The organism is Jannaschia sp. M317, assembly GCF_025141175.1.
Classification (GTDB): domain Bacteria; phylum Pseudomonadota; class Alphaproteobacteria; order Rhodobacterales; family Rhodobacteraceae; genus Jannaschia.
Window position 1 is genome coordinate 1 of the sequence record NZ_CP081157.1, and the last position, 54,650, is coordinate 54,650.

The window sequence follows — 54,650 nt, forward strand, 5'->3', positions numbered from 1 at the left end:
GGGGCCGTTTCGTCGGGCCCCCGTCGCGGGTCGTTTGCATGGCGGATGGAACATCGCACGGATCATCCCGTCGGATTAGGCGGCGGGCGGAACCCGGGTCAAGGGCGCGTCCGTCCGCGCCTGCCCCGGTGCCATCGACGCGGCAGGACGTCGCATCCTGGAGCGCCCCTTGACCTTCCAGCGGGGGAAACCCCCACCTGCCCTGAAACCAAGGAGAACCCCCATGAAGTTCCACGTCCCCGACATGTCCTGCGGCCATTGTCGCGCCTCCATCGAGAAGGCCGTCGCCGCCGTCGACCCGGCCGCGCGCGTGACGTTCGACCAAGCAGACCGCCGGGTCGAGATCGACACCGCGCGCGACGCGGACGCCATGCGCGCCGCGCTCAAGGATGCCGGCTACGACGCCGCTCCCGCCTGACCCCGAGGATCTCCCCATGACCATGTTGACCCGCCGTGCCCTGATCGCCGCAACCGGTGCCGCCGCTTTCGTCGCGGGGGCCGCCCCGCTGCTGGCCGCCCCGCCGGCCACCCTGTCCGTCGTCAAGAGCCCGACTTGCGGCTGCTGCACCGGCTGGGCCGACCTGGCGCGCGAGGCGGGCTACGTGGTCGACACCACGGATGTGGACGACGTCACGCGGGCCAAGGTCTGACGCGGGCGTGCCCGACGATCTCTGGTCCTGCCACACGGCCCATGCTGACCGCCCGGACGGGCGCACCTACGTCATCGAGGGGCATGTGTCCTTCGATGCGATGGACCGCCTGATGGCGGAAGCGCCCGACGTCGTCGGCGTTTCGGCGCCCCGGCATGCCTGATGGGCTCGCCCGGCATGGGCACGATCCGACGGCGGAGTACGACATGTTCGCCCTTCGGCGGCGCGGCGGGGACGGCATGCGGTTCGACACGGCGGCCGCGCGATGAAGCCGGACAGCCTGACCCTGACTGTAGGTGCCGTGGTCTTGGCCGGGGTCGGAGCGGTTGCGTGGACCGCCTTGAATCCGCCTGCGGGCGGCCATTCCATGGTCCCGCCCCGACACTTCCGCCATCGCGCAGGGCGCACCAATCGTTCAGGTCTCTCTACCGGAGACGCTGGGTGATTTGGAGGCGATCGGCCAGCTCGCCTACGAAGTGGGTTTGTGCCGCTTGCCACGGCGTGAACGCAGCCGGGCACGCAATGGCATCGACGCCCGCCCTTGGTGCACATCACCTACGAACCCGGCCATCACGGCGGACGAATCCTTCTGGCGGGCGACGCAAATGGGCGTGCAGGCCCATCACTGGCAGTTCGGGAACATGCCCGCCATCGAAGGGCTGACCCGAGCCGACGTCAAGGCGATCAACCGCTTATATCCGGGCGCTGCAGCGCACCAACGGGATCGGTTGATGCGGCGCGACGCCGTCGGCCGGAACGATCATGACAGGACCCATACCATGACCCTCACGCGACGCCGCTTCGGCGCCCTGCTCGCCGCCTCCGCGGCCCTGCCCGCCCTGCCCCGGCTCGCCCGTGCGGCCACCGACCCGATCATGATCGAGGCCCGTCCAGGCCCGCGCAGCTCCTGCCGCCTCCCTACCCAGCCACGCCGGTCTGGGGCTATGACGGTACGGCGCCCGGTGCAGGCATCCGCATGATGCAGGGCACGCGGCTGGAACGGCGGCTTCTGAACGCCCTACCGGAGCCGACCTCGATCCACTGGCATGGGGTCCGGCTGCCCAATGGGATGGACGGTGTCGCGGGTGTGACGCAGGCCCCACGTCGCGCCCGGCGACAGCTTCGACTACGCCTTCGACCTGCCCGACGCCGGGACCTACTGGTACCATGCACACCGGTCCTCGGCCGCGCAGGCTGGGCCGCGGCCTGCACGCGCCGCTGATCGTGGAGGAGCGCGAGGGCCTGCGCCCGACGTGGACGACGAGATTGTCGCGATGCTGGGCGACTGGCGCCTGAACCGTGACGGTACGCAGGTGCTGGACTTCGATGCGCCCCATGACGCCAGTCATGGCGGACGTCATGGCAACGTCGTTACCACCAATGGCCAGGTCGAGCATCCCACCCGGTGCGCCGCGGCGACCGACTGCGCCTGCGGCTGATCAATGCCAGCAACGCGCGCATCTTCGAGCTGGCGCTGCAGGGCATGAACGGCTGGGTCGTGGCGCTGGACGGCATGCCTCTGCCCACGCCGCGCCCGCTGGAGACGTTGGTGCTGGCCCCCGCGCAACGCGCCGACGTGATCGCCGACGTGACCGCCGAGGCCGGCGAAAGAAGCGCTGTTGATCCGCCATGAGCGAGAGCCCGTAGTTCAGATGGCCTTCCCCGTCCGCGCGGCACAGCCGCCGTCCGCCTCGCACCCGCGCCGCTGCCGCCCAACCCGGTGCCGCGCTCGGTGCGCTGGCGGACGCCCGCCCGCTGCGGTTGGTGATGGAGGGCGGCGCGATGGGCCGGATGGACGGCGCGCGCGTGGGCGGCCAGCGCGCGGGCTTCCGCGAGATGGCGGATGCGGGCTTCTACTGGGCGTTCAACGGCCGGGCCGACTGGACCGCGGCGGACGCGATGGCGCCGCTGGCCGAGCTCGCGGCGGGCGAGACGGTGCGGCTGGCGATCGAGAATCGCTCGAACTGGCCGCACTCCATGCACCTGCACGGGATGCATTTCCACGAGATCGGCGCGAGCGGCACGCTGGGCGATCTGCGCGACACCACGCTGGTGGCGGGCGGCGCCACGGTCGAGATCGCGTTCGCCGCCGCTGCAGCGGGCGACTGGATGCTGCACTGCCACATGCTGAGCCATGCCGCTTCGGGGGATGATGGCCTTCCTGCGGGTCGCGGCGTGAGAGGGAAGGCTGCGGCGCTCCTCGTCGCCGCGCTCGCGGCGGGCGGCGCGTGGTGGGGGCTTGGCGGGGCGCAACTGGGGCGGCCCCCGGAGCCATGCCCGCCATCGCCGCGCCCATCGATCTGGCCAGGGGGGCGGCGCTCTACGGCGAGTATTGCGCCGCCTGCCACGGCGCCGCGCTCGAAGGCCAGCCCGACTGGCGCAGCCCCGGCCCGGACGGCCCGCCTGCCTGCCCCGCCCCATGACGAGACCGGCCATACCTGGCACCACGACGACGCGACGCTGTTCGCCTATACCAAGCTTGGCGGTACCGCGGCCCTCGCCGCGCAGGGCGTGGACGGCTTCGACAGCGGCATGCCCGGCTTCGAGGCCGTCCTGTCGGACGCCGAGGTCCGCGACGTCCTCGAATACATCAAGTCCACCTGGCCCGCGCGCGAACGCGCCGCCCAGGCGGCCGGACCGAGGCTGCCGGCGGCTGACCGGTAGGCATCATCGGATCGCGCGGACCTCGTCGACGGCAGGTGTGGGCTCCAGCCCCAAGGCTTCCGCGGACGGGCGGTAGACTTCGGATGCGCCGAGCCGCAGCAGGAAGCGGCTTAGGATCAGGCCGTAGATCAGCTTTGACGTCACGTCCGCGACGGTGAACAGCCCCTGCCGCCAGATCACGCCGGTCCAGCGGAACGCCTGCATCAGGGCGTCGTGCTCGCGCATCAGGTTCAACCCGGCGCAGCCCATCATGACTCCGCTCATTCAGGCCACGACCCGGTAGCGGGGCGCGAGGTCGAAAGGAGGCGAGTGCGAAGTGGCCCCCGAAGGCGAAATGCGCGCCGTAGGAGATTATCAAGATGAGGGCGAAGAGGCTCCATTCCGTGGGGCCGAGCGAGTACAGGTTCTCGAAGTTCATGTGGCCTCCAACGGGTATTGCCCCGACGGCAACGAGGATGGTTTCTCGTGAGGTCAAGACGGCGGGCGGCGTAGCTTCGGACCGTACAGCGCTGGAATGTCGTGACATTTCCAATGCTCAGCGGGGCGAATTCGACATCGACCGAGTGGAACGACGCCCTGCCGGGCCGGGAGCTGTGGAATCGATATCCCATGCGAGGCGATCCGGCCTATTTGGAGGTGCAGGGATGAACGACATGGTGCGCAGCGGCCGCCCCGTCGAGATACGGCTTGACCTTCCCGCGCCGGATGCTCCGATCCGGACCCGGAGATTGGGGTCGTTCCTCGCAGAGCGGCGGTACGAACCCCTTGATGAAACCCGGTCGTGAGGAATGCGGACATTTCGGTCACGCTTTTGAGACGCATGGTGCGCCTGCCGATCGTCGTTACGGGCGTCCTCCTGCTGTCGGCATGTTCGGGCACCACGCTCTGTCCGCGCGACGTGGAACGTCGGCCCCTGATCCCGCCGGGCTGCGAGGTGCAGGACGACGACGGTCCCGTTCGTTCGCTATCCTGCGAGAACGGGCGCTCGGGGTTCGCGTTCGATCCATGATGCGACTGAACCCATGAAGGAACATACCGAAATGAACAGGTCTGGAATGCGCACGTCGCGCTCGATGCTCCTACTCACGCTTGGAGGCTGCGCCGCCCTCGGACCGCCGGATGGTATGGGCGCCGCCACCGGAACCGATCCGATTCCGGAGGCCGTCCTGGCGATGGCCGCGCCGTACCAGAACCTCGGCGCGATCGAGTTCCGGCCCGAGGACGGATGCTACTGGTACTGGCACGACGGGCCCGTCGAGACGACCCTGCTGCCGCTGCGCACGCCGCAGGGGAACCCGATATGCCGGGCGTCGACCTGACGACCCGGCGACGCATCAGGTCGCAGCGAGCGCGTCCTCCGGCGGGTAGAGGAAGGCCGTCGATCCCGTCTCGACTTGATCGTAAAGATCGATGATGTGGGCCATGACCATGCGCACGCAGCCCGAACTCGCCCGCCCGCCGATCGACCGGGCCTCCGGCGAGCCGTGGATCCGCAGGTAGGTGTCCCGCCCGCCCTCGTAGAGATACAGCGCGCGGGATCCGAGCGGGTTCAGCGGGCCACCGTCCACGCCGCCCGCGAACTGTCCATAAATCTCCGGGTCGCGCGCGATCATGTTCCGCGTCGGACGCCAGACGGGCCATCGCGCCTTGCGCCGGATGGCATAGATGCCCGGTTCGTAGAGATCGCCGCGTGCGATGGCCACGCCATAGCGGATGGCCGTCCCGCCGGGGCGGATGTGATAGAGGTACCGGGCCACGGCGTCGACATGGACGTCCCCCGGCAGGAGGCCGGGCTTCGCCTCGACGACCCGGGGCAGGAAGCGCTGATCGATGCCCCAGGGATTGGACGTGGCAGGATCGTAGTCGGCCGGCGTCACCTGCGCGTCCCACGCCTTCCACATGTCCCGATCCGAGATCGGCGCGCGCCCCTCGACGCCGACGGGAAGGGTCTGCGCGAGGCTCGGCCCCGCGATTGGTGCGGAGAACAGCGCAGCCGCCGCCCCGATGAAGTGTCGCCGTGTCAGCATTCCGGTTCCTCCGTTCTGGCAGCCGTCTGCTACTCGACACGGTTGCTTGGCATCCAGCGCCGGAAGGCAAGGACATACGCGGTGCGGCGACGTGACGGGACGCGTCCGGCGGATCATGCCTCTCTGGAACGCCCCGCCAAGTAGAAGGCCGCGATCCACGCCGCGGCGAGGAGAACGCTGAGAATGGCGTTCCAGCTTGCCATCGAGAGCGACATGAACTCCCAGACGACTTCGTCGCAAAGGACGAGCGTCTCGGCCGTTTCGAAGGAAAGAAGATCGGCGCCGGTCATCGCGGAGAGGTCCGACGCGCCGCCGGTGCAGGTGGAAGGACCTTCCCACCAGCCGCGCTCCACCCCGGTATGGAACATGCCGAGGCCCGCTGTCGTCATCGCCGCCAACGCCCCGAGCGCCAGGATCGCCCGCCCCCGTCCCAGGAACAGGAGCACCACGCCGAGCGCGATCGCCACGCCGTGCGGGTAGCGTTGCCAGATGCACATGGTGCACGGCAGGTAGCCTGCGAGCTGATAGAGATACGCGCCCCCCAACAGGGCCGCCGATCCGATCGCTGCGGTGTATCCAAGATGCAAAGACGTGCGGTTCATGCGGTGCTCCTCCTCGCTGGCCGGGCCCATGGCAGATGGGCCGCTGGCCCCCATCCAGCCCCCGCGCCAAAACTTCGCGGCGGATCACAGGCGAGGCAAATTGAAATTGCGTTTAGGACAGAGAACTGCCTGACGCGACCTGTATTTAAAAGACATGCAGGCACCCGATCCATTCGCAATTTTGTGACTGGACCTTGCGGCGCTGGAAGGTCGCATCACACATTTTTGGGTGACGAGAAGAGAAGAGCCTTGGCGGAATCACGACGTAACCTGCTGATCGGCGCGCTGGCGATCGCGGGTGGATATGCGGCGCTGAGGTTCGGACCGCCGGCGGTGGCCGAGATCTTCGCCGGGGATCTGGAGTTCGAACCGGTCGCGCGACCGGCCGGCTTCCGCCGGATCGCCGGCGGCGACAGTTCGACGGGGTTCGACCTGTTCCTCGGCCTTGACGACGATCCCGGCCTGGACACCGGCGCGGCCTTGGAGCGGGTGAGCGCACAGCCGTGCGAAGCGCTTTACGGCGACGACCGCGATCCGGACGTCGTTCCGATGGCGTCCTTCTCGGACTACAACTGCCCCTACTGCCGGGCGCTCACCATCCGGCTGTCGGAGATCGAGGCGGCCTCCGTCGGCCGCGTGCGCATCTCGTGGCACGAACTTCCCCTTCTGGGCGAGGCCTCGATGTTGGCCGCGCAGGCCGCGCTCGCCGCCAAGCGGCAGGGGGCCTATGTCGCGTTCCACAAGCGCCTGATGCGGTCGCCGTTCCGGACCACCCCGGAATACCTGAAGGTGCTGGCCGACGATCTGGGCGTCGACAAGACCCGACTGCTCGCGGACATGGACGGCGAAGACGTCCGGCGCGAGCTGCGAGAAAGCAGCGCCTTGGCCGAACTCTTTGCCTTCGTCGGCACGCCGGCCCTCGTGGTCGGCCGGACGGTCGTGCAGGGCGAGATCAGCGATGCGCGGCTGGAGCGGCTGATCGCGCGGGAACGGGCGGATGGCCCCATCGAGGCTTGCGCATGATCCGGCTGGCCGGACTCGTCCTGTCGCTGGCCTTGCTCGGCGGCGGGGGCGCCATCGCCGCCACCTCGCAGTCGTATGAGTCCCCCGCACTGACCGCGCGGCTCATCACCGTCGAGGATGGGATCGGGCCCGATGCGGGGACGATCTCGGCGGGCCTCGTCCTCGATCTGGAGGAGGGCTGGAAGACCTATTGGCGTTCGCCTGGCGAGGTCGGCCTTCCGCCCGAGGTGGACTGGGCCGGCTCGCGGAACGTCGCGTCGGCGGAGGTCCTCTGGCCCGCGCCCGAGCGCTTCCGCGCCTTCGGCATCGAGAACTTCGGCTATCGCGACGAGGTGGTCCATCCGATCCGCATCGGCCTCGACACGCCGGGGCGACCCGTCGCGTTGCGCGCGGTGATCTCGATGCTCGCCTGCTCGGATATCTGCGTGCCGCTCAGTTTCGACCTGGCCCTCGACATCCCGGCCGGGGCAGGCATTGATCGGAGCGCGGCCGAGGTGATCGCCGAATGGGTGGAGAAAGTGCCGCTGTCGCCGGAGGCGGCGGGGATGGAGCTTCGCGCCGCCGCCCTTTCCCCGGACGGCGCTGCCCTGACCGTCGAGCTTGAGCGGGCCGCGGGATGGCGGTCCCCCGACCTCTTCCCGGAACTGGGCGACGGCACCGCCTTCGGTGCGCCGGATATCCGCGTTTCCGCAAACGGTCGCAGGCTCTGGGCCTCCCTTCCCATCTTGGCACTGGCCGATCCGGCCGCACCGTTGACCCTGACGGTCACCGATGGCGCGAACGCCGCGACCTTCGAGGACATCGCGACCGGCGTCGCGGTGCCGGATCCGCCCTATGCGGAGGCGCAGCCGAGACGATCCTGGTCGGCATTGAGCTGGATCCTCGCCCTCGCCTTCTCCGGGGGGCTTGTGCTCAATGCGATGCCCTGCGTCCTTCCGGTTCTGTCGATCAAGCTGTCTTCCGCCCTCAGATCGGCGCAGGAGACGCCTGGCCGGGTCCGGACGGGGTTCCTGGTCACGGCGGCTGGCACGCTGGCCTTCATGCTGGCCCTGGCCGGCGGCGTCATCGGCCTCAAGGGCCTCGGTTACGCGGTCGGATGGGGCACGCAGTTCCAGAACCCCTACTTCCTCATCGTCGTCACCGTGATCCTGACCCTCTTCGCGGCGTCCTTCTTCGGCCTGTTCGATATCGACCTGCCGCCCGGTCTTGCCACGCGGCTGGCGACGGTGGGAGGCCGAGGCCATGCCGGGGAATTCGCGACCGGCGCTTTCGCGGCGTTGCTCGCCACCCCCTGCTCCGCACCCCTGCTGGGGACGGCGGTGGCCTTCGCGCTCACGGGCTCCGCATTCGAGGTCGTGGCGGTCTTCGCCACCATGGGGCTGGGCCTCGCCCTGCCCTATCTGATCGTCGCCGCGCGCCCGGGCGTCGTCTCGGCCCTGCCGCGACCCGGCCGCTGGATGCTCGCCGTCAAGGCGGTTCTGGGACTTCTTCTGGCGGCCACGGCGATCTGGCTTCTCTGGGTGCTTGCCGGAGTCCGGTCGGAGGCGCTTGCCTGGTCAGTGGCGGCACTGCTGGTCGGGATGATCGGGCTCATCACCCTGATGCGTGTCCTGCCGTCCGCGCGCGGCTGGGCGATGGCGACGGCGGCGGGCCTCGCGGTCGCCATGATCGCGCTGCCGGCGCTCATGCAACCGGAGGCTCGCGCCGCAGGTCGCGACGACGTCATTGCATGGGTGCCCTTCGCGCGCGCCGACATCGCCCGCCATGTGAGCGAAGGCCACGCTGTCCTCGTCGACGTGACCGCCGACTGGTGCCTGACCTGCAAGGCCAACAAGACGCTGGTGCTGGAGCGGGCGCCGGTAGTGGACGCGCTGGCGGCGCCGTCGGTCGTCGCCATACAGGCCGACTGGACCCGCCCCGATCCTCGGATCGCCGCCTTCCTCGAGGCGCAGGGCCGTTTCGGCATCCCGTTCAACATCGTCTACGGTCCAGCTGCTCCCGAAGGGATCGCGCTCTCGGAGGTCCTGACGCCCGGAGCCGTCATGGACGCGCTCGGGGCCGCCCTCGGAACGGAAGTCGCACTTAGATCGGATTGATACGCCGCAATCCGAAAGCCGCTTATTTCCCATCCAGCGCACGCAGCGCGGGCACCCGTCGCGGATCGTCGGACGGCAAGGCACCGACCGCCGCCCGCGCCCGGGTGCGAGCCTCCGCCGCATCCTCCGTCCGCCCCAGCACATCGTAGGCACGCATCAGGCGGATCCATCCGTCGAGATCGCCCGGTTCGTCTTCCAGCCGCGCGGCCAACCCTTCGACCATCGACTCGACGAAGGCCATCCGGTCCTCCGGGGCCATGTCTTGCGCCGCGGCGACGTCTGCCGCGCTCGGCTCCCGCCCGCCGCCGAGCATCGGCGCGTAGCGCGTCAGGTCGAGCGGCGCGTCGCCCGTCTGCTCGCCCAGCCGGTTGGCCGAGGCGATGAACAGCTCCATCCAAGGCTGGAACCCGTCCGCCGAGTCCAGCCGCTCCACCAGCAGCGCGCGGGCCGTGACGAGCGCGCCTTCCTGCTCGCGGGCCTGCGACAGGTAGAACACGGCCGCCGGGTTGGCGGAGTCGAGGGCGATGGCCCTGTCGATGACGCGGCGCGCCTTGGGCGTGACGACCCCGCTCTCGGCGGCGATCAGCGCCTCGGCATAGCGCGACTGCACCGAGGAATCCGCCCCCTCGCGTTCGGCCATGCTGGCGAAGGCGCCGGCCGCGTCCTCATAGCGGCCCATGTTCATGTAGGTCTGGCCCAGCAGCACCCAGCCCTCGGTCGGGCCGCCCTCCGGGTCGCTTTCGAGCCGCGCCTTCAGCTCGGCGGTCAGGGCGGCGACCTGCGCCGCCTCGGCCCGCTGCGCGGCGATCTCCTCGGACGGTCGACCCGCGACCTCGGGGGCACCGATCTGGAGGTAGAGAAGCACCGCCGCCGCGGGTACGGCGACGGCCAGCAGCGCGCCGATCGCGCGGCCCGAGCCCCGGCGCTCCGGCGCCGCCTCCGTCCGGCGCGCCACCGAAAGGAGGCGGCGCTTGATTTCGATCTCGGCGCCCTCCGCCTCCGCCCCGGAGATCAGGCCCCGGTCGCGGTCCGCTGCCACCTCGGCAAGTTGGTCGGTGAGGATTGCGACGCTTCCATCGCGCCGGGTCAGGGTCGCGCGACGGCCGCCGAAGCCGAAGAACAGGAACGCGCCGCTTGTCAGGGCGAGTGACGCCAGCAAAATCCATAACGTCATGTCCGCTCGGTCTCTCCGTTGTTCGCAATCTGCATGAGCTCATGCTCTTCCTCGGGGCTCAACGCGGTCGTCTCGCCCCACTCGGCACGGGGTCGACGCCGACGCAGCGTCATGGTGACCGCCGTGGCGCCGGCCCCGAAGATCGCGAACGGCGCGAGCCACAGCACGTAGGTGGATCCCTTCAAAGGTGGGCGGAACAGGACGAAATCGCCGTAGCGGTCCACGAAGAAATCAAGCACCTCAGCGTCGCTGTCCCCATCGACGAGTCGTTCGCGCAGCAGCAGACGCATCGTGCGCGCCACGCCGGCGTTGGAGCTGTCGATGTCCTGGTTGAGGCAGACGACGCAGCGCAGCTGCTTGGACAGGACGCGGGCGCGTTTTTCCAGATAGGGATCGGCCAGCATCTCATCGGGCTCGACCGCCCAGGCGACGCCAACGGCGAGCAACAGGGCGAATACGGAGGCGAGGACGCGATGTATCATGACCGAACCGCCGCCGCTGCCAAGGCCTCCCGGATCTCCTCCTGCGCACCAGGCGCGATGATCGGGCCCACGTAGCGGAAGGTCACGACGCCGTCGGCGTCCACCACAAACGTCTCGGGCACCCCAGAGATCGCCCAGTCGATCCCGACACGACCGTCGATATCCGAGCCGATGCGCGCGTAGGGGTTGCCGAGGTCGTCCAGCCATCGGGCCGCATCCGCGGGTTCGTCCTGGTAGTTCAGCCCCATCAGGCGTACGCCCTCGTTGCGGACCAGACGCGTCAGGACAGCATGCTCGGCGCGGCAGGGCACGCACCAGGACGCGAAGACGTTCACGAGGACAGGCGCGTCGCCCCCGCGCAGGTCGGCGGCCGACAGGCCGGGCCTGCCTGTCCCCTCGACGGCCGGCAGGACGAAATCCGGCACCGGCTGCGCGATCCGTGCCGATGGCACGGCGTTCGGGTCCCGGTCCGGGTCCAGCCCCCACAGCAGGAAGCCGCCAACGGTAATCGCCAGCAGCGCCGGCAGGGCGAGGGGGATGCGCGACATCGGACTACTCCGCCGGGTGCGGGATCGCCGCTCGGCGCGCAGCGCGGCGCGGCGCGCCGATGCGAAGCCTGCGATCGGAGATTGACAGGAAGCCGCCAAGGATCAGCATGACCGAACCAATCCAGATCCAGTTGACCAACGGCTCGTAGAGGATGCGAAGCGTCCATTGCCCGCTCTCGGGGCCAATGGCGGGCTCGCCGATCGTCACATAGAGGTCGCCCGCGAACGTGGATCGGATGGCCGACTCGGTCGTGGTGCTGCCCGCGACCGGATAGGAGCGGCGTTCGGGACGCAGCCGTGCGATCTCCTGCCCTTCGCGAAGGACGCGCAGTTGCCCTTGCTGGGCCACGTAGTTCGGACCCTGCACCGGTTCGACCCCGTCGAACACGACGTCGAAGCCTGCGATCCCGACTGTCGTGCCGGGGCCGGCGAAGAGGATCTGCTCTTCTTTCCACGCGGAGGAGCCGACGAAGCCCAAAATCAGGACGGCGACGCCGAGATGCGCCAGCGTCATGCCGTGGGCCGCGCGCGGAAGTTGCCGCGCCCGGCGGGCCGCCTCGTGCCAAGGGACGTTTCCAAGGCGGATTCGAAGTGCCCATTCTCGCAGGCTTGCCACGAAAAGCCATGCCGCGATCGCGATGGAGAGGACCGCAAGGATCGGGCCGCCGGTCTGGAGATACCACACGATCCCGGCGACGATGGCCGCCGCCAGCAAGGCCAGCCGTAGCCGTTGGGCGACGCCCGCCAGGTCTGCCCGCTTCCACGACAGGAGCGGCCCCACGCCCATCATTACCACGAGCGGCAGCATGACGGGGATGAAAACGGCGTTGAAGAAGGGCGGCCCGACCGTCAGCTTCTCGCCGGTGATCGCCTCGATGAAGAGCGGGTAGAGCGTCCCCACGAGGACCGTCGCAGTCGCCGTTGCGAGCAGCAGGTTGTTGATCAGCAGTCCGGCCTCGCGGCTGACGGGGCGGAACAGCCCGCCCGGCTCCAACTGCGGCGCGCGCCAGGCGTAGAGGGTCAGCGAGCCGACGACGGTCACGCCCAGCAGCCCCAGGACGTAGAGTCCGCGCTCGGGATCGACGGCGAAAGCGTGGACGGAGGTCAGCAGGCCCGAGCGCACGATGAACGTGCCCAGCAGCGACAGTGAGAAGGTCAAGATGGCGAGCAGGATCGTCCAGCTCTTGAAGGCGTCGCGCTTCTCGGTGACGATCGCCGAATGCAGCAGCGCCGTGCCCAGAAGCCAAGGCATGAAGCTGACGTTCTCGACCGGGTCCCAGAACCACCATCCGCCCCAGCCTAGCTCGTAGTAGGCCCACCAAGACCCGAGCGCTATCCCGGCGGTCAGGCTGATCCAGGCGGCGAGGGTCCAAGGTCGCACCCAGCGGGCCCAAGCCGGATCGACCCGCCCCTCCAGAAGCGCGGCAACGGCGAAGGAGAACACGATCGAGAAGCCGACATAGCCGAAGTAGAGCAGCGGCGGATGCATCGCGAGGCCGACGTCCTGCAGCAATGGATTGAGATCCTGCCCGTCCATCGGCGCCGGGAAGACGCGGTCGAACGGGTTGGACGTGAAAAGCATGAAGGTCAGGAAGCCCACGGAGATCCAGGCTTGGACTGACAGCGTGCGCGCCTTCAGCCCCGCAGGGATATTGCCCCCCAGCAGCGCGACCCCCGCCCCGAAAATGGCGAGGATCAGTGTCCATAGCAGTAGCGATCCCTCGTGACTGCCCCAGCTGCCTGCAACCTTGAAGAGCATCGGCTTGAGCGAGTGCGAGTTCTCGACGACATTGAGGACGGTAAAATCGCTGACCACGAAGGACCGTACCAAGGCGATAAAAGCGAGCCCGATAAGCACAACCTGCAAAGTCGCGGTCGTCCGTACGCTTTCCATCCATTGAACCCGTCCCGTGCCCGCCCCCGCGATCGGCAACACGCTCTGCACGACGGCGACCGCCAGGGCAAGAATTAGGGCGAAATGGCCGACTTCCGGTATCATGTGCATGTTCCCCGCTGCCTTAGACCAGGACGTCGGGGTTTCCATCGCAGGAGGGTCAAGGCCTGACCTGCGGGATCGTCTTCACGCCTCCGTGATGGAAATCGGCTTGCCCTTCCCCGGTGGAAGGTCGGCACGGACAGAGGTGCCAATGCGGGCCTTTCCCGCCGAAGCCAGTCCACGGCGTCGCCCGTCTCGCGCCTTACCGAACCCCTGACCCCGGAACGTTCCATGACACCGCTTGCGATTTCCTTCCCCGGCATCGGGCCGGACATCTTCTCGATCGACCTCGGGGTCTTCACCTTCACGCTGCGCTGGTACGCGATGGCCTACATCGTCGGCATCCTGCTGGGGTGGTGGCTCTGTCGCAGGGCGGTGCTGACGCCGCGTCTTTGGGGTTCCGCGGGTGCGCCGGTGACTGCAGCGCAGCTGGAGGACCTCGCCACCTGGATCGTGCTCGGGGTGATCCTGGGGGGTCGGCTCGGCTTCGTCCTGTTCTATCAGCCGACCTACTACCTCGCCAATCCCGCCGAGATCCTGATGGTCTGGCAGGGCGGCATGTCCTTTCACGGCGGAATGCTCGGGGTCGCGTCCGCGCTCGTGCTTTTCCATTGGCGTCGCGACGTCCCGCTCATGCCACTTGCCGACCTTCTGGCGCTCGCCACGCCGATCGGCCTGTTTCTCGGCCGGCTCGCCAATTTCGTGAACGGCGAGTTGTGGGGCCGGTCGACCGACCTCCCCTGGGCCGTGATCTTCCCCGGTGCCGCGGCGCAGGATTGCCCCGGCGTCGCCGGCCTGTGTGCCCGACACCCGTCACAACTCTATGAGGCGGCGCTGGAGGGAGCGGTGCTGGGCGCGGTGCTGCTGTGGCTGGCTTGGCGGCGCGGGGCCTTCGCACGGCCGGGATTGCTGACGGGCGTGTTCCTAGCGGGCTACGGCACGGCCCGCGCGGTGGTCGAACTCGTGCGCCAGCCGGACGCGCAGTTCGTCGCTCCCGGCAACCCGCTGGGCTACGCCGTGCAACTGGGCGAGGTCGGGCTGACCATGGGACAGGTTCTTTCGGTGCCGATGGTCGCGGCGGGCCTCTGGCTCGTCATGCGCGCCGTTCGGCACCTGGCTCCGGGAATGGGCGAGACCAACCCTCAGTCACCTCGCACTTGACCAGAACAGGTCAGATGGCACCCTTACCGCACTAGCAGGGCGATCGGATATAGTACCGCGAGGAGGATCGGCTGGTGCAGCAAGTAGATCGCAAGGCTCCGGCGTCCCAGCAACGACAGCCCGCGCGCGACCCGGCTGCCGCCGTCGGGCAATAGGTCCAGCCACCCGCGGTCCAGTCCGATACGGGCGACGGCGAGCCCGACCAGCGTAAAGCCCGCCCAGGGAAAGACGGGCACGAAGTCGACGGATGGCACGGGTGCGACCGCAAAACCGATCCAGGCGACCGCCCGTGGGTCAAAGGCGGCATGCTGCCATGCAAGGCCGAGGGCGATCGCGGCGCATCCGACTAGCAGCTGGATCGCGACGGGCGCGCGCATGAATGCGACGCCGATCACGCTGGCCACCACGATGGCATGAAGAATGCCGAAGTAGACGAAGGCGTCACCGAGAAGCAGGCGCGTCGTTGCGGTGATCGCGATCGCGGCGGCGGCGATCTTCGCGAGGCGCAGGAGGAACGCCCGAGGCTCCACGCCGCCGCGTCCGGCAAGCGCGAGGCTGACGCCGACCAGAAGCATGAAGGTCGCCGCGACCGTCCGACCGAACGCGATCCATGCCGGATGCACGGACCAGTGCGGCGGTATCATTCCGAGGAATGTCAGATCCCAAACGAGGTGGAACAGCACCACCCCGAGGATCGCGACGCCGCGCAGGACATCCACCGCCGGATAGCGGGCGTGCCGCCTCTGGGGGCAGCCCTGTGCGAGCGAGATGTCCATCTGAGACGCCGATCCCCGAACGATGCCGTTTCGCAGCCCCTACGCGGGATACCGCGCTGGAAGGGAAGAGGTCGCACGATGGGATCGGCCGATGCCGGGGGCGGCAGGCCAAGGCAATAATGGCCCCTATCTTGACCCGACAATGCCGCTTGACCCTACCGCGGTGGAACCCGGTCGGATCGCGCCGAGGCGGCGACCGAGATGCCTGCCGGATGCATATGGAGGACCATCATGAACCCGGATGCCGGAGAAGCGCCCGAGGGCACGAGGCGCGATTTCCTTTACTACGCGACGGCCGGCGTCGGCACCGTCGTCACTGGAATGGCCGTATGGCCCCTCGTCGATCAGATGAATCCGTCAGCTGACGTGGTGGCGCTCCTGTCGATCCAGGTCGACATCTCCGGGGTGGAGCCTGGAACGCAACTCACCGTCATGTGGCAGGGCAAGCCGGTCTTCGTGCGCAACAGGACGGCGGCCGAGATCGAGGCCGCCACGGCAGAGGAGGTCACCGACCTTCCCGATCCATTGGCGCGGAACGCCAATCTTCCCGACGACGCGCTGGCCGTGGACGCCAATCGGGCGGTGCCGGGCCTGGAGACCCTTCTGGTGCAGATCGGCGTCTGCACCCATCTGGGATGCGTGCCCCTGGGCGACGGAGCCGGGGATTTCGGCGGCTGGTTCTGCCCCTGCCACGGCTCGCATTACGACGCGGCGGGCCGCATCCGCCGGGGCCCGGCGCCGGAGAACCTCCACATTCCGCCTTACGCACTGTCGGAGGACGGGCTGCTCACGATCGGCTGATCGTGGCATCTCCCGGCTTCACAAGAGGAAGCGCCAACCCATCCACACCGCCATGCCGACCATCATCAGGTTCTCGGTCAGCGACACGAAGCCCAGCGGCACCTTGCTGTCGCCACCGACGCAGGCGCATTTCAGCTCGCGCTTGTCGACGTAGACGGCCTTGAAGACGCTGACCGCGCCCACCGTGCCGATGAACAGCGCCGAGGGCACAGACAGCCAGTGCCAGACCATCGCCGTCATCAACAGGCCCGCACCCGTCTCGACCCACGGATAGACATAGCCGTAGCGCACCCACCGCTTGGCCAGCAGGTCGTAGTTGAGGAACATCGTCGAGAAGCTCTCGATGTCCTTGAGCTTCTGCAACCCCAGCAGCACCATCGAGATCGAGATGAACCAGCCCAGCGTCTGCCAGGTCAGCAACGTGTCGAAGGCGAACCAGGTGAAGGCGACGGCCAGCGCCGCGCCGACCGCGAACAGCGCGATCACCGGCTGGTAGGAGGTGTCGGAGCGTTCGGCCTCGGGCTTGCGCTTGCCGAAATGGACCATCAGCGCGTCGTAGCCGCCCACCCGCTCCTCGCCGATCCATGTCTGCGGCGTGGTTTTCACCCCGTGCCGTTCCTTGAAGGCGTCGGTCTCCTCGCGCGAGGTCAGCAGGTGGTCGTCGACCTCGAAACCCTCGCGCTCCAGCAGGTCGACAGACTTCAAGCCGTAGGGGCAGGTGTGCCCCGGCATGTCCATCCGGTAGATCGTGGCGCGCTTGGCGCCTTCGGTCGTGGTGTCCTTCGGCATGGTCGGCCTCCTCAGGTGCAGGTGTAGACGCCGCCGTATCCGGCGCGCAGGGCGGGCTCGGTCAGCAGGTCGAAGATCAGGTCGCTGCCCGCGCCGCCCTCCTGCGGCGTGACGGTCAGCCGGACGCCTTCGGCGGCGAGCACGGGCGCGCGCGTAACCTCCCCCTCGATCAGCGACACGGGCACCAGCTGGCCGGTGATCTTGATGACGCCCTCGCCGGACGCGTTCACCGCGACCACGGTCTGCTGACCTTCCGAGAAACGGAACGCGCAGGCGGGATCCGGCACGACCTGCGCGACCTCCGCGTCGGTCATGCCGCCCAGGTCCACCCCGGCCAGCGCCGGACGCGACAGCGCCTGCGCCACCGAGGCCGCGACGGGGGTCGGTCCCTCGGCCGCGCCGATGGGATAGTCGCCGCCCACCTCGCCGTTCTCGCGGATCTGGCGGATCAGCCATTCCATCTCGGCGATTTCCTTCTCCTGCGCGGCGATGATCTCGTCGGCCAGCTTGCGCGCGCGCGGGTCGGTGATCGCGGCCCGTTCGGAGACCATGATGGCGATGGAATGGTGCGGGATCATGGACTTCATCCAGCTTTCGTCCTGCACCGTGATCTGCGAGCGCACGAGCCACAGGCCGAGGGCGAAGATGGCCAGAGACGCCGCGTAGAGCGTCAGGTTTAACCAGCGGGTCTTGTACATGTGCAGCATGAAGCTGAGCATGATGGCCAGCATCGTGCCGAACATTAGCATCGACATGTAGGCCCGCGTCTCCGACAGCCAGAAGTCGCTGAGGCGGTAGATGTTCCAGTACATAAAGAAATACATGACCACGGTGGACGTAACGACCATCGCTAGCAGGTTGCCGTACATCTTCCAGTTCGGGCCGCCGTCCCCGGACTTGTCATGCGACCCCGCAGCGCCCTTGCGCGTCGTATCGTGCACCATCTCGTCCTCCATTCGTTCACGTTCAGGGCGCGTCGAAATAAAGCCCTATTGCGGGAAGAACGACTCTCCAACGCTGGAAGGTTCCAAATAGGTCGGTTCTCGTTTTGCCGAGATCACGGATGCTGTCTCGCGCGGACTGTGCCCAGTCGGAAGGCAGGTGTCTTGGGGTGTTTCGCGCAGCCCCCTTCGCGGAGCGGGCTGCGCGGATCTTGTCGGGCGTCAGAGACGGGCGTCTTTGCATCCGCTGAGCGTCTCGATGATCGGACAGTCGGGACGGTCGTCGCCTGCGCAGGTCCCGACCAGATGCGTCAGCGTGGTCCGCATCTCCTGCAGCGCGGCGATCTTGGCCTTGATCGCGTCCAAGTGGTCACGCGCGAGGCCTTTGACCTCGGCGCTCGTCCGGCTCTCGTCGCTCCACAGGGCGAGCAGCCTGCGGCAATCCTCGATCGGAAAGCCGAGCGCGCGGGCCCGCCCAAGGAAATCCAGCTTATGGACGTCGCGCATCGAGAAGGCCCGATACCCGTTATGCGATCTGGCCGGGGTGACGAGGCCGATCTCCTCGTAATATCGGATGGTCTTGGCGGGTACGCCGGTCCGGTCGGCGACTTCTCCTATGTTCATGATGGCCTCCATGCGAAGGCGGGATGGCGGGCGGAATAGGGGGACATGACGAATTCCTCGTTTCAATTGACGCAACGGATATCGATAGGGGCACCACTGGGGCGCGCCGTCAGATCACGCGCGGCGGGTCGAGGAATTCGTGGGGATCGCGGCCGGCCGGAAGACCCGGCGGGCCGACGAGAAAGGTCGAGTGGAATTCGCGCAGGACAATCGGTACCGAATGTTCCACCACGACTGCGGAGATACTTATGCAACTAGGCGAACGGTCGGTAACGTCTTGGCAGCACTCCACCGCTTCTTGCGCAAATTCCGCATAGGATTGAGATTCAACATGAACGTTCTCATGGGCATGCAGCATCCCACTCGCGCCGAGCAGGCCGGTCCACAGCAGGGCTGCGGCAAGCAACAGGGTGATGGGACGCTTCCATGCCATGACTGGAAGCTAAAGCCTTCAACCGACTATCTCAAGGGCGGGTCGGAATACTTGACCTTCCAGTAGGGGGAACCCCCATCTGTGATGTGGAACGCCGATCCAAACAGGAAACACCCCATGACCGCTCCCGCTCCCACCCGACAGGCCTTTCTCGTCGACGGCCTCAGCTGCGCCTCCTGCGTGGGCCGGGTGGAACGCGCGCTCCTGGCCGTGCCCGGCGTGGCCGAGGCGCGCGCCAACTTCGCCACCGGCCGCGCCGAGGTGACGACGGACGCCCCGGTGGACCGCGCAGCACTGGTTCGGGCGGTCGAGGGGGCGGGCTATTCCGTGCACGCCGCCACGGTCGAGCTGGAGGTGGACGCCATGACTTGCGCCTCCTGTACCGGCCGGGTGGAGCGTGCGTTGACCGCCGTGCCGGGCGTGACCGCGGCCCGCGTCAACCTCGCCACCGGCCGCGCCACGGTCGAGGGCACAGCCGCCGCCGCCGATCTGGTCGCCGCCGCCGCCGCCGCGGGCTACGCCGCGCGCGAGGCCGCGCGCGACCGGGTCCCGCAGGCGGATGACGCACGGGACGCCGAGGCGCGCGCCATCGGGCGCCGCGTCCTGATCGCGGGCGCGCTGACCCTGCCGGTGGCCCTGCTGGAGATGGGCGGCCACTTGGTCCCCGCCTTCCACGACCTGATCGCCGACACCGTCGGCATGCGCGCCAGCTGGCTGATCCAGTTCGTGCTGACCACCGCCGTCCTGCTGGGGCCGGGGCGGGGCTTCTACACGCGCGGCGTGCCCGCCCTACTGCGCGCTGCGCCGGATATGAACTCCCTCGTGGCGCTCGGCACCCTTGCCGCCTGGGGCTATTCCACCGTGGCGCTATTCGCGCCGGGCGTCCTGCCCCCGGGCACCGTCGGCGTCTATTACGAGGCCGCCGCCGTGATCGCCACGCTGATCCTGCTGGGCCGCTGGCTGGAGGCGCGGGCGCGGGGCCGCACCTCCCAGGCGATCCAGCGGCTGATCGGCCTGCAACCGCGCACCGCCCGCGTCCGGCGCGACGGCGCGGTGGTCGAGGTCACCGCCGCGCAGGTCGCCCCCGGCGACGTGGTCGAGCTGCGCCCCGGCGAACGCGCGCCCGTCGACGGCGAGGTGGTCGAGGGTGCCAGCTACGTCGACGAAAGCATGATAACCGGCGAGCCGGTCCCCGTGACCAAGGCCCCTGGCGACCCGGTCACGGGCGGCACCATCAACCAGACCGGCGCGCTGGCGATCCGCGCCACGGCCGTGGGCGCGGACACGATGCTGGCGCAGATCGTGCGCATGGTCGAGGTGGCGCAGGGCGGCAAGCTGCCGATCCAGGCGCTGGTGGACCGCGTGACCATGTGGTTCGTCCCTGCCGTCATGGCGCTGGCCGCGACGACCTTCGGCGTGTGGCTCGTGTTCGGCCCCGATCCCGCGCTGACCTTCGCGCTGGTCAACGCCGTCGCCGTCCTCATTATCGCCTGCCCCTGTGCCATGGGGCTGGCCACGCCGGTCTCGATCATGGTGGGCACCGGGCGCGGCGCCGAGGCGGGCATCCTGTTCCGGCGCGGCGAGGCGTTGCAGCTGCTGCGCGACGCGCGGGTGGTGGCGCTCGACAAGACCGGCACCCTGACCGAGGGCGCGCCCCGCCTGACCGACCTGCACCTGGCCGAAGGGTTCGACCGCGCCCAAGTGCTGGCCCGCGTCGCCGCCGTCGAGGCGCGGTCAGAGCATCCGATCGCGCGCGCCATCGTCGCCGCTGCCCGGGCCGAGGGGCTAGACCTGCCCGAGGCGGCGGGCTTCGATGGCGTCACCGGCATGGGCGTCATAGCCACCGTAGACGGCGTGGCCGTGCAGGTGGGGGCCGACCGCTACATGGCGTCGCTGGGCCATGACGTGGCCCCCTTCGCCGCCGCCGCCGAACGGCTGGGGGACGAGGGCAAGACCCCGCTCTATGCCGCCGTGGGCGGTCGCCTCGCCGCGATCCTGGCCGTGGCGGATCCCATCAAGGACACGACGCCGGCCGCCATCGCCGCCCTGCACGACCTAGGCCTGACGGTCGCCATGATCACCGGCGACAACCGCCGCACGGCCGAGGCCGTCGCCCGCCGCCTGGGCATCGACGCTGTCGTGGCCGAGGTCCTGCCCGGCGGCAAGGTGGAGGCGGTGCGCGCCCTGAAGGCCGCGCATGGGCGCCTCGCCTTCGTGGGCGACGGCATCAACGACGCGCCCGCCCTGGCCGAGGCCGATGTGGGCCTTGCCGTGGGCGGCGGCACCGACGTGGCGATCGAGGCGGCGGACGTGGTGCTCATGTCCGGCTCCCTGCGCGGGGTGCCCGACGCCATCGCCCTGTCGCGGGCCACCATCCGCAACATCCGCCAAAACCTGTTCTGGGCCTTCGCCTACAACGCCGCCCTGCTGCCGGTGGCCGCCGGCGTGCTCTATCCCGCGTTCGGTCTGCTTCTGTCGCCGATCCTCGCCGCCGGGGCCATGGCGCTGTCGTCGGTCTTCGTGCTGGGCAACGCCCTGCGCCTACGCCGCTGGTCCCCGCCGTCGCGCGCGGGCGACGGCCCGCCGCGCCCGGCCCCTTCACAAGCCGTTCCGGCGGAATAAGGCCCAGGCATCGGGCTATCCGCCTTGACCTTCCATCGCGGGAACGCCCGACGTCCGGGTCTCGAATGCCGTGCCGCATGGTCGCGGATTTCGACACCGAACCGACGAACCTCCACCGATACGCCCCCGCATCCAAGGTGACGCCATGCTCCGATCGATCGCCCGCCCCACCCTCCTACTTGCAGCCGTGTTGGCCGGATCGCCGCTCCTCGCCGACGAGATCACCCCAGAAGAGGTCAAGCGCCTGGCGCTCGAGGCGATCCTCGAGAACCCTGAGATCGTGATGGAGGCGGTGGCCCTCCTGCAAAGGCAGGAAGAGATCGCCCAGGCCGAAAGCGCCCGTTCGGCCATCGCCTCTGAAGCGGACGCGCTCCTCGCTGACGCGCCCGTGCTGGGCGATCCGGCGGGCGACGTCGCGGTGATCGAGTTCTTCGACTACAACTGCCCCTATTGCCGCCGCGCCAAGCCCATCCTGTCCGAGTTGATGTCCGACGATCCGGGGGTGCGCGTCGTCGGTCGCGAATGGCCGATCCTGGGCGAAGGCAGCGTCTTCGCCGCCCGCGCCGCGCTCGCGGCCCGGGCCCAAGATCTCTACGAGCCGTTCCACTGGGCCCTCATGGGCATGGCGGGGCGGGCCGAGCGCGGCTCCGTCCTGCGCATCGCCGAAGAGGTGGGTCTCGACGTGGAACGCCTGCTGACGGACATGGAGGCGCCCGAAATCGACGCCCACATCGCCGAGTCCATGCGGCTCGCCGACCTGCTGGGTTTCTCGGGAACGCCGTCCTTCGTCGTCGGCGAGACTCTGCTGCCCGGTCTCGTCGATGCCGAGACGTTGGCGGCGGCGGTCGCACGGGTTCGGGAGGCGCGCTGAGCGCCGGGCATGTCCACCCTTGCAAGCCTGCCGCCAAATCTCCGCCGCCGGCGCAGGTGCGCTCGCCTTCCCTCAATCCGGCTTGGTGATGCGGATCTGATGCACGACGCCGTCCGTCTCGACCCGGGCGGTGGTCTCCAGTGTCATCGGATCCAGCCGCCAGAGTTCCGCCGAGGCCGAAGAGCTGACCAGGAGACCTGGAGCCCCGAGAGCGACGTGATAGGGTTCGGTGCCCGGGGACCGCTCCAGCCGCTCGCCCGTCTCCCGGTCGACACGCACCACCATGTCGCGTTCCGTAGCCGCCACGGTCACCGCTTGCGCGTCGATCTGCACGCCATGGAGCGTGCCACCGACGTCGATAGAGGCCTCAATCCCATCTCCGGAGACCAACGCCACCGCGTCCTCGTCGGCGAGGGCCGCCGCGACGGTGCCGTCGGGCGCGAGGTCCATGTGCTTGGGTCCGCCGTCCAGCGGAACGTTCGACAGTACGATGCCGCGCGCCGCATCCAGCCTGCTGATCGTGCCGTTGCCCGCGTTCGAGACCAGGAAGACGCCCGCCTTGGCGTCGTAGACGGCGTATTCCGGCTCGGGACCGGTGCGGATCGGCCCACGGACCGACAGGTCGTCCAGATCGATGATCGACACGCCTTCGAGGCCCGGATGCGTCACCACCGCATAGCGTTCGGTCGCGTCGACCTCGACATGATGCACCATGCCGGGCACCTCGACGCGCGCCATCGGCTCGTGGTCGGCGATGCGGGCCAGGGTGACGATGCTGACCGACCCTGTGCCACCGGAGGCCCCGCCGTGATGCGCATCGTGCGCGTCGGCGTCCATGTCGGCAGGCTTGTCCATCTCCGCGGCCTCCTCGCGGGCCGTCTGGGCGAGGCTGCCGATGACCAGAAGCCCGCGCCCCGGCGCCACGGCGAGCCCGTGCGGATTCTCGACGCCGTCGACGCGACCGACGACCTCCAGAGCGTCGTTCAGGTGCAGGACGCTTCCGACGTCGCCCTGCGGCAGGAAAACGTCCGCGTGGGCGGTCCCTGCAAGGAGGCCTGCGATGAGAGTGGGAACGATGCGCATGATCTTTACTCCTGATGCGTGTTTTACGGGATGTGGGGGCTTGCCGCGCTGGAGGGTCAAGAAGCGCTTGGCGATACCGGCGGCATCTGCGTTGAGACCCCGTTTCGCCCCTAGACGCCCCGACTTCCACCCGTCCGGATTCGACGCGCTACCGAGGATAGCGGGCCCTCGGCTCATCCGGATTGTAAGGACGCGTATGACCTCAAATGAGAGCCACCCCGAATGCGGACGGACGGGCGGACCATGATGGAGCGGCACTTCGCTCTGGACCTGCCCGCCGGACGCTTCGCGTGGAACGTCCTGATGCTCAGCCTCGCGGCCCTCGGGCTTCCGCTGGCAGCATATCTGTCGCTCCGGCCCGGCGTGGCCGAGATGCTGGCGCAGGGCGGTACGACAGCCGCCCAGCTTCTGCTGCGGCAGGTCGCCTTGAACGGCGTGCCGGTGGTCTTCGCCGTGACGTGGGCGGGGTTCGTCCTGCACGGCCTGCGCTCCCGGCCCGGCGCCGCTCCACGAACCCCGTGGATAGTGATGCTGGCCGACGCGCCCCTTCGGCTGACGATCTTCGGACTCCTCCACCTCGTCGTCTACGTGCTGGCCGCGGACTGGTTCGGCTCCTTCGGGGGCGATCGCGCGACCGCCCTGCGCGTCGTAGCGCCCACGCTGGCACGCGCGGCGGCCTTCGAGAACCTATCCGGCGCCTATCTCTACGCGGTGCTTCTGGCTTCCCTGCCTGCGCAGGCCTCCGCATCTCGGCCGCCGGGCGGCAGGTGTCGGGCGGTCGCCCTTCTCGGCCTCCTCGCGTGGACGGCCCTCTGCGTCTCGGCCTTCACCGCGATCCTCGTGGCAATCGCGCGCTGACCGCGCGACGGCCGGGATCAGGCGGTGAGGAACTGGCCCATCATCCCGGCATCCTCGTGCTCCAAGATGTGGCAGTGGAACATGAAGGGCACGCCCCGTTCGGTCGTCGCCTCGATTTGAACCAGCAGATCCCGCGTGCCGTCGATCACGGCCACGTCCTTCCAACCCGTCTCCTCGGGCCGACGCGGATCGGCGATCCGGAACTTCAGCCCGTGCGCATGGAACGGATGGGCCATCGAGTCGGTCGTCACCCGCCAGCGCTCCACCGCGCCGCGGGGGGCGGTGAAGTCGACGCGCCCCGCGTCGAAGGGTTCGCCGTTGATCGCCATGACGGGCCCGCGCCCGACCATGCCCCGCGCCATCTGCAGGGGCCCCATGTTCTCCTGCAGGGCGAAACGGCGCGTGACGTCGGGGGCGGACAGGTCCGGCTCCTCCGACGTCAGGCGGGCCGGAACGGCGCCGCGCGCGGGCCGCGCGGGATCGGCGCGCAGCGTCATCAGGGCATGTGACGCGCTGCCGCCCGCCATGCCCCCGCCCATCATGCCCCCGGCCATGGCACGGGCCGTCACGCGCGGGGTCGCGGCGCCGCACGCCCCCATGTCGATCACCACCTCCGCCCGCTCGCCGGGCGCCAGCGTCACCGAGCCGACCTCGACGGGCGCGGGCAGCAGACCCTGGTCGACGCCGATCAGCACCGCGGCCCGATCGAAGGCGATGGCATGCTGCGCCGAGGTCGACGCGTTGATCAGGCGCAGCCGCACCGGACCAGCCGGGACGGCGGCCTCGGGCGCGAACTGCCCGTTCGCGAGGACGACGTCGCCGACATATCCATGCATGATCTCCATCAGGCCGGGATCGTAGATCGCGGCCCCGTCGGAGCCGAACCGCTTGTCCTGCAGGATCAGTACGAAATCGTCGACGCCCGGCGTGGACGGCAGGCCCAGTGCGTCCGTGGCGTCGTCGTCGACGATCAGCGCGCCCGCGAGGCCGGCCCAAAGGTCGGGCGCGGTGCGGCCATGCACATGCGTGTGGTACCAGAGCGTCGCCGCCGGCTGGGCCACCGGCAGCGTCGCGTCCCAGGCCGCGCCGGGCGCGATCACGGATTGCGGTGCGCCCCCGTCGGACGGCGAGGGCACGTTCAGCCCGTGCCAGTGGACCGAGACCGGCACGGGCGTCGCGTTGGCCACGCGCGCGGCGACGGTCGTGCCGCGGCGCATCCGCAGGGTCGGGCCAAGATAGGACATCGCGGCGTCCGGGGCCGAATACCCCATCGTGGCCGTAGGTGCCCCCGCGCCGAAGCGGGTCGTGCCTGCCCCGGCGCTCAGGTTCAGCGTGCCGCCCCTCGCGTCCAGTTCGGGCAACGGCCGGAACGGCGCGCCGGGCTCCGGGGTGCCGACGGTGCTGCGGCCGGTCATTCCGCCATGCCCCATCCCGTCCATCATGCCCCCGCCCATGCCTTGCCCCCGCAGGAGCGTGGGCGTGGCGAGGCCGAGGATCGCGGCTCCGCCCGTGACGATCTTGCGTCGGTTCGTTCTCAACATTCCGTCTCCTTCCGGCCCCGTGTTGTGGCCCTCGTCACCTCAGCGCTCGACCGGCAGGCCGGCCTTTTCCCAATTTTCCAGCCCGCCCTCGATGACGCGGGTGTCGTAACCCATCCGGTCCAGCGTGGCCGCCGCCAGCGCCGCCCGCGCGCCCGAGGCGCAGAGCAGATCGACGGCCGTGCCGCCCCGCATCGCCGTCAGGCGTTCGCTCGCCATCGGGCTCTCGGGGTCGGCATGGGCTTCCAGCAGCCCGCGCGGGATATGCAGCGCGTCCGGCACGCGGCCCTTCTGTTCCAACTCATGCGGCTCGCGCACGTCGAGGATCAGACCGTCGCCCGCTTCGCCGGGAGCCACCGCCGCGATCCGCTCGCGCGCCTCCGACACCAGGTCCTTCATGCTCATGCTCATGCTCATGCTCATCTTGTCGTCCTTTCCGTTGCGCCCCGGTTCAGAACCGGTTGGCGGGAATCCTGAAATAGCTATGCCCATCCGCCTCGGGCGCGGGCAGCGCGCCGCCGCGCAGGTTGACCTGCAACGCGTGCAGCATCCGGTCGGGCAGGGACAGCGTGGCGTCGCGCGCCTCGCGCGTCTTCACGAAACCGGCCTTGTCGGTCCCGCGCGCAACATGCTTGTTCTCGGCCAGATGCGTGGCCACGGTGGCCTCCCACATCGGTGCCTCGCGGTCCTCGGTGCCGTAGTCGTGGCCCACGAAGAGGCGGGTCTCGTCCGGCAGTGCCAGGATCGCCTGGATCGAGTCCCACAGTTCGGAGGCCGAGCCGCCGGGAAAGTCGGCCCGGCTCGACCCCATGTCGGGATACATCAGCGTGTCGTGCACGAAGCCCGCGTCGCCCGCGACGTAAGTGACCGAGCCCAGCGTGTGGCCGGGCGACAGCATCGTGCGGAACGCGAGGTCGCCGACCTCAAACCCCGCGCCGTCGGCCAGCAGCGCGTCGAAGGCCGCATCCACGTCGAAGGCGTCGGGCGCGTTGTAGAGGTCGCGCCACAACTCCGCGATCTCGCGTACCTTTTTGCCGATAGCATTCGGCACGCCGGTCCGCTCGCGCAGCCAGTGCGACGCCATCAGGTGGTCGGCATGGGGATGGGTGTCAAGGATGCGTTCCAGCGTCAGGCCCCGATCCGCGATCAGGGCCAGCACGCGCTCGGCGCTCTCGGTCGAGGTCCGGGCGCTGGCGGGGTCGAAGTTCAGCACGACGTCGATCGCCACAGCTCGCCTCGTGCGCGGACAGGCAGCGACGTATTGCACCGAGCCGGTATCGGCCTCGTAGAGGCCCCAGACATCGGGGCTGCCCGGGCCGGTGGACGGGGAATGGCGGGTCAGGTGCTGATGGTCGGTCATGGTCCCTCCGGCGTTCGTGCGGCGCGGGCTCGTCTTCGGACGGGCAACGCGCTAGCTTCCCCACATGAACAAATTAGAAGCCTCTAATGTTCCATCAGACCCCCCGGACGACACGATGGCCGCGCTGGAGGCGCGGGCCGCACATGTCGCCGCGCGGCTGGCCGAGGCGGCGAACCCCAAGCGGCTGCTGATCCTGTGCCACCTCGCGGGCGAGGGGCTGGACCCGGCCGGGCCGCCCGGCGAGGCCTCCGTAGGCGAGCTGCAGGCCGTCACAGGCCTCGGCCAGTCAGCCCTGTCGCAGCATCTGGCGCGGCTGCGCGCGGCGGGCATGGTGGCCACCCGCCGCGACGGCCAGACGATCCTGTACCGGCTGGGCGACAACGAGACATTCGCCTTGATGCGCGCCCTTCATGACACGTTCTGCGATCCTTGACCGGCGGGCCCTGACCGGCGCACCGCGCGGGTCAGGCCGGGGCGTCTCGGTCCCGCGCCGCCACCTCAACGGTCACATGCGCCATCCCGGTTGTCTTGCGCACCCGGTCCTTGACCGCGCGACGCACCCCGTCGGCATCGGCGCCGGGGGCGGTCTCAACCTCCAGCGTGGCCATCGGCCGCTCCTGCGTGATCGACCAAGCGTGGACGTGGTGGGCACGGGCGACGCCGGGCACCTCTGCCTCCAGGTCGGCGGCGACCGCGCGCGCGTCGAACCCCTCGGGCGCGCCCTCCAGCAGGATGTGCCCGCTCTCGCGCACTACGGCCCAAGCCGAGCGCAGGATCAGCAGCACGACCAGCACCGACAGGATCGGATCGATCGGCATCCAGCCCGTCCAGAGGATGACCAGCGAGGCGATGATCGCAGCGACCGAGCCCAGCAGGTCGCCCAGCACGTGCAGCGCGGCGGCCCGGACGTTGAGGTTGTCGCCTTCCGCCCGGGACAGCACCCAGAACGCCAGGACGTTCACGAGAAGGCCGCCCACCGCCACCCAGAACATCAGCCCGCCCAGCACCTCGGGGGGGTCGCGCAGCCGCTGGACGGCCTCGAACAGGATCCAGGCCGCGATGGCGAACAGGCTGATCCCGTTGACGAAGGCCGCCAGCACCGAGAAGCGGTCGAACCCGTAGGTCCGCTTCCAGTCCGCAGGCCGCCGCGCCAGCCGGAAGGCCAGCCAGGCCAGCACCAGCGACGTGAAGTCGGTCAGCATGTGCCCCGCATCCGCCAGCAGCGCGAGCGACCCCGAGACGAGGCCGCCCACGACCTCCGCCCCCATGAAACCGCCGGTCAGGACGGCGGCGATGGCGATGGCGCGCTCCTTCGAGCGCCGCGCCCCGGGCGGGTCGTCGGATGACAGCGTCGGCCGGTGAGAATGGCCCGCGTGGCCGTGATCGTGCGATTGTTCCTGGCCCATGACGACCTCCTCCCGAAGCGAACGCGCGGGCGGCGCGAAAGTGCCACGCCGCCCCCCCAGATGCCCTGCCCCCCATCGGGGATGCAACGCGTCGACGACGAAGGGATGGGCATGGGCGCGGCCGCCGGCCAGATGCGGATGGTCCATGGGCAGATCGGGATGGGCGTGCGGCAGGACGTCGGGCGCGCCGCCGGGCCAGAGCCGGACGGCCAGCGCCAATCCCGCCGCCGCCAGCGCCGCCATCGCAACGAACGCCGCGTCCAGCCCCGCCCCGGCGCCCAGCCGTCCGGCGAGCGGGTAGGTTAGCAGCCAACAGGCATAACGTGGCGGGACGTTCCGCTACATCGATTCGCATCAAGAACTCAGTCTTCCTCCGCCTGCTCCTCGCGTCTTTGGAGAGAGGTGATCACATGGGCAAGACGGCGTAGCAGGTCGTCGTATGTCAGCACATCGACCATGTTCGCGTACTGCCGCTTGATTACATCTAGATCGAGTCGGTGATCGCGAGGCCGCCCCTTCACCATGCGATCTTCGGGATCACGACCCATAATAATGAGGCCCTTGGGGTTCGCTATGCGGATCGAGAGATCTTCGGGAAGCACGTCGCGGTAGCGGTTCGTCAGCGTCCGCTCGCCTTCCACCCCCCATTTTGAGAGGTGGAACAGATACTTCTCGGTCTGCATGACGGTGCCGGTCAACTCCCGCGTGGGGATAAAGTTGTCGCGATAAAGCGTGTGACCGAGGACCGCGGCCGCATCGGGCTTCTTGATCTCGATCACGTCGAGCGCGCCACCCGCGTCGACCAAGCACAGGTCGATCTCGCGCTTGGTTGGGCGCGCCGGGTTGGAATAGACGTCCCGCACGGGAACGCTTTCGAGAACTGCAACGTATTTGGGGAACAGCAACAGGATCACCTTGGTGATCATTCGCTGCCAATCCGCCTCGCTGCGACCGGTCTCCTCCCCCAGCCACCGCGTGATGAGATCGCGGAGGTAGACGTATTTTTCGATCTCGAGCCGTATGAGATCGGCCTGCGCCAGCGGGGCACTGCTGACGACTGACGCCCGGCGGTCTAGGTACCGCTGATAGGCCTCCTGCGCGCTGCGCATCGGTTGAAGCACCTCCCCCACGACGGTCTCTACGCGCGCCTGCGCGTATCGGTTGAGTTCGCCGGTGGTGGGGAACCTCGCTTGGAGGTCGCTGAATAGTTCGGGTGAAATCGCGCCGGCGTGGATCTCGGGGTCGCCGATCACGATGGGGCCGTCACCGTCGACAGACTTGGCCACCCGCCGGAAAATGCTGACGTTTCGTTCGGCCGCGAATGTCTTGCGTTCGAGCGGTACGGTATCGGCTTGGAGCCAGACGTCGTTGGGGATGTCGAGGATGCGACCAAGGATGCGGTGGTACCCACCTGTCGTTCTTGCAAAAATGAATTTGAGCGGTCCCGACGTCTCATCGTCGTCCTCATGTCCCGACGCGCGGTCGAGGAGAGCGTTCGCACTGATAAGGTCCGTACGTCTGAACTTGAACACCCGGCTGACGCGCACCTCACCGGATGTTTGCAGCTCGCGCAGCACCCATGCGACGGTACCAAAATCGGGCGTATATTCTAGGATGATGCATCGTGTTTTGGTGACGAAGCAAAGCAGAACTGTTTTCCTCTTGGATCCCGGGCGAACGATAGAACGTCTGTAAGTCCGCTGAAATAGCCGGAATTGGGTTTAGCGCCGTTATATTTGAGTGCGCCCTCACGAGAAGTCGGGGTGAAACGCCCTGCTCTGCGGACCGCGTTTCATTGGAGTTGTTTCCTTGCTCGTGCGACGCGCCCATAGTGGGGTCTGGACCCATATGGGACATCTGCGGCGACGTTCATGCACAGCTACGAGACGTTCACTCCGCGGCCCCTGCCCCCACCGTTTTTGTTCGGGCCAGCACCCGGTAGACGGTCGGTCGGGAGACGTCGAAGACCTCGGCGAGGTCGGAGATCGAATACGCCCCCGTGTCGTACATCCGACGCAACTCGGTCTGACGGCGGTCCGATAGCTTCGGCTTCTTGCCCTTCAGCTTTCCCTTGGCGCGGGCCACGGCCATGCCCTCCTCCGTCCGCATGCGGATCAGATCCGCCTCGAACTCGGCGAAGGTGGCGAGGATGTTGAAGAACATCCGCCCCATCGGATCGGTGGGTTCATGGACGGAAGCGCCCAAGGCGAGTTTCACGCCGCGTTTCTCGAGCTCGTCGGCGATGGCGCGGGCATCGGGCACGGAGCGGGCGAGCCGGTCGAGCTTGGGGACCACGAGGGTGTCACCCTCCCGCACGGCGGCGAGGGCTTGGCCGAGACCAGGGCGGGCGCGGTTCGCGCAGGGCAGCCCGTAATCAGTGTAGATGCGGTCCTCGGCCACGCCGAGGGCGATCAGCGCGAGGTCTTGGCCGCGCGCAGTCGTCCAGACCGCCCGTCGAGGTGTCCGATGATGGATCGCCTTACGGACACGGCCCAAAGCTGCCTTTCGGCCTCGATCAATGCTGCGTGGCCGCAAGCCTGGAAGCCAACGTTCGGCTGACATCGCAGCAAAGTCTAGGCAACGATGGTAGCGAGCCGACCCCGGACGCGACCTTCTCATGCTGCGATTGCAGCTTCCACCGCCGCCATTCGTGGTAAGTGCACATCCAAGGCTGCATGCAAAAAAGGTGACTTCTGGTCGGGCATAGCTGTTGAAAATCCGCCTCAAAATGGACATCTTGCGTTTGAGAGAATTTGAATAAAAGGTTCAATATGAACGCTGGTGCGGACACAGGATACGGGTATAACGTCGCGATTGAAAAACTCGCTGAAGAATTGGCTGTACCGCAGGATCGCTTCGATCAAGCCGAAAGACGCTACAAAGACCTTGGCGAGTTTTTGCATCGAGATGATTCCAAGGTTCGTGATTATGATCCCGATGTCTATATCCAAGGCTCTTTCGCGCTCGGAACACCGATTAAGCCGACATCCAAGGACGAAGACTACGATCTCGATATCGTTGTCTCGTTCCGGTCTCTGACGAAAGCGCAAATTTCCCAAGCAGATCTTCGCGCGCTTTTGCGGACTGAACTCAAGGCGTATCGCGATGCTCGAGGGATCAAGAATGAGGTAAGTGATGAGCCTAGACGATGCTGCACCTTGATCTACGCAGATGGTGCGCAATTCCACATGGACGTATTGCCGGCTGTGCCGAATGAGGCGAACATGCGTGCCGTTCTTTCTTCCTACCTCGCGGATCAGGCGCTTGCGGAAGGTGCGATTGCCATCACCGATAAAGACAAGACTAGCACATACCGTGTCATTACGGATGATTGGCCCCGAAGCAATCCCAGGGGCTTTGCTGCATGGTTCAAGTCAAGGCAGATCGAACAGCTGAACGAACGTCGCAGGGCATTCCTCGATGCCCAAGGCAAAGTGACAGCGAGTGTGGAGGACGTCCCGGTATTTCGGGTGCGAACACCTCTCCAGTCAGCCATCATGATCTTGAAGCGTCACAGGGATGAGTGGTTCGCGGAGCGGGATCCGGAGCTGAAGGTTATCAGTGTGATCCTCACGACGCTCTCGACTCATGCCTATGCAGGCGAAGCAAGGGTATCAGATGCAATTGCCAAGATTCTGAGGGACATGCATCTAGCAATCGAAGAATTGAATGGGTTGTCGTGGATCGCCAACCCTACGGACCCTTCAGAGAACTTTGCGGATCGGTGGGAAAAATTTCCCGAGCGCCGGGACTCCTTCTTTGCGTGGCTTGAGGCTGCTCGAACGGATTTTGGTGCCGTTCAAAGGTTCAGTGATACGAATATCGTTCTGAATGAGCTCTCACGGAACCTTGGCAACACCCTTGTTGAAGGTGCCCGCTCGAGGGTAGCGGCATCTGCGGGTTCACGTGCGGCATCGGTGGCTCCTGCCGCTGCGGCCGGGGTTTCTGCGCCGGGTCTCGTTTTTGGTGGTGAAGATCGGAGGCCGACGGAGCCAAAAGGTTTTGGTTGATGGAGTTCACAGCTGGCGAGGCGCGGCTAATCCGTGAGTGCGAAGAGCTCGCTAGCCTAGCCACGGCATCAGCTTGGCTGGAAGAATTGCAATTCGGCAAGAACGCCGATGGCCTGCTTACCTGGTCGTTTATTCTGCTCGTCGGTGATCGTCGCATTCCATTGCGGCTGGTTTTCCCAGCACTCTTTCCAGATCTGCCACCATTTGTACTTCCAGCCGACAGCTCAGTCCGGCTATCGCAGCACCAATACGGCGAGGGTGGCGAGCTATGCCTCCAGTATAGACCGGATAACTGGCATCCCGACTGCAAGAGCGCGGATGTAGTAAGGAGTGCCAAAGCACTTCTTGAAGCGACCCCAAAGGACGATGGTTTCTCGGACGTGGAAAGCGCTCATCCTGCCGACTTACCCTCGCTGCTCTCTGGGTGTTCCCGGCGCTTCATGCTACCGCCTGACACCGTCCGCCTCTTAAGGTTGCGCCTTGCCGGACACGCAACCGATATTCGTATGACTTTGGAGCGCCGGGTTGGGGCTTCCGAAGTCCTTGTTGCCCGCATTGCGAGCATCGGGCTGGATTCTGGCTTGCGCGTGCCGATTGATGGTGCGGGATTTGGGGGAAGGGTAGTCCCTGGGGTCCTATATCGATTACCCGACATTCAGCATATTCCAGATCTGCAGCCCGAAGAACAGAAAGAGCTTCTGTACCAGCACCTGCCTTCTTGGCTGCGAGAATGGATAGAAGGCGCCGGCGACATGTTGGTGGTCATGTCAAATGGCAAACGGGAGGTATTACTGCGTGTCCGGCACAACGGATCGAAACGAATGATTGACCTGTTTCATACCTTTGAACCCCCAAAGGCTAGAGAGCGCCGAGTCCACGGCAAGATGTTTCGAGAATCTAGCATCTGCATCATCGGCGCAGGTTCGCTGGGATCAAAAGTGGCGGCCAGTCTTGCGCGCGAAGGCGTCGGTCATTTCATGTTGCTCGACAATGACATTCTGTGGTCCGATAACTTGGTTCGAAACGAACTTGATGAAATGGACGTGGGGCATCACAAGGCAGTTTCTCTTAAGCACCGATTGCTGCGAACAAATCAGGCAGTGAAAGTCGGTGCCTTGGGTATGAGTCTGACGTCTCAATCCGCTGTCCAGCATATTGCTCAGCTGAGCGAGATCATCAGCACTTGTGATCTCGTCATCGATACTACGGCTGATAGCGGAGTGTTTCGAATGGCAGCGGCCATTTGCACGCAGAAACTTAAACCTCTCGTCTGGGGACGAGTCTACGCGGGTGGACTCGGAGGTCTGATTGCACGAAGTATCCCATCTGAAGATCCGCCACCGCTGATCGCTGCATCTCAATTGCGTGCATGGTGTGACGAAAAAGGCATGGCACCGCCAGAGGGCCGCGAACATAGTTACGGAGTACAAGGCGATGACGACGATGAGCCCTTATTCGCCTCTGACGTCGATGTAGGGGTCATTGCCAACAGGCTGGTTCGTCATGCCCTGGACGCCATTTCAACAACGGAGATTAGAGTTCATCCGGAACCTGCATACTTTATCGGCCTTCGCAAAGGCTGGATCTTTGATCATCCCTTTGACACCTATCCGGTCATTTTCGGTCCTACCGACGGATGGGTAATAGACAGCACAAGTTGTGCAGAAGAGGGCGTTGAACGCGTCATGACTCACCTTGGATTACAAGATGACGCTTAGCCTCACAGTCCCACGCTCGCAGCTTGCCAAACTGCAGATCCACCTTAAGCAAGGCGGCAACCGCGAGATCGGCGGGTGGTTGGTTGCAGAACAGACAGCTCCGGGAAAATTTGAACTCGTCGGTTTCACTGTCGATCTTGAGGCAGGGACACGAGATCGTTTCGATAGTTTGCCTGAGCCGCACTCACAACAGATGGATTGGATCTTGCTGGAGAATAGTGGTCGCGCTGGTCGGGTTGACTATCTTGGCGAATGGCACTCGCACCCGACATTCCCACCAATACCTAGCGAGATCGACTTGGCCTCGATGACGGATATGATCGAAAACAGCGGACCTTCGTTTGCGGCGTTGGTCATCGTGCGTCTAATGGGCAACGCCTCGATTACGGCGACCATCACCACGTTTCAACGTGGCCAATTGCCCGAGCCCGGCCAGCTGATAATTGCAGATGTAGTTCCAGAAGCAGGATTTGTCGAAGGCTGGCGAGCGCGGGAACTTTAGCATCATTCGATAGTCGGGAATCCGTTGGCTACTCGTTTGACCATTCAATCATAACCCGCTGTGGCGGCACCATTCAAAATGGAGCGGAAAATTGTCTAGTTCAAATATCCCACCCAAGATACAGACCCAGTTGTGGGCTTTGGCGGCGGGTCGATGTGAATTTTCAGGATGCAACAAGCTCCTTGTCGGGGATCTAATCGCTGGCAAGGAAGATGGAAAGTTCGGTTTCATCGCGCATATTGTGGCAGATAGCGATAATGGTCCAAGGGGTGATAAAGTCCGTTCGCCGCTCCTCGCCCGCGACATCAGCAACCTGATGCTGACGTGCCCCATCCATCACAAGGAAATCGACGTAGACCACGTGGACGACTATCCGGAAGAAACGCTTGTGGCAATGAAGCGCGTGCACGAAGAGCGGATCGAGACCGTAACAGATATGGACGCTGATCGCGCAGCTCATGTGCTCCGTTTCGCGGCAACTATCGGCCAGATGGACTCATTGGTTTCCACCAAAGCCATCTTTGCCGCCATGCCACCCGACAGACATCCGGCAGAGCGACGAACCATCGACATCGAGCTGAATTCCGAAATCAAGGATGATGAGCCGGAGTTCTGGGGCATGCAAAGCGCGCATCTGCATCGTCAGTTTCAACGCAAGGTGAAGGAGCGGATAGAGCAGAAGGAAATCCTTCAGTTGAGTGTGTTTGCGCTTGCTCCGCAGCCTCTTCTCATCGAGCTCGGTACATTGCTAGGTGACATCATGCCTGTATCTGTTCACCAAAAGTACCGCGAGCCATCTACTTGGAAATGGCAACTCCACCAGCCGTCGATAAATTTCAAAGTTGGCGAGTATTCTGGGCCGAAAGACGTACCAGTCGCCCTCAAGCTGGCGCTCAGTGCGACCGTCGATGATCAGAGAATTCGCTCGGTTCTGGGCGATAACGCTGCAATCTGGTCGATCACGGCAGAGGATCCTCATAACGACATCATGCGAAGACAGGACGATCTTGCAATCTATAAGACTCACCTTCGCAGGATCTTTGATCGGATCAAGGCCCACCACGGCGAGGATGCGACTATCAACGTATTTCCTGTTCTTCCGGCTTCCGCAGCTGTCGAAACGGGTCGCTCACGAATGCCCAAAGCCGATCTGCCTTTGGTGATCTACGATCAAAAACCGGGGAAGGGATTCGAGCCAACGATCAAGATTAGCGCTTAGGCCATTGTAAATCACCGAGCGCAAATTTGTCATACCATCGCGGAATTCGTCGCCTCTCTTCTACTCAGCTCTGCGTTCGCCAAATCAGTAGACGACGGGCACTAGCGCCGTATCGAGGTTTCATATAATGGAATTCCCTTTGGCGAATACCAGGCATGTTGATCAATTATTGGAAGACCTGGTTGAGGAGCTTCAGGTCCCGTCCGGTCGGTATGAACAGGCTGAGCGCAGTTACAAGTCGCTCGGCGAGTGGTTGCACCGGCCAGACTCGACTGTTCGGGATGACAGTCCCGACGTGTATGTCCAGGGTTCATTTCGGCTGGGGACTGCAATACGGCCCGCGTCAGACGAAGAAGACTATGACATCGATATGGTCTGCCGCCTCGATTACGAGAAGTCGGCACTGACCCAGGCGGAGCTGAAACGTCGCGTCGGCGTCGAGGTCAAAGCCTATGCCCGGCGTTATGGCATGAGCAAACCCGAAGACGGGCGCCGCTGCTGGACCCTGGTCTACGCAGACGGTGCACAGTTTCACATGGATATCCTGCCTGCGGTACCCGACTTCGAGAAGCGGCGCTATCTGAGTGAGGCGGGTCCCACGCTTGCCCGACTGGGGTCAACCGCGCTCGCGATCACAGACAACGAACACGACGGCTTCCGACAGGCTGGCGGCCGCTGGCCACGAAGCAATCCCAAAGGCTATGCGCTCTGGTTTCGCGATCGGATGGGCCAGGCGTTCAGAAGTCGAGCTCTCAACGAGGCACGCAGGATGCAGGCCAGCGTTGAGGATGTTCCGGCATGGCGGGTGCGTACCCCTCTGCAGGGCGCTATCCAGATCCTAAAACGTCATCGCGATCTAATGTTCAGCGACCGGCCGGATGACAAGCCGATCTCTATCCTGATCACCACCCTTGCCGCACATGCCTATAACCAGGAAGAACGTCTCTCCGATGCGCTGTTCTCGATCCTTCACGGAATGGACCGGTATATTACCCGTCGCAACGGCGTGGACTGGGTCGAAAACCCAGCCGACCCCGAAGAGAACTTTGCTGACAAGTGGGAAGAGCACTCTGAGCGCCGGGATGCATTCCATGAGTGGCTTCAGCAGGCCCGCAGCGATTTCGCATCGGCACATCAGGCGCTCACTGCAGACGGTGTCGGTGCGGTCCTCAGCGAACGCATGGGGCAGGGTCTGGTCGAACGCGCACTGGGGCGTCGCAATCCGGCCAAAAGGCCGGGTGTTGCCGGGCGCCTGGTCCGTGCGGTGAATCTCGTCCTTGCGCCAGCCTACATGCGAAAGCCGCGATGGCCGCAGGCTGCGGAAGGCCGCGTCAATATTCGTGCGGCGAGCTTTACGCAGCAGGGATTCAGGCCGCAGAACTTCGTGAGCAAAGGCGCGCCGCTTCCCAGAAATTGCAGCCTGCGTTTTGAGGCGGACACGACGGTGACCGGGCGTTTCAAGGTCTACTGGCAGGTCGTGAACACCGGGCGAGAAGCTGAGGATGCGGATTGCCTGCGTGGGGGCTTCAGCCCGGACGCGGCAGTCCGGGGTGGTCTGTCCCATTCCGAGAGCACCCTCTATCGGGGCCAGCACAGTATCGAGTGTTTTATTGTGAAGAATGGCAAACTGGCCGCGCGCAGCGGTCAGTTCATCGTGAATATTGGCTGATCCGGAGGCCGCATACATGTCTTTCTGGCGCAAACATGGTGACCGGTTTTTCGACGGATTTATAACCTATATCTTTCGGATCCCGTCCTGGCCTTCGAGGTTGTTGCGTGCCGGAGTCGCTTTGATCGTCGCTGGGTTGAGTGTCGGCGGGCTGGCCGGTGATCTTTCCTGGATCGATGCGGACCGGGTCCTGCGGCTGGCCGTGCAGGCGGATGGTGGCGGGTTATCGGTCTACTGGTCCCAAATTACCGTCTTCCTCGGCATTCTGCTCCTCGCTGCGGGGGGTATCCTTGGTGTGATCGATCACATCGCTGACCGACGGCAGCTCAGAAAGCAGAGCGTGGTTGTGCTGGAGCACCGCGGGTTGCACCAGACCGTTGATACCCCCCTTGCCCCTGCCGTGCCGAAACGCCTGAAAGGCCGTATCGATGTCCTTCCAATCGATCACCGGCAGTCTACCTCAACGAGTCAGATCATCAGTCCCGACGACGCACTCTCGCAGATTGCCGGGTTGCGGCAACAGCTCCGGCAGAAGCGCGACGCGGCGGGTTCCGGCAACGTCAGACTTGTCTACGGCGGTATGGCGCCTGTGCCGCTGACATTCCTGACCGGTATGATGGTTGGCAATGAAGCTAGTCTTACAGTGATGGACTGGGATCGTTTTGCAGAAAAATGGCGCGAACCTGACGGCGCAGATGACGGAGACCGGTTCGTCATTTCCGGGATCGACGGCCTGAAGAACAATATTCTGGAGGTAGCTTTGGCCGTCGCTGTTTCCTACCCTTCGGACGCAGACGGTATTAAGGCGACTCTCGGTGATATGCCTCTGATCCGTCTCGCTTTGCCAACTCTGAGCACGACGGCGCACTGGTCTGCTGACAAGCAATCAGCCATGGCGAAACATTTCACTGATCTTCTGGGCGATCTCATGGCGAAAGGGGTCAAACGCGTCCACCTTTTCATCGCAGGCCCCAACAGCGTTGTATTCTGTCTGGGTCGGCACCTTGATGACAGGCTGCATCCCGAGGTGCGCGTCTACCAGTACGAGCGCTCGGCATCGCCACCATTTCCCTGGGCGATTAAGATGCCGACCCATGGGCAGAGTGCCGCGCTGATCGTCAGAAGTGACGCGATACCAATTCCTCCCGCAGCCACCTGACCATTTACCGGTGTCTTGCGGCGAGCAAAGCACATCGTGAGCGATGAGCGAGCAGGCTCTGGTGCGGAGCGCTACGGACTAGAAACTCCTCTCAGGAGCCGCCCCTGAAGGTCTGAACTGATGCGGTGGATGCCCCCGCCCCTGGAGCCGGACGGCGTCACGTATGCCATGACGTGTGTGGATGCCCCCTGTTTGGCAAGCTTGATCTTCGCGGGTCGGCGGGGTCTTCGATCGGACGTGTGTCAGGCCTCAGAATGTGGCCTTCGATGACGCCACGGGCCGGTATGCTGTTCGGATGGCGGGGTTCACATCGGTTCAGAGAGCTGCAAGCGCTCGAGCCCCGGGTCTGAATGTCCCTGCCATGAACTTCGAAGTCCGTATCACCTACTCCTCGTCGATCGCTTGCCCCGGCCTTTCGGCCATGTCGTGCCGTCGCCCGGTCGGGCTTCGGTCACGCCATTCTGTAATCCTCCTGCTTCGTCGTGACGGCCCAGATCATCCGGGCCATTTTGTTAGCCAGCGCGACGGCCGCGACCATCTTCGGCTTTCGTGCCACGAGGGCGGCGAGCCAGCGGTTCGGGCTGCCGCCCTTCCGGACTACCCAGCGGATTACGCTCATGGCGCCGACGATCAGCAGGCGTCGGATATCAGTCTGGCCCATCTTGCTGACCGACCCGAGCTTCGTCTTCCCGCCTGTCGATCTCTGCCGCGGCACGAGGCCCAGCCAAGCCGCGAAGTTGCGCCCGGTGTCGAAGGTGTCGAGATCTGGCGCAAAGGCCGCGACGGCGCCCGCGGTCACCGGCCCGATCCCAGGAATGGTGCACAGCCGGCGCAACTCCCCATCGGTCTTCGTCGCCGCCTCCAGTTCGGCCGCGAGCCGCTCGATCACCTCCGTGAGGTTCGCGATCTGCTCAAGGTAGACCGTCCCCATCTCCCGGACCGGGCCAGGCAGGTCCGTGGTCTCATCCGCGAGGGCGTTCTCCAGCAGCTTCAGGCTGGCCGGCCCCTTCGGCGCAACCAGTCCGAACTCCGCGAGATGGCCCCGCAGGGCGTTGATGAGCTGCGTGCGCTGCCGGACGAGGCACTGGTGCGTGCGGAACGCGACTGCGCGAGCTTGCGTGTCCACGCTCTTCACAGCCACGAACCGCATCGTCGGGCGCATGGCCGCCTCCGCGATGGCCTCCGCGTCAGCGCGATCGTTCTTCTGTCGCTTCACGAATGGCTTCACGTAAGCCGCCGGCACGATCCGAACCTCATGGCCGTGTGCCTGCGCGACCCGGCCCCAATGGTGCGACGTCGCGCAAGCTTCCATCGCCACCACGCAGGCCGGCCGCTCGGCGAGCAATGCCGCCAGCCGCGTCCGCGACATCGCCCGGTTCGATAGGACCGCTCCGTCCGCCCCAACAGCGCAGACTTGGAAGCTCCCCTTCGCCAGGTCGATCGCCAACATGCTAATCTTCGTCTTCATCATCGGTGTGCCCTCCACATGGTTCTATAGAACCGTCATGGCATACGTGACGCCGTCCGGCTCCAGGGGCGGGGGCATCCACCGCATCAGTTCACTCATCCGCCAGCCCCCTCCCATGGGTTCACGACTTCGATCCCGCATCCTCCAAAATCGCGGGTGTTCCGCGTCGCCACCATCGCCCCATGGGCCCGCGCCGTAGCCGCGATCTGGCAGTCGGGGAAACTGATCGGCCGTCCCGCAGCCCGCCTCTCGGCGAAGACGGTCGCGAAGGCCACGGCCGCTGCGCCGTCAAAGGGCAGCACCCGGCCGGCGAAGTCCTCCGCCACCATGGCGTCGATCGCCCCGCGCAACGCGTCGCGCCGCCGTCCTTCGGGCAGGATCGCGACGCCGCGGCGCAGTTCGGCCTCGCTGATCGCGCTGAGGTAAAGGGAAGACGGGTCTTGTCCCTCGAACCACTCCAGGACTACCCGCGCGGGGGCTGGCCGCATCAGCTCTGACACGACGTTGGTGTCGATCACGATCACGGCGCGTCAGTCGAAGTGTGGCGGCTCGGGCATCGGCTCGCGCGGCGGGAGGTCCAGTTCGGCCCCGCCCAAGGCGGCGAATCGCTGGTGGATTGCCTTGCCTAGGTTTGCGGACGGGGGCGCGCGTCCGACAGCGCGTCGTAGGATGTCGCGTGCCTCCTCCTCCATGGACCGGCCATGCTCGGCGGCGCGCATCCGCAGGCGCTGCTTGACCGCGTCGTCCAAGTTGCGAATCGTGATGCTGGCCATGTCAATCTCCGAAGCTTGGAACGAACTTAGGGTGTGATTGCAGTGCAATCAACGCTCGTATTCGGACAGCGGTCAGCGGGGAGGTTTGCGGGCAGAGCCTGTTTGATCTGTGGTTGCTGCGAACGACGGCTTCCCGACCATCTTCCAAGTCACCGTAGGTTCGGGGCGTCCCGCCGCGCGGGACCGGGTTCTACTCGCTGCGCTCCCCGAGCCGCGCGGGGCGCGTCTCGGCCTTCGGTGACGATCCCTTCGCCGGATGTGCGGCACCGGTTGAGAGAACCGACCACTGGCCGCGCTCCCGTTGGAAGGGTGGAAAAGAAAGAGCAAAGGCTGCCGCCTTTCCGGGTGTTCACGCACCCGAAGAAAGGACGAGGCCGATGCCCCGCACCAACCGCAAGACCCTCCGCAGCACTCATCCCAGGGCTGACGCGGCCCAACTCATTACCGACGAGATCGTGACGCTGCTGGAAAGGGGCACCCTGCCCTGGCGCCAGCCGTGGCGCATTGCGGGCGGCGGGGTGCCGCTGCGCCACGGGGGTGAGGGCTACCGGGGGATCAACGCGTTCCTGCTCGGCATGCGCGCGGCGCTGATGGGCTACACGTCGCCCTACTGGATGACCTTTCAGCAGACCCGGGCGATGGACGCCTGCGTGCGCAAGGGCGAGAAGTCCAGCGTAGTGGTCTACTACGGAACGGCAAAGGCGAAGGATGCAGGTGGGAATGCCGAGGGCGAGTGTTCCCCATCCGACGAAAGGTCCGACGGTACGGACAGCTACCGATTTCTGAAGTCCTACCGCGTGTTCAACGCCGCCCAGATCGACGGGCTGGACGCGCGGTTCCACCCCGAGCCCGAGGGCGATCCGACGGACGGCCCCGAGCCGATCCCCGCCTGCCATGCCTTCTTCGACGCGATCGGCGCGGAGGTGGCCGTGGGCGGTGACCGGGCCTGCTACGTGCCCTCGCTCGACCGTATCCACATGCCGCCGTTCCAGCGCTTCGACAGCGGCGAGCGCTACTACGCCACGCTCGGCCATGAGCACGTACACCGCACCAAGGCCCCGGACCGTCTCGACCGCTCCTTCGGCGCCTCGACCTTCGGCAACGAAGCCTATGCCAAGGAGGAACTCGTGGCCGAGCTAGGCGCCGCCCTCCTCGGACAGCGGCTAGGGTTCACGGCGGATCATTTGGAGGACCACGCCGCCTATCTCGGATCCTGGTTGAAGGTGCTCCGGGCCGACAAGCGCTTCCTGTTCCGCGCCGGCGCGCATGCACAGCGTGCGGTGGACTGGATGGTGGAGGCGGCCGCGCAAGGCGGGGTGACGCTCGACGCGCCGGGTGGTGCCGGGGATGTCGAAGAGACCGAGCCGCACACAGCCGTAGCGGCCTGACCGCCCTGCCATCCTTTGACTCAAGGGCCGCTTCCGCGAGGGTGGAGGCGGCCCTTTTCGCATGTGCGACCAACAGCATCGGAAAGGACCCCGCCATGGGATGGACCACCTACGCCGCCTACCGCTCCCCGAAGACCCGCGAGGAAGAGCGGGGCGAGATTGTCGACCTCTATACAGACTTGGCCCCAGACGCGCCCTATACGGCCGAGTGCCTCTTGGCCTCGAAGGTCGGCAGTGTCTGGTACCTTGCCATCCGGCTGACCCCGAAACCCGGCCGGGAGACGCCCGAGCCCCTCATGCGCGGTTACGTGCCCGACGCCTCCGGGGCAATCGTCTACGCGGGCATCGTGCTGACGTCCCGCCGGAACGGCGAATGGGGCTACAAGGCCATGTGCGAGACCGTGGGCCCGCACGAGGCCGCAACGCCGCTGAAGCTCCTCGACCTGCTGTCGCCGCTCGACCCGCAGGTCGAGACATTTGCCGCCGGCTGGCGCGAGCGGGTGGCGGCCCATCACGCGGCCAAGCGCGCCCGACCGAAGGTCCGCCCCGGCGACGTGGTCGAGTTCGATGAGCCGATCGAGTTCACGGGCGGGCTGAAGGTGCGCCGGTTTCGGGCCTACGCGTACCGCCGGCATCCCGGCGCGCGGGCTCGGATCCTCTACGAGACGCTCGATACCAGGCACGCCCACACCGTCCGCATGAGCGCCAAAGCGATCCAGGACCGGGGCGGGCGCGTCGTCGCGCAAGGGGAGGACGCGACGGCTCCGGCGGACACCTGACCGTCGCATGGTAGGTGGAACGGGAAGGTCCTCGACCACCGTCGGCGCATAGGCTCGGCCGTCTGTCCCGCAAAGGGAGGGGCGGCCCCTTCCCGGGTGGACCCCAACCCGAGGAGAGAGGCCATGCCGAACGACACTTCACCCACCGATTACGCCCCCGATGCCGCACGCATTGCCGCGCAGAACGACGCCTTCCGCCGCGGCATGGGCGGCGAGGTCGCGGGGGCGTTCCACCCCGGCGGCGCGGAGCTGCGCGGTCGGGTTTTCGCCACCGCCGCGGTTGCGGCGCTCGGTCGGCCCTTCGTGTTCGCCTGCCTGCGGGCGGTGGCGGACGTCATCCACTTCCCACCGGAGGACGACCCCGACGGCCTGCACGACTTTGGCGCCGTGGAGGTCGAGGGCACGCGGGTGTGGTGGAAGATCGACCTCTATTCGGACGACCGGCTCGCATGGGGCTCGGAGCATCCCGACGATCTGACCCGCACCTACCGCGTGCTGACGATCCTGTTCCCGGAAGACTGGTAGGTCGCGCGCCCCTTCCACCCATCCGCCAGCCCGAGGCTCCCGCTCCCGAAAGGGCAGAGGGGGCCTCCTTCAGGGTGTGGCCAGTCCGGCCACGAGAGAACCCGGAGACGAGACCATGCCCATCACCAAGACCGCCCTGCCCGAGCTGACCGACACCGCCATCGCGCTGAAGGACCTGACCCTGCACCCGCTCAACGCCCGCGCGGGCTCGCCCGATGCCTACGAGGCCGACGACATTCCCGTGCTGGCCGCGTCCATCGCCGCGCTCGGCCTGCTGAACCCGCTCATCGTCCAGAAGACGGAGGTGGACGGTAAGCCCGCCTGGGGCGTGCTGGCCGGGGGCCGTCGCCTCGCGGCCATGCGCCAACTCTGTGAGGACAAGAACGCGAAGGGCTGGACTGCGCGCGCCAAGATCGCCTGCCGCACCATCGGCGACGATGTGGCGGCCGCCACCGCGATCACCGTGGCAGAGAACGTCACGCAGGCACCTATGGACCCGCTCGACGAGTTCGAGGCCTTCGCGCGGATGATGGAAACCGGCGGGCACGACATCGACTCCATCGCCGCGCTCTTCGGCGTCGAGCGCCGCCGCGTGACCGAACGCCTGCGCTACGGTAGGGTGCATCCGGATATCCGCCGCGCGGCGCGGGCCAAGGATATCAGTCTGGACGTGATGAAGGCCTTCGCCGCGCATCCTGACCACGGCATGCAGTGGGCCGTCTTCGAGGCGACGGAAGGCCAGTACCGCCAGGCGTGGACGATCCGCGACCGGCTGGAGAAGGCCGGGATCAAACTGGGCTCCGGCCTGGGACGCTACGTCGAGGCGGAATACCGCGCCGCGGACGGGCCGATCACGGCGGATCTGATCGTGGAGGACTCGGTGCTGACCGACGAGGCGTTGGTCGACCGGCTGCTGGTGGAGAAGCTGACGGCGCTCGCCAAGGCTGAGCGTGCGCGGCTCGGCTTCGCCTGGGCTGAGGGGCGGCGGACGGCCGACTACGAGGCGCTTCGGGTCTACGGGCGGACCTACCCGAGCGCGGTGGAGCCCGAGGGCTTGATGGCTGAGCGCGTCACGGAGATCGCCGACCGTCTGCTGGCCATCGACGAGTTGCGCGACGCGGCGGAGGCGAACGATGACGGCACCGACTTCGACGCGCTGGAGAACGAGTACGAGGCCCTGCAGCAGGAGCACGACGAGCTGACGACGGGCTACGGTCCCGAGCAGCTGGAGAAGGCTGGGGTGATCGCCCACTGGCGCTACGACGGCCCGCAGGTGATCTATGGCCTGATCCGTCCCGAGGACATGGCCCTGGCCGAGGGAAAGGCGACACCCGTCGGTGCGACCAAGGCTGACGGTGCCGCGCCTGGCCCCGAGGGAGACGCCGACGAGGGCACTGCGCCGCTGGAGGTTGCCGCCTCGCTTGCCGCCGACCTGCGCACGGAGCGCGCGGTCGTCATCGGCGCAGGGCTCGCGGCCGATCCGGCGCTGGCGCAGGATCTGGCCCTGTTCAAGATCGTCTCCGATCTCTGGAACGCCCACGGCACGCGGATCTCCTGGTCCATGGGCGTGACGGCGACACGAGGCGAGCGTCCACACGGCAAGCCCGACGGCATGGACCAAGGATCGACGGAGGCTATCGCCGCGTTGCGCGACGGCGTCGACCTAACATGGTCGGACGGGGCGCAATCAGTGACCGAACGCTTCGAACGCTTCCGGCTCCTGGACCGGGAGATGAAGGCCCGCATCGTCGGCGTGGTCATGGCCGAGGCGATCGCGCCTTCAGAATTGGCCCATGGCGAGACGCTGCTGACCCACGTCGCCCATCAGGTCGTGCCCGACATGCGCGCGGTCTGGCGCCCCACCGGAGAGGCGTTCTTCGGGCGGATCAAAAAGGCGCAGCTCCTGCACCTTCTGGCGACCGACCTGAAGCAGCCCGAAGAGGCCGCGCGTCTCGCCACCGCGAAGAAGGTCGACATCGTGGACTATCTCGACCGGCTCTTCGCTGCGCCCTTCGCGACGCTGACGCCTGAGCAGCGTGAGGCGGTCGAGACCTGGTGCCCGCCGGGCATGGCGATCCCCGGACTGCGCGAGCGCCATTGCATCGAGGTCGCGGATACCACGAATGCGGTCGAGGCGGAGATCGAAGACGACGACGAGACGTTCGACATCGATCCCGATGAGCAGTTCGGTGTGGGCGATGAGGATCGCTCGGAGGAGATCCCCGAACCCGAGGCAGCCTGACGTTCCACCGCTCCGCCTACCGAAGCCGTCCCGCCCGCAAAGGGAAGGGGCGGCTTCCTTCCGTGGGGAACCTGATCCCGAACGGAGAGACCCCCATGAAGCGCCGTGACATCCCGACCCTGCTGACCCGCCTGACCGCCGACCTCGCTGCGGGCGATCTCACTACGCCCGCGCTCGCCGCACATATGACAGACGTCACCGGCGGGACCGACGCCGCTGGCGCGTGGTCCTGGCGTCAGGCTTACGACCTCGTGCAGGCCGCGGCGATCCTGGCGGACCGGAAGGACGACGCGAGGGATCCCGCCACGCGCCTAGCGCGTCTGACCGGCGCCGCAGACGCACGCGCGACCGAGACGCGCCGCTCGGAGACGCAGGTCCGGCTGCAGCAATTCTCCACGCCCCTGCCCTACGCCCTTGTCGCCGCCGTCGCGGCCGCGATCCGGCCGGGCGACGTCGTGCTGGAGCCCTCCGCCGGGACCGGCGCGCTCGCCCACATGGCACGGCGCTCGGGCGGCTACGTCGTCCTCAACGAGCTGGACCCGTTCCGAGCCGCCGTCCTGCAGGAGCTGTTCGGGGCAAGACCTACCCGGTACGACGCCGAGCATATCGACGATCTCATGGATCGGGCGACGCTCGCAGACGTCGTCCTGATGAACCCGCCCTTCTCGTCCTCGGCCGTTCGCGCAGGTGATCCGACCATCGCGCTGCGGCACGCGCTCTCGGCCGCCAAGCGCCTCGCCCCCGGCGGACGGCTCGTTGCGATCCTGCCGCTCGCCGCTTGCGCTGCGCGCCAGCCCGTGCTCTGGGCCCGGCTGATGGAGCGGGTCGCGCCCCGGCTGCACCTCGTCCTGCTCGGCGCGGTCTACCGCAAGATGGGCACCGGCGTGGAGACCGCGCTGCTCGTGGCGGATCGCGTGGATGACAGTGCGAAGGCGGAGACTCCGATCCCCCCTGAGCCGGTCGAGGATCTGGAGGCCGCACTGCGTACCGTCCGAACCCGCCTGCCGGAGCGCCCTGCTCGCGAGCCCCGCGCTGCGCCGACCGATCCCTCACCGATCCGCCCGGCCTCATGCGCTTCCGATACTGCTTTGAGGCGCCCGCGTCCCTCGACGCCGCCTGCCGCCCCGGCTCGGTCCAGCGCCCCGACACCGATCCTCTTCGCCGTCTTCGACACGCCCCGCGCCAACGAGGCGGTCTCTGACGTCTACGCCCGCTACGCCCCGCAGCGGATCGAGATCGCGGGCGCGGTAGATCACCCCTCGCCCCTAGTCGAGAGCGTCGCGATGGCCGCCGTCGCCCCGCCCGTGCCGGTCTTCCCGGAGGGCGGCGGCCCTGCCCTGCCCCCATCGATCATCGCCAACGGCGCGCTGTCGGCCGCGCAACTGGAGACGGTAGTGATGGCGGACGCTGCGCATTCCATCGACTTGCCTGGCCGCTTTACCGCCTCCGACGATTGGACCGAAATCGAGCCCGCTCACGAGGGCGCAGCCGAAGCCACCGCCTACCGCCAAGGCTACTTCCTCGGCGACGGCACCGGCGCGGGCAAGGGGCGCCAGGTGGCCGGGATCGTCATGGCGGGCTGGCTCGCCGGACGGACGCGGGCGGTGTGGATCAGTAAGTCGAAAACCCTGATCGAGGACGCCGTGCGCGACTGGATGGATCTCGGCGGCGCGCCAACGGACATCGTGCCGCTCGAGCGCTGGAAGCCCGACGAGGACATCATCCTGCATCGTGGCATCCTGTTTCTTACATATGCGACCCTGCGCAGCATCGGAAAGTCAGGCCGCTCGCGGCTGGAACAGCTGGTGGAATGGTGCGGGACCGACTTCGAGGGCGTCCTCGCGTTCGACGAGGCGCATGCGATGGCGAACGCCGCCGGCTCCTCGGATGGCGCGCGCGGCGGCACGGCGCCCTCGCAGCAGGGCGTGGCAGGCCTGCGGCTGCAGCTCGCCCTGTCCCGTGCTCGCGTCCTTTACGTCTCAGCCACCGGTGCCACGAACGTCTCGAACCTCGCCTACGCCACGCGGCTCGGTCTCTGGGGGCCGGGCCAGGCCTACCCTTTCGCCACGCGCGAGGACTTTGTTGCGGCCATGGTCGCGGGCGGCGTCGCGGCGATGGAGGTGGTCGCGCGGGACCTGAAGACTCTTGGGCTCTACGCGGCTCGGGCGCTCAGCTTCGAGGGCGTCGAATACGACATCCTCGAGCACCGACTGTCCGATGACGAGCGGGCGGTCTACGACCGCTTCGCGAGCGCATTCAAGGTGATACACGCCAATCTTCATGCCGCTTTGGAGGCCACCGGCATCGTCGACGAAGAGAGCGGCGTAACCGCCGGAGCGGCGAAGGCCTCCGCCCTGTCGCGCTTCGAGAGCATGAAGCAGCGCTTCTTCGGTCATGTCCTGAACGGGTTCAAGGCGGGTACGCTTATCAAGGCTTTGGAGGACGATCTTGAAGCTGGCTGGGCGCCCGTCGTACAGATCGTCTCCACCGGCGAGAGCCATCTCGACCGCGCCATCGAGGCGCTCGACGGCGACGACCTGACCGAGGCGGCGCTGACGCCGAAGGAGGTCGTGGTCCACTGGCTACAGACGGCCTTCCCGATCCAGGCGCATCAGCTCGTCGAAATCGAAGGCCAGATGGTTGCCGAGCGGCTGACCGATGCCGAGGGACGCCCGGTGGTCAGCCGAGAGGCGGAGGCGCTGCGGGACGCCGCCCTGATGGAACTCTACACCGTCGCTCCGATCCCGTCGGTCCTCGACCGGCTCGTCTGGCACTTCGGCGAAGACCGGCTGGCGGAGGTCACGGGGCGCTCGAAGCGCTCGATCCGCCTGCCTGACGGCGCGCTGAAGGTGGTGCCGCGCTCCGGGTCGGCGAACTCGGCCGAGGCCGCGGCCTTCATGGCCGGGACGAAGGACGTCCTGCTCTTCACGGACGCGGGCGGGACCGGGCGCTCCTACCACGCCGCCGCGACGGCCGGGAACCGCGACCGTCGGCGTCGTCACTACCTTGTCGAGCCGGGCTGGCGCGCCGCCGAGGCGATCCAGGGGCTCGGGCGCACGCACCGCTCGGCGCAGGTCACGGCGCCCTGGTTCCGCGTCGTGACGACGGACGTGCACGGGGAGAAGCGGTTCACCTCGACCATCGCGCGACGGCTCGACACGCTGGGCGCCCTCACCCGCGGGCAGCGCGAGACGGGCAGCCAGAACCTGTTCCGCGCTTCCGACAATCTGGAAAGCCCGATTGCCCGCCGGGCCCTCGTCGCCCACTACCACGAGCTGGTCCGGGGCACCTGTGAGGCTATGACCTACGAGACTTTCACCGACTGGACGGCGCTGCGCCTGACCGACGCAGAGGGCGTCATGCTCGAGGACCTGCCCCCGGTGCAGCGCTACTTGAACCGCCTCCTCGCCCTGCCCATCGACATGCAGAACGCCCTCTTCGGCGCGCTCGCCGCCAAGATCGAGCAGATCACCGAGCGAGCCCGCGCGAACGGCACGCTCGACGTCGGGATCGAGATGCTCCACGCGGACCGCATCACCGTCGTCGAGGAGGCGGACCTGTGGACTTGTCCGAAGAGCAGGTCCGTGACCCGGACCGTCACGCTGGACTGCGAGAACGAGGTGCGCATCCCGGATGGCGCGACGGTTTTTCACGACCACGGCGCTCGCATGGCGCCCCGGCGCAACGCGGCCTCGGGCAAGGTCGCGCTGATCTCGAAGCGGCCGCAACAGGTGTTCGACGACGACGTGATGGCGGAGATCCGCGAGACGCGGCGCCCCACCGGGCGCGGGTCCATGACGGAAGAGGCCTTCGGTTCGTCGCATTGGGAACCGATCGAGCCTGCGACCTTCGTTCGGCTGTGGGATACCGAGGTCGCAGACCTCCCCAAGGTCGAGACCCACCGGATCGTCTTGCTGACCGGCCTGCTATTGCCGATCTGGCGCGACATCCCGTCCGATAATGAGCGCATCTGGCGTGTCATGCCGGAGGACGGCGTCGCCCGCATCGGTCGGGCGATCTCGCCCGAGCAGGCCGTGGTGCTGGCGAGCCGGTTCCGGGGCGGCGAGACCACCCCTGCGGAGCTGGTCGCCGCTGCCATAGCGGGGGACGGGGCCGTCGATCTGGGCCGCGGGCTGACGCTGCGTGCCCGCCGCGTGGCGGGGACCAAGCGTCTAGAAGTCGAGGGCTGGCGACCGGAGCAGGTCGATGTGCTGAAGGCCGCGGGCTGCTTCACGGAGATCGTCGCCTATCAGCTTCGGGCATTCGTGCCCGTGGGCGACGGCGCGGCGGCGGTGATCGAAGCGATCCGGGCAGGCGGTGGCATGAAAGTCGCCGCATAAGCCCTTGATCCGAAGCGCGAGCAGTTCGGACTGGACCGATCGCTCACTCTCTGGGACTCTGCAGATGTTCTCATCGGAGACGCACCCATGCCACGACGATCCAAGCCTGCGCCGCAGGACGCCCAGATCGAGATGTTCCCCGCCCGCCTGCGCCTCGTGCGCGAGGCGGCCGAGGAGAACGTCCACCGCTATTACGCGCTGGAGGTCCAGCCCGACCTATTCGGCGGGGCCTCCCTCGTCCGGGCCTGGGGCCGGATCGGGCTCAGCCGAACGACGCGGATCGAGCTGCATGCCGACGAGGGACAGGCGATCGACGCCCTGCGCGACTGGGAGACCGCCAAGCGCAAGCGCGGCTACGCAACGGACACGAACCACGGGCGATGAGGAGACCGACATGTCGAAGACCACCAAGAAGCCCCGCCGCCCCATCTGGGAGCGCGCCCAGATGTTCATTGCCTTCCACCGGGACCCGGAGCGGAAGAAACGCGAGACGCCCTACCTCTGGCCGCCCAAGGATGCGAGCGCGGGGCTGCGCGCCGAAACCTCCGATCAGGAAACCTTCGTCCATCTGCGCGGCCCCGACCGCGCGGACGACGTGCAGCTCAAGCTCCGTCCGAACGCGATCATCGCGCGGCGCGAGCCGGGGCGCGGCTGGTCGGGGATCGAGGTGGGCGACCACTCGGTGCGCGTCCTTGTCGGCGACGTCTGGATCGAGATCGACCCGATGGGCGCAGTCAAGCGCGAGGCCGACGATGGAGCCTCGACCACCTTCCTCGAGTTCGACGGCTCGATCATCCAGCTGACCGAGGATGCGGAGGTCTGCGTGTCCGGGAACGGCGAGCGGATCACCCGGCGGACGCCCGGGCGGCTGGACGTCGTGACGGGCGACGGGATCATGTCTTCTCCGCGGAAGCGGATCGGGAAGTAGGGGTCGAGGTCTGCTATGAGCCCAATCTGTCGAATGCTACGGCCCGAACGAAGGGCAGCTATCGTCCTTGCAACCTTCATGCAGCTCCGGGCGCGACGTCATCCTCATCTAGGCGGTAGTTGCGACACGTTTCGATGCCTTCGGCCACCACGTCGAGCAGCGCCTCGGCATCGCGCAGAAGGTCGTCGATCTTTGGGCTGCTGATCTGGTAGCGAACAAAGCGCCCATCACGCCTGCTGATGACGAGGCCGCAATCAAACAGGCATCGCAGATGATTAGAGACGTTGGGCTGCGTCAGGGCCGTGCGCCCGACGATCTCGTGGACCACCAGCGGCCCCTCTCGCAGGGCATCGAGGATCGCCAACCGGCTTGGGTCCGCGAGACCACGAAACAGCTTCGCCCGCCGCTCCGTATCTGTAACGGCGGAATTGCGGTCGGCGGCAATTTGTTCCATATCACTATTCGCTGATATAATATTTCTCGACTTATCTTAGCAGGAGAAAAGCGAGCATGGCCAACGCCCAAAACACCGGATCGGCTGCCGACGTCGCAACCTTCCGTTACCGCGTCTCCGGCATGGATTGCGCCAAGGATGCAGCCCAGATCGAGCGGGCTGCGCAGTCTGTCGGGGTCGCACCCGACGCGGTGAAGGTATCTTCGGCGACCCACATTATGACCCTAAGCGTTCCCGAAGAAAGCCTGTCCAAGATCGAGCGGGTCGTGGAGACAACAGGTTACGGGTTCGACCGCATCGAGGGCGACGACGATGCACAGCAGGGGGCAGCCCATCAGGACCCGGCCTATCGACGCGCACTCTGGATCGTCGTGATCCTGAATGTGGGCTATGGCCTTGTCGAGATGGTCGGGGGTTTTTGGGCCGGGTCTCAGGCCGTGAAAGCTGACGCGCTCGATTTTCTTGGCGACGGCCTCATCACCTTTTTAGGCCTTCTGGCCATCGGCTGGAGCCTCGTCTGGCGGGCGCGATCCGCCCTGATTCAAGGCATCTTCCTCGGCGTCCTTGGCCTCGGCGTGCTTGGAACGACAATCTGGCGTGCCTTCACCCAGACGATGCCAGATGCGGGCCTCATGGGGCTATTCGGCTTCATCGCCCTCGTGGTCAACGTTCTCGCCGTGCTGCCCCTGCTGCGGTTCCGTAAGGGGGACGCGAACATGCGGGCCGTGTGGCTGTTCTCGCGGAACGACGCCATCGGAAATGCCGCGGTCGTCGTTGCGGCCGGTCTCGTGGCATGGCTCGGAAGCGTTTGGCCCGACCTGATCGTCGCCTTCGGGATTGCCGGACTGTTCCTGCATTCATCTTGGTCGATTATCCGCGACGCGAGGGCCGATCTGAAGACCGCCTGAGGGGGCCGCGCGGAAGCGGACGCTGGGCCGGAGCACCCAATGAGAGCAAAGTCTGCATGGCGGACATGGCGGGCGGGCCTCTATCGCTCACGTCCGAGCACGCAACGGAAAGAAGAGAGGGAGCTTCGCCTTGGGTGATCCGAACCGGATCGGAAGAGAAACCCCAGGAGAAGACCCATGATCACTGGAACCCTGACCCGGAACGCCGACGGCGAGACCTACAATCTGAGCGTGGCCACGCTCATGTTCGACATCGCGCATTTGCGCGTCGTGCCGAACGGCTACAAGAGCGCCGACAACCATCCCGACCACCACATCGAGGTCCGCACCCCGCGCGGCCGGGTGATGCGCGTGGGGTCCATGTGGGCGGCCACATCGAAGACGTCGAAGCGCGAGTACTTCCAAATCGCCTTGACCGACCAGATGGGGCGGACCTGGCGCATGAACGCGGTGCGCGACGAGGAGATGCCGAAGGACGTGTGGCGCATCGTGCCGCTGGCGGGCGGTGAGACCCGGCCGATCGCGCTGACGGGTCGGATCGAGACGCTGGACGACGGCAACCTCGCGGGCTTTATCGGCAGCTACGACTTCGACATGGACTTCGTGGCGGTCGAGAATGCGCACAAGACCACCGATGACCACCCGGACTGGCACATCGAGGCGCGCTCGCCCGCGGGGCGGATCGTGCGGATGGGCTCGATCTGGCGGGCGACGTCGGAGCGGTCGGGCAACGCCTACCTCTCCATCGCTTTCCACGCGCCCATGGGGACGCAGCATCGGGCGAACGCCTTCCGTCGCGAGGACGAGGCGCCGGGGACCTACAAGGTCGTGGCGCTGATGCCGCTGGCCGAGGCCGACGGGAGGCTGGCGCTCGCAGCGTGATCCCCACCCATATCGATCAACACGTTCCGGGCCGTCCTTCACACAGGGCGGCCCCTTCGCCGCGTGGCCCGATCCGGGCCGATGGAGGTGAAGACGATGACCGACGACATGATGACGAGCGCACTGCGGCCCGCGCCGGGTTCGCCCGAAGTCCTAGCGGCAATGGAAGCCCGCATGGCTGAGATGCGCGAGCGCGAGCGGCGGGAGCGCCGCGAGGACCGCGCCCGCCTGCTGGCCGACCTGCGCGCCCTTGGGGCGACAGCGCTCAAGGCCGAGTACGACGGCTACGGCGACAGCGGGAACGTCGAGGCGATCACGACCGTGCCCGACCTTCCGAAGATCGACGCGATCCCTGGCCTCGCGGACTTCCTGTGGTCCGTCGCCTATGCCGAGCACCCCGGCTTCGAGAACAACGAGGGCGGCGGAGGGACCGTCACCTGGGACCTCGTCGCCGACCGGATCGACCTCGACCACTTCGACAACGTCGTCGATCGGGTGCATTCCCAGTCGGAGGACATCTGATGGCGCATCCCCTGCACCATGCCGAGCCCTCCGCGCGCCGCTACGGCGGCGTGCCTGCCGACTATCAGGTCATTCACGATTGGTTCGATGCCTCCAAGGCCCATCTGGCCCTGCCCACGCACCGGGCGCTGCGCCACCACGCGCAGGGCATTTTCGAGGCCGAGGCGGTGTTCGGGACGTCGCTGACGAACTCGGATGGTCGCGCGATCCCCGTCCGCTGGATCGGCGAGCAGCATGTCCGCGAGGATTGCCGGCGCATCCCCACGTTGGCGGACTGGCTCGGTCGGATCGAGCCCGCACCGTGGATGGCGAACGGGGTGATAGAGGACCCGGCGCCGGTCCCCCATGGCGGCGACCCCGCCGGGCTCTGGAGGGCTGAGGTCGTCGCCGGACGGACGGCGCTTGGTCTGGCCGACTGGATGGCCGAGCGGCAGGCGCGCGTCGTCGCTGGCCGGGTGCGGGCCGCCTGAGACCGATCCCGGCGAACGCGCCCTGCCCGCTTTCGGGCCGCCTCCGACCGGGGCGGCCCCTTTCCGCCGTGTCCCTCGACACGAACCGGAAAGGACCGGACCATGACGACCTCCACCGACACCACCCCCATCACCGAGATCGGCCCCGACGGCGCCGGGCTCTATGCCC

At 66.8% G+C, this 54,650-nt stretch carries 56 protein-coding genes and 3 pseudogenes (1 of these 59 running past the window's edge); 36 read left to right on the forward strand and 23 right to left on the reverse strand.

The annotated features are described in order from the left end of the window. Positions 1-223 precede the first annotated feature (223 nt). The 9 genes and pseudogenes from K3551_RS18460 (at position 224) to K3551_RS18500 (ending at position 3,314) form a co-directional block, all read left to right on the forward strand. Positions 224-418: a heavy-metal-associated domain-containing protein gene (locus K3551_RS18460; protein ID WP_259920026.1), complete on the forward strand. Its 195-nt coding sequence runs from the start codon at positions 224-226 to the stop codon at positions 416-418. A 16-nt stretch (positions 419-434) separates the two neighbouring features. Then, positions 435-650: a hypothetical protein gene (locus K3551_RS18465; protein ID WP_259920028.1), complete on the forward strand. Its 216-nt coding sequence runs from the start codon at positions 435-437 to the stop codon at positions 648-650. Positions 651-657: 7 nt separating this feature from the next. Beyond that, positions 658-813, forward strand: a complete 156-nt coding sequence (locus K3551_RS18470; protein WP_259920031.1) for a DUF411 domain-containing protein — start codon at positions 658-660, stop codon at positions 811-813. Positions 814-1,096: 283 nt separating this feature from the next. After that, complete coding sequence (locus K3551_RS20000) at positions 1,097-1,630, forward strand: hypothetical protein (RefSeq protein WP_311199812.1); 534 nt, start codon at positions 1,097-1,099, stop codon at positions 1,628-1,630. Further along, a pseudogene (locus K3551_RS18480) lies at positions 1,621-1,689 on the forward strand (hypothetical protein); the annotation flags it as partial. The gene K3551_RS20000 and the pseudogene K3551_RS18480, both read left to right, overlap by 10 nt. A 214-nt stretch (positions 1,690-1,903) precedes the next feature. Then, complete coding sequence (locus K3551_RS18485; protein ID WP_259920034.1) at positions 1,904-2,089, forward strand: hypothetical protein; 186 nt, start codon at positions 1,904-1,906, stop codon at positions 2,087-2,089. Further along, a complete protein-coding gene (locus tag K3551_RS18490) occupies positions 2,056-2,283 on the forward strand; it encodes a hypothetical protein (RefSeq protein WP_259920047.1) in 228 nt (75 codons plus the stop codon). Before K3551_RS18485 ends, K3551_RS18490 begins: the two co-directional genes overlap by 34 nt. A 266-nt stretch (positions 2,284-2,549) precedes the next feature. After that, positions 2,550-2,738, forward strand: a pseudogene (locus K3551_RS18495) (multicopper oxidase domain-containing protein); the annotation flags it as partial. A gap of 185 nt (positions 2,739-2,923) precedes the next feature. Then, positions 2,924-3,314, forward strand: a pseudogene (locus K3551_RS18500) (c-type cytochrome). 3 nt (positions 3,315-3,317) lie between these two features. Here K3551_RS18500 and K3551_RS18505 read toward each other — a convergent pair. After that, entirely contained in the window at positions 3,318-3,578 is a 261-nt protein-coding gene (locus K3551_RS18505; protein ID WP_259920049.1) for a hypothetical protein, read from the reverse strand. An 809-nt stretch (positions 3,579-4,387) separates the two neighbouring features. Here K3551_RS18505 and K3551_RS18510 point away from each other — a divergent pair. Further along, positions 4,388-4,633, forward strand: coding sequence for a hypothetical protein (locus K3551_RS18510; protein ID WP_409197436.1), 246 nt, complete (start codon positions 4,388-4,390; stop codon positions 4,631-4,633). Between the two features lie 15 nt (positions 4,634-4,648). Here the strand turns inward: K3551_RS18510 and K3551_RS18515 are convergent, their stop codons facing one another. Beyond that, positions 4,649-5,341 carry a L,D-transpeptidase gene (locus tag K3551_RS18515; RefSeq protein ID WP_259920052.1) on the reverse strand — a complete coding sequence of 231 codons (693 nt, stop codon included), beginning with the start codon at positions 5,339-5,341 and terminating at the stop codon, positions 4,649-4,651. Positions 5,342-5,454: 113 nt separating this feature from the next. Then, positions 5,455-5,943 (reverse strand): disulfide bond formation protein B, encoded by a 489-nt coding sequence (locus K3551_RS18520; RefSeq protein WP_259920054.1) that lies wholly within the window; start codon positions 5,941-5,943, stop codon positions 5,455-5,457. 249 nt (positions 5,944-6,192) lie between these two features. On the opposite strand from K3551_RS18520, the gene K3551_RS18525 reads away from it, so the two are divergent. Both K3551_RS18525 and K3551_RS18530 read left to right on the forward strand, forming a co-directional pair. Further along, positions 6,193-6,966 carry a DsbA family protein gene (locus tag K3551_RS18525; RefSeq protein ID WP_259920056.1) on the forward strand — a complete coding sequence of 258 codons (774 nt, stop codon included), beginning with the start codon at positions 6,193-6,195 and terminating at the stop codon, positions 6,964-6,966. Next, positions 6,963-9,062 (forward strand): protein-disulfide reductase DsbD, encoded by a 2,100-nt coding sequence (locus K3551_RS18530; RefSeq protein ID WP_259920057.1) that lies wholly within the window; start codon positions 6,963-6,965, stop codon positions 9,060-9,062. The genes K3551_RS18525 and K3551_RS18530 overlap by 4 nt, the downstream gene beginning before the upstream one ends. A 22-nt stretch (positions 9,063-9,084) precedes the next feature. Here K3551_RS18530 and ccmI read toward each other — a convergent pair whose 3' ends face one another. From ccmI to K3551_RS18550, 4 genes are read right to left on the reverse strand one after another with little or no spacing between them, the layout of a single operon-like run. Continuing rightward, the gene (ccmI, locus tag K3551_RS18535) at positions 9,085-10,236 is read right to left on the reverse strand and encodes a c-type cytochrome biogenesis protein CcmI (protein ID WP_259920060.1); all 1,152 of its coding nucleotides are present in this window, start codon (positions 10,234-10,236) and stop codon (positions 9,085-9,087) included. After that, entirely contained in the window at positions 10,233-10,718 is a 486-nt protein-coding gene (locus K3551_RS18540; protein WP_259920064.1) for a cytochrome c-type biogenesis protein, read from the reverse strand. Before K3551_RS18540 ends, ccmI begins: the two co-directional genes overlap by 4 nt. Next, positions 10,715-11,266: a DsbE family thiol:disulfide interchange protein gene (locus K3551_RS18545; protein ID WP_259920067.1), complete on the reverse strand. Its 552-nt coding sequence runs from the start codon at positions 11,264-11,266 to the stop codon at positions 10,715-10,717. The genes K3551_RS18540 and K3551_RS18545 overlap by 4 nt, the downstream gene beginning before the upstream one ends. Positions 11,267-11,270: 4 nt before the next feature. Next, the gene (locus tag K3551_RS18550; protein WP_259920070.1) at positions 11,271-13,265 is read right to left on the reverse strand and encodes a heme lyase CcmF/NrfE family subunit; all 1,995 of its coding nucleotides are present in this window, start codon (positions 13,263-13,265) and stop codon (positions 11,271-11,273) included. A 228-nt stretch (positions 13,266-13,493) separates the two neighbouring features. Here K3551_RS18550 and lgt point away from each other — a divergent pair, with 228 nt between their 5' ends. Beyond that, positions 13,494-14,423 carry a prolipoprotein diacylglyceryl transferase gene (lgt, locus tag K3551_RS18555; protein ID WP_259920073.1) on the forward strand — a complete coding sequence of 310 codons (930 nt, stop codon included), beginning with the start codon at positions 13,494-13,496 and terminating at the stop codon, positions 14,421-14,423. 23 nt (positions 14,424-14,446) lie between these two features. Here lgt and K3551_RS18560 read toward each other — a convergent pair whose 3' ends face one another. Continuing rightward, on the reverse strand, positions 14,447-15,199 hold the full coding sequence (locus tag K3551_RS18560) for a heparan-alpha-glucosaminide N-acetyltransferase (RefSeq protein WP_259920076.1): 753 nt from the start codon (positions 15,197-15,199) through the stop codon (positions 14,447-14,449). Positions 15,200-15,430: 231 nt separating this feature from the next. Between K3551_RS18560 and petA the strand changes: the two genes are divergently transcribed. Further along, positions 15,431-16,000 carry a ubiquinol-cytochrome c reductase iron-sulfur subunit gene (gene petA, locus K3551_RS18565; protein WP_259920079.1) on the forward strand — a complete coding sequence of 190 codons (570 nt, stop codon included), beginning with the start codon at positions 15,431-15,433 and terminating at the stop codon, positions 15,998-16,000. Between the two features lie 18 nt (positions 16,001-16,018). Here petA and K3551_RS18570 read toward each other — a convergent pair whose 3' ends face one another. The 4 genes from K3551_RS18570 to K3551_RS18585 all read right to left on the reverse strand — a co-directional run bounded on the left by K3551_RS18570 (position 16,019) and on the right by K3551_RS18585 (position 18,787). Next, positions 16,019-16,789, reverse strand: coding sequence for a glutaredoxin family protein (locus K3551_RS18570; protein ID WP_259920080.1), 771 nt, complete (start codon positions 16,787-16,789; stop codon positions 16,019-16,021). Between the two features lie 11 nt (positions 16,790-16,800). Then, entirely contained in the window at positions 16,801-17,745 is a 945-nt protein-coding gene (locus tag K3551_RS20005; RefSeq protein WP_311199814.1) for a DUF6692 family protein, read from the reverse strand. Positions 17,746-17,952: 207 nt separating this feature from the next. After that, positions 17,953-18,354, reverse strand: coding sequence for a Cu(I)-responsive transcriptional regulator (cueR, locus tag K3551_RS18580; protein ID WP_259920083.1), 402 nt, complete (start codon positions 18,352-18,354; stop codon positions 17,953-17,955). 109 nt (positions 18,355-18,463) lie between these two features. Beyond that, positions 18,464-18,787, reverse strand: a complete 324-nt coding sequence (locus tag K3551_RS18585; RefSeq protein WP_259920087.1) for a hypothetical protein — start codon at positions 18,785-18,787, stop codon at positions 18,464-18,466. Between the two features lie 117 nt (positions 18,788-18,904). On the opposite strand from K3551_RS18585, the gene K3551_RS18590 reads away from it, so the two are divergent. Together K3551_RS18590 and K3551_RS18595 are read left to right on the forward strand one after the other, a co-directional pair. Then, a complete protein-coding gene (locus K3551_RS18590) occupies positions 18,905-21,409 on the forward strand; it encodes a heavy metal translocating P-type ATPase (RefSeq protein WP_259920089.1) in 2,505 nt (834 codons plus the stop codon). Positions 21,410-21,554: 145 nt separating this feature from the next. Continuing rightward, positions 21,555-22,280: a DsbA family protein gene (locus K3551_RS18595; RefSeq protein ID WP_259920091.1), complete on the forward strand. Its 726-nt coding sequence runs from the start codon at positions 21,555-21,557 to the stop codon at positions 22,278-22,280. Between the two features lie 72 nt (positions 22,281-22,352). Here K3551_RS18595 and K3551_RS18600 read toward each other — a convergent pair whose 3' ends face one another. After that, on the reverse strand, positions 22,353-23,363 hold the full coding sequence (locus K3551_RS18600; RefSeq protein WP_259920093.1) for a hypothetical protein: 1,011 nt from the start codon (positions 23,361-23,363) through the stop codon (positions 22,353-22,355). Positions 23,364-23,606: 243 nt separating this feature from the next. Here K3551_RS18600 and K3551_RS18605 point away from each other — a divergent pair, with 243 nt between their 5' ends. Then, positions 23,607-24,221 (forward strand): hypothetical protein, encoded by a 615-nt coding sequence (locus K3551_RS18605; RefSeq protein ID WP_259920095.1) that lies wholly within the window; start codon positions 23,607-23,609, stop codon positions 24,219-24,221. Between the two features lie 17 nt (positions 24,222-24,238). Here K3551_RS18605 and K3551_RS18610 read toward each other — a convergent pair whose 3' ends face one another. Genes K3551_RS18610 through K3551_RS18620 form a run of 3 tightly spaced genes read right to left on the reverse strand, consistent with a single transcriptional unit; the run spans position 24,239 to position 27,119 of the window. Next, positions 24,239-25,762, reverse strand: a complete 1,524-nt coding sequence (locus K3551_RS18610; protein WP_259920097.1) for a multicopper oxidase family protein — start codon at positions 25,760-25,762, stop codon at positions 24,239-24,241. A gap of 39 nt (positions 25,763-25,801) precedes the next feature. After that, the gene (locus tag K3551_RS18615) at positions 25,802-26,182 is read right to left on the reverse strand and encodes a rhodanese-like domain-containing protein (protein WP_259920099.1); all 381 of its coding nucleotides are present in this window, start codon (positions 26,180-26,182) and stop codon (positions 25,802-25,804) included. 28 nt (positions 26,183-26,210) lie between these two features. Further along, positions 26,211-27,119 (reverse strand): MBL fold metallo-hydrolase, encoded by a 909-nt coding sequence (locus tag K3551_RS18620; RefSeq protein WP_259920102.1) that lies wholly within the window; start codon positions 27,117-27,119, stop codon positions 26,211-26,213. Positions 27,120-27,234: 115 nt separating this feature from the next. Between K3551_RS18620 and K3551_RS18625 the strand changes: the two genes are divergently transcribed. Further along, on the forward strand, positions 27,235-27,552 hold the full coding sequence (locus tag K3551_RS18625; protein ID WP_259920107.1) for a metalloregulator ArsR/SmtB family transcription factor: 318 nt from the start codon (positions 27,235-27,237) through the stop codon (positions 27,550-27,552). A gap of 31 nt (positions 27,553-27,583) precedes the next feature. Here K3551_RS18625 and K3551_RS18630 read toward each other — a convergent pair whose 3' ends face one another. The 3 genes from K3551_RS18630 to K3551_RS18640 form a co-directional block, all read right to left on the reverse strand. Further along, entirely contained in the window at positions 27,584-28,525 is a 942-nt protein-coding gene (locus tag K3551_RS18630; protein ID WP_259920171.1) for a cation diffusion facilitator family transporter, read from the reverse strand. A gap of 362 nt (positions 28,526-28,887) precedes the next feature. Beyond that, a complete protein-coding gene (locus K3551_RS18635) occupies positions 28,888-30,102 on the reverse strand; it encodes a Shedu immune nuclease family protein (protein ID WP_259920109.1) in 1,215 nt (404 codons plus the stop codon). Positions 30,103-30,415: 313 nt separating this feature from the next. Continuing rightward, positions 30,416-31,000 carry a recombinase family protein gene (locus tag K3551_RS18640; RefSeq protein WP_259920174.1) on the reverse strand — a complete coding sequence of 195 codons (585 nt, stop codon included), beginning with the start codon at positions 30,998-31,000 and terminating at the stop codon, positions 30,416-30,418. A 296-nt stretch (positions 31,001-31,296) separates the two neighbouring features. Between K3551_RS18640 and K3551_RS18645 the strand changes: the two genes are divergently transcribed. From K3551_RS18645 to K3551_RS18670, 6 genes are all read left to right on the forward strand, one after another. Next, positions 31,297-32,535 (forward strand): nucleotidyltransferase, encoded by a 1,239-nt coding sequence (locus tag K3551_RS18645; RefSeq protein ID WP_259920111.1) that lies wholly within the window; start codon positions 31,297-31,299, stop codon positions 32,533-32,535. Then, on the forward strand, positions 32,535-34,253 hold the full coding sequence (locus tag K3551_RS18650) for a ThiF family adenylyltransferase (RefSeq protein ID WP_259920114.1): 1,719 nt from the start codon (positions 32,535-32,537) through the stop codon (positions 34,251-34,253). Before K3551_RS18645 ends, K3551_RS18650 begins: the two co-directional genes overlap by 1 nt. After that, on the forward strand, positions 34,243-34,755 hold the full coding sequence (locus K3551_RS18655; protein WP_259920116.1) for a Mov34/MPN/PAD-1 family protein: 513 nt from the start codon (positions 34,243-34,245) through the stop codon (positions 34,753-34,755). Before K3551_RS18650 ends, K3551_RS18655 begins: the two co-directional genes overlap by 11 nt. Positions 34,756-34,885: 130 nt before the next feature. After that, positions 34,886-35,974 (forward strand): SAVED domain-containing protein, encoded by a 1,089-nt coding sequence (locus tag K3551_RS18660; RefSeq protein WP_259920118.1) that lies wholly within the window; start codon positions 34,886-34,888, stop codon positions 35,972-35,974. Positions 35,975-36,101: 127 nt separating this feature from the next. Beyond that, a complete protein-coding gene (locus K3551_RS18665; RefSeq protein WP_259920120.1) occupies positions 36,102-37,643 on the forward strand; it encodes a nucleotidyltransferase in 1,542 nt (513 codons plus the stop codon). A gap of 16 nt (positions 37,644-37,659) precedes the next feature. Next, positions 37,660-38,802, forward strand: coding sequence for an SAVED domain-containing protein (locus K3551_RS18670; RefSeq protein WP_259920122.1), 1,143 nt, complete (start codon positions 37,660-37,662; stop codon positions 38,800-38,802). Between the two features lie 451 nt (positions 38,803-39,253). On the opposite strand, the gene K3551_RS18675 is transcribed toward K3551_RS18670, so the two are convergent. The 3 genes from K3551_RS18675 to K3551_RS18685 all read right to left on the reverse strand — a co-directional run bounded on the left by K3551_RS18675 (position 39,254) and on the right by K3551_RS18685 (position 41,043). Further along, positions 39,254-40,270: an IS110 family transposase gene (locus tag K3551_RS18675; protein WP_259920176.1), complete on the reverse strand. Its 1,017-nt coding sequence runs from the start codon at positions 40,268-40,270 to the stop codon at positions 39,254-39,256. 95 nt (positions 40,271-40,365) lie between these two features. After that, positions 40,366-40,794: a type II toxin-antitoxin system VapC family toxin gene (locus K3551_RS18680; RefSeq protein ID WP_259920124.1), complete on the reverse strand. Its 429-nt coding sequence runs from the start codon at positions 40,792-40,794 to the stop codon at positions 40,366-40,368. A 6-nt stretch (positions 40,795-40,800) separates the two neighbouring features. Continuing rightward, the gene (locus tag K3551_RS18685; RefSeq protein ID WP_259920127.1) at positions 40,801-41,043 is read right to left on the reverse strand and encodes a FitA-like ribbon-helix-helix domain-containing protein; all 243 of its coding nucleotides are present in this window, start codon (positions 41,041-41,043) and stop codon (positions 40,801-40,803) included. A gap of 377 nt (positions 41,044-41,420) precedes the next feature. Between K3551_RS18685 and K3551_RS18690 the strand changes: the two genes are divergently transcribed. The 7 genes from K3551_RS18690 (at position 41,421) to K3551_RS18720 (ending at position 51,245) form a co-directional block, all read left to right on the forward strand. After that, a complete protein-coding gene (locus K3551_RS18690; protein ID WP_259920130.1) occupies positions 41,421-42,431 on the forward strand; it encodes an ArdC family protein in 1,011 nt (336 codons plus the stop codon). A 95-nt stretch (positions 42,432-42,526) separates the two neighbouring features. After that, positions 42,527-43,210, forward strand: coding sequence for a DUF6927 domain-containing protein (locus K3551_RS18695; protein WP_259920133.1), 684 nt, complete (start codon positions 42,527-42,529; stop codon positions 43,208-43,210). Positions 43,211-43,333: 123 nt separating this feature from the next. Further along, entirely contained in the window at positions 43,334-43,735 is a 402-nt protein-coding gene (locus K3551_RS18700) for a DUF3768 domain-containing protein (RefSeq protein WP_259920134.1), read from the forward strand. A 115-nt stretch (positions 43,736-43,850) separates the two neighbouring features. Then, on the forward strand, positions 43,851-45,977 hold the full coding sequence (locus K3551_RS18705) for a ParB/RepB/Spo0J family partition protein (RefSeq protein ID WP_259920136.1): 2,127 nt from the start codon (positions 43,851-43,853) through the stop codon (positions 45,975-45,977). A gap of 95 nt (positions 45,978-46,072) precedes the next feature. Next, positions 46,073-50,317, forward strand: a complete 4,245-nt coding sequence (locus K3551_RS18710) for a strawberry notch-like NTP hydrolase domain-containing protein (protein ID WP_259920138.1) — start codon at positions 46,073-46,075, stop codon at positions 50,315-50,317. An 87-nt stretch (positions 50,318-50,404) separates the two neighbouring features. Continuing rightward, positions 50,405-50,701: a WGR domain-containing protein gene (locus K3551_RS18715; RefSeq protein WP_259920141.1), complete on the forward strand. Its 297-nt coding sequence runs from the start codon at positions 50,405-50,407 to the stop codon at positions 50,699-50,701. Between the two features lie 10 nt (positions 50,702-50,711). After that, on the forward strand, positions 50,712-51,245 hold the full coding sequence (locus K3551_RS18720) for a hypothetical protein (protein WP_259920143.1): 534 nt from the start codon (positions 50,712-50,714) through the stop codon (positions 51,243-51,245). A gap of 76 nt (positions 51,246-51,321) precedes the next feature. Here K3551_RS18720 and K3551_RS18725 read toward each other — a convergent pair whose 3' ends face one another. Continuing rightward, complete coding sequence (locus K3551_RS18725) at positions 51,322-51,699, reverse strand: helix-turn-helix transcriptional regulator (protein WP_259920145.1); 378 nt, start codon at positions 51,697-51,699, stop codon at positions 51,322-51,324. A 56-nt stretch (positions 51,700-51,755) separates the two neighbouring features. Between K3551_RS18725 and K3551_RS18730 the strand changes: the two genes are divergently transcribed. The 5 genes from K3551_RS18730 to K3551_RS18750 form a co-directional block, all read left to right on the forward strand. Continuing rightward, complete coding sequence (locus K3551_RS18730; protein ID WP_259920148.1) at positions 51,756-52,607, forward strand: cation transporter; 852 nt, start codon at positions 51,756-51,758, stop codon at positions 52,605-52,607. A 177-nt stretch (positions 52,608-52,784) separates the two neighbouring features. Then, complete coding sequence (locus tag K3551_RS18735; protein WP_259920151.1) at positions 52,785-53,489, forward strand: DUF736 family protein; 705 nt, start codon at positions 52,785-52,787, stop codon at positions 53,487-53,489. A 96-nt stretch (positions 53,490-53,585) separates the two neighbouring features. After that, positions 53,586-54,011, forward strand: coding sequence for a hypothetical protein (locus tag K3551_RS18740; RefSeq protein WP_259920154.1), 426 nt, complete (start codon positions 53,586-53,588; stop codon positions 54,009-54,011). After that, on the forward strand, positions 54,011-54,481 hold the full coding sequence (locus K3551_RS18745; RefSeq protein WP_259920156.1) for a DUF6915 family protein: 471 nt from the start codon (positions 54,011-54,013) through the stop codon (positions 54,479-54,481). The genes K3551_RS18740 and K3551_RS18745 overlap by 1 nt, the downstream gene beginning before the upstream one ends. 102 nt (positions 54,482-54,583) lie before the next feature. Next, positions 54,584-54,650: the 5' end (the start) of a hypothetical protein gene (locus tag K3551_RS18750; RefSeq protein WP_259920158.1), read on the forward strand. 311 nt of this gene lie beyond the right edge of the window; the window shows 67 of its 378 coding nt (coding positions 1-67); its start codon is at positions 54,584-54,586; its stop codon lies off the right edge, out of view.

What these genes read in the sequence shown, in the direction of transcription:
- K3551_RS18460 (WP_259920026.1), top strand. Translation starts at nt 224, where the DNA reads ATGAAGTTCCACGTCCCCGACATGTCCTGCGGCCATTGTCGCGCCTCC.
- K3551_RS18465 (WP_259920028.1), top strand. Translation starts at nt 435, where the DNA reads ATGACCATGTTGACCCGCCGTGCCCTGATCGCCGCAACCGGTGCCGCC.
- K3551_RS18505 (WP_259920049.1), bottom strand. Translation starts at nt 3,578, where the DNA reads ATGAGCGGAGTCATGATGGGCTGCGCCGGGTTGAACCTGATGCGCGAG.
- K3551_RS18510 (WP_409197436.1), top strand. Translation starts at nt 4,388, where the DNA reads ATGCTCCTACTCACGCTTGGAGGCTGCGCCGCCCTCGGACCGCCGGAT.
- K3551_RS18515 (WP_259920052.1), bottom strand. Translation starts at nt 5,341, where the DNA reads ATGCTGACACGGCGACACTTCATCGGGGCGGCGGCTGCGCTGTTCTCC.
- K3551_RS18520 (WP_259920054.1), bottom strand. Translation starts at nt 5,943, where the DNA reads ATGAACCGCACGTCTTTGCATCTTGGATACACCGCAGCGATCGGATCG.
- K3551_RS18530 (WP_259920057.1), top strand. Translation starts at nt 6,963, where the DNA reads ATGATCCGGCTGGCCGGACTCGTCCTGTCGCTGGCCTTGCTCGGCGGC.
- ccmI (WP_259920060.1), bottom strand. Translation starts at nt 10,236, where the DNA reads ATGACGTTATGGATTTTGCTGGCGTCACTCGCCCTGACAAGCGGCGCG.
- K3551_RS18540 (WP_259920064.1), bottom strand. Translation starts at nt 10,718, where the DNA reads ATGATACATCGCGTCCTCGCCTCCGTATTCGCCCTGTTGCTCGCCGTT.
- K3551_RS18545 (WP_259920067.1), bottom strand. Translation starts at nt 11,266, where the DNA reads ATGTCGCGCATCCCCCTCGCCCTGCCGGCGCTGCTGGCGATTACCGTT.
- K3551_RS18550 (WP_259920070.1), bottom strand. Translation starts at nt 13,265, where the DNA reads ATGATACCGGAAGTCGGCCATTTCGCCCTAATTCTTGCCCTGGCGGTC.
- lgt (WP_259920073.1), top strand. Translation starts at nt 13,494, where the DNA reads ATGACACCGCTTGCGATTTCCTTCCCCGGCATCGGGCCGGACATCTTC.
- K3551_RS18560 (WP_259920076.1), bottom strand. Translation starts at nt 15,199, where the DNA reads ATGGACATCTCGCTCGCACAGGGCTGCCCCCAGAGGCGGCACGCCCGC.
- petA (WP_259920079.1), top strand. Translation starts at nt 15,431, where the DNA reads ATGAACCCGGATGCCGGAGAAGCGCCCGAGGGCACGAGGCGCGATTTC.
- K3551_RS18570 (WP_259920080.1), bottom strand. Translation starts at nt 16,789, where the DNA reads ATGCCGAAGGACACCACGACCGAAGGCGCCAAGCGCGCCACGATCTAC.
- K3551_RS20005 (WP_311199814.1), bottom strand. Translation starts at nt 17,745, where the DNA reads ATGGAGGACGAGATGGTGCACGATACGACGCGCAAGGGCGCTGCGGGG.
- cueR (WP_259920083.1), bottom strand. Translation starts at nt 18,354, where the DNA reads ATGAACATAGGAGAAGTCGCCGACCGGACCGGCGTACCCGCCAAGACC.
- K3551_RS18585 (WP_259920087.1), bottom strand. Translation starts at nt 18,787, where the DNA reads ATGGCATGGAAGCGTCCCATCACCCTGTTGCTTGCCGCAGCCCTGCTG.
- K3551_RS18590 (WP_259920089.1), top strand. Translation starts at nt 18,905, where the DNA reads ATGACCGCTCCCGCTCCCACCCGACAGGCCTTTCTCGTCGACGGCCTC.
- K3551_RS18595 (WP_259920091.1), top strand. Translation starts at nt 21,555, where the DNA reads ATGCTCCGATCGATCGCCCGCCCCACCCTCCTACTTGCAGCCGTGTTG.
- K3551_RS18600 (WP_259920093.1), bottom strand. Translation starts at nt 23,363, where the DNA reads ATGCGCATCGTTCCCACTCTCATCGCAGGCCTCCTTGCAGGGACCGCC.
- K3551_RS18605 (WP_259920095.1), top strand. Translation starts at nt 23,607, where the DNA reads ATGATGGAGCGGCACTTCGCTCTGGACCTGCCCGCCGGACGCTTCGCG.
- K3551_RS18610 (WP_259920097.1), bottom strand. Translation starts at nt 25,762, where the DNA reads ATGTTGAGAACGAACCGACGCAAGATCGTCACGGGCGGAGCCGCGATC.
- K3551_RS18615 (WP_259920099.1), bottom strand. Translation starts at nt 26,182, where the DNA reads ATGAGCATGAGCATGAGCATGAGCATGAAGGACCTGGTGTCGGAGGCG.
- K3551_RS18620 (WP_259920102.1), bottom strand. Translation starts at nt 27,119, where the DNA reads ATGACCGACCATCAGCACCTGACCCGCCATTCCCCGTCCACCGGCCCG.
- K3551_RS18625 (WP_259920107.1), top strand. Translation starts at nt 27,235, where the DNA reads ATGGCCGCGCTGGAGGCGCGGGCCGCACATGTCGCCGCGCGGCTGGCC.
- K3551_RS18630 (WP_259920171.1), bottom strand. Translation starts at nt 28,525, where the DNA reads ATGGGCCAGGAACAATCGCACGATCACGGCCACGCGGGCCATTCTCAC.
- K3551_RS18645 (WP_259920111.1), top strand. Translation starts at nt 31,297, where the DNA reads ATGAACGCTGGTGCGGACACAGGATACGGGTATAACGTCGCGATTGAA.
- K3551_RS18650 (WP_259920114.1), top strand. Translation starts at nt 32,535, where the DNA reads ATGGAGTTCACAGCTGGCGAGGCGCGGCTAATCCGTGAGTGCGAAGAG.
- K3551_RS18655 (WP_259920116.1), top strand. Translation starts at nt 34,243, where the DNA reads ATGACGCTTAGCCTCACAGTCCCACGCTCGCAGCTTGCCAAACTGCAG.
- K3551_RS18665 (WP_259920120.1), top strand. Translation starts at nt 36,102, where the DNA reads ATGGAATTCCCTTTGGCGAATACCAGGCATGTTGATCAATTATTGGAA.
- K3551_RS18670 (WP_259920122.1), top strand. Translation starts at nt 37,660, where the DNA reads ATGTCTTTCTGGCGCAAACATGGTGACCGGTTTTTCGACGGATTTATA.
- K3551_RS18675 (WP_259920176.1), bottom strand. Translation starts at nt 40,270, where the DNA reads ATGAAGACGAAGATTAGCATGTTGGCGATCGACCTGGCGAAGGGGAGC.
- K3551_RS18685 (WP_259920127.1), bottom strand. Translation starts at nt 41,043, where the DNA reads ATGGCCAGCATCACGATTCGCAACTTGGACGACGCGGTCAAGCAGCGC.
- K3551_RS18690 (WP_259920130.1), top strand. Translation starts at nt 41,421, where the DNA reads ATGCCCCGCACCAACCGCAAGACCCTCCGCAGCACTCATCCCAGGGCT.
- K3551_RS18695 (WP_259920133.1), top strand. Translation starts at nt 42,527, where the DNA reads ATGGGATGGACCACCTACGCCGCCTACCGCTCCCCGAAGACCCGCGAG.
- K3551_RS18700 (WP_259920134.1), top strand. Translation starts at nt 43,334, where the DNA reads ATGCCGAACGACACTTCACCCACCGATTACGCCCCCGATGCCGCACGC.
- K3551_RS18705 (WP_259920136.1), top strand. Translation starts at nt 43,851, where the DNA reads ATGCCCATCACCAAGACCGCCCTGCCCGAGCTGACCGACACCGCCATC.
- K3551_RS18710 (WP_259920138.1), top strand. Translation starts at nt 46,073, where the DNA reads ATGAAGCGCCGTGACATCCCGACCCTGCTGACCCGCCTGACCGCCGAC.
- K3551_RS18715 (WP_259920141.1), top strand. Translation starts at nt 50,405, where the DNA reads ATGCCACGACGATCCAAGCCTGCGCCGCAGGACGCCCAGATCGAGATG.
- K3551_RS18720 (WP_259920143.1), top strand. Translation starts at nt 50,712, where the DNA reads ATGTCGAAGACCACCAAGAAGCCCCGCCGCCCCATCTGGGAGCGCGCC.
- K3551_RS18725 (WP_259920145.1), bottom strand. Translation starts at nt 51,699, where the DNA reads ATGGAACAAATTGCCGCCGACCGCAATTCCGCCGTTACAGATACGGAG.
- K3551_RS18730 (WP_259920148.1), top strand. Translation starts at nt 51,756, where the DNA reads ATGGCCAACGCCCAAAACACCGGATCGGCTGCCGACGTCGCAACCTTC.
- K3551_RS18735 (WP_259920151.1), top strand. Translation starts at nt 52,785, where the DNA reads ATGATCACTGGAACCCTGACCCGGAACGCCGACGGCGAGACCTACAAT.
- K3551_RS18740 (WP_259920154.1), top strand. Translation starts at nt 53,586, where the DNA reads ATGACCGACGACATGATGACGAGCGCACTGCGGCCCGCGCCGGGTTCG.
- K3551_RS18745 (WP_259920156.1), top strand. Translation starts at nt 54,011, where the DNA reads ATGGCGCATCCCCTGCACCATGCCGAGCCCTCCGCGCGCCGCTACGGC.